The following is a 57223-nucleotide window of genomic DNA, read 5'->3' on the forward strand; positions in this document are numbered from 1 at the left end:
CTGTGGCTGGCGTAGAGGTCGTAGTTGAGCGCCATGCCGGGCGATGCCTGGGCGACGGCGTCGGCTTCCGCGGTCCTGCCCAGCTGCGTGACCGGCAGCTGCAGCTGCTGCAGCGGCACCTGCAGATCCAGTACCTGCAGGCTGGCGTCGTAGTGCACCACCAGCTGCGCGATCTGGTCCAGGTAGACCGGCGCGTCTCCCTTCACCGGGAAGCCGAGCTGGCGCAGGGTCGCCGCCGGCGCCTGCAGACGCCCGGCCAGTTCATGGAACAGCAGCAGGCCACGCCGCGCCTGGTTCAGCGTGGTGTCCAGGTACAGCGCCTGCGGCGCGGTCAGCGGGGTCGGCGCCGGCAGCGATGCCTCGGCGGCGATATCGGCGCCCGGCGCGCTCAGGGCACGGCTGGCCGCGTGCGCGGAGACGGAAGCCAGGCCGGTGCAGCAGGCCAGCACGCAGGCCTCAGCGAGCCGGCGGCGTTGCAGGCAGGGGCGTAAGCTGCGACCCACCATTGATCCTCGCGCTGAAGGTGCCGCTGGCCAGGCCTGCCGGCGCCTGCGGCAGGGCCCAGCGCATGGTCTGCCCGGGCAGCACATAGCCGACCAGACCCGGCAGCAGGGGGGTGCTGCGCCCGCCGATGGCTACGGCGAGGTCGGCAATCTGGGCCTGGCCGTTGCCACGGTTGTGCACTTCCAGCGTGGCCGGGCCGGCATCTGCCGCGAGCAGCCGCGCCTGCAGCTGCGGCGCCGGTGCATCGCCTTCGGGCTGCACGAACAGGGGAATCGAGTAGCGCAGCACGAACTGCATGCCCTGCCGTGCCGGGTCGTAGGCCGGTATCTCATCGACGATCACCCGGAACGCCTGCTGCCCGGCCGCTGGGCCCGGGTCGGTACGGACCAGTCGTATCAGCTGGCGCTGGCCGGCGGCCAGCGACTGCATCGGGGGGCTGGGCAGCAGCGCATCGCTGGGTTCCAGCTGGTCGCGGCCGTCGACCTGTTGCCAGCGGTAGATGCGGACCTGCACCTGCACCGGCTCGGTACCGCTGTTGCTGATCCACAGCGCCTCGGCGTTCTGGCCGGGGCGCAGCTCGAACTGGGTCGGCGAAACCTGCAGGCTGGCCGCCAGGCAGACGGCCGGCAGCAGCGCGAACGCGCTCAACGCCAGCCGCAGCAACCGGCGCACAGGGGGCAGTGGCATCGGCACGCCCTCAGTAGGTGATGGTGGCGGTGATGGTGTCCTGGTAGGAACCGGGTGCGGCGTTGTTGACGCTGGGGTTGGCCACCTGCCCGTAGACCTGGTAGACCTGGTTGGCGCCGGTGCCGGTGCCGGCCACCGTGTTGGTGCCGGTGGTCGCGCCCCAGACCGTGTTGTGTCCGGAGTCCTGGTAGAGCTGGTAGCCGACGAAGTTGTTGGCGGTCACCGCCGAATCGGTATTGCGCATGCGCCGGGTGGTGACGTCGCCGGCCGTGGCCGGGTTGAGGCCGGCATTGAGCGCGATGGTGTAGGGCGTGGTGACGCTGCACTGCGCGGTGACCGTGCCCTGCGCGTTCAGCGGCGTGGTCGAGCTGGAATCGGCATTGCCGAAGTTGACGTTGGTGGCCGATGCCGCGGTGATCGTGCAGGCCTTGTTGATGGTCAGCAGCACGTTGAAGGTGACGGTATCGGCGGCGGAGGCGGGGCCTGCCACCAGCAGGGCCAGGGCCCAGGCCAGCGGGGAACGAACGGCGGATCGCATGGACAACCTCCCTGACCCGAAGGTCCGTTGAACAGAGCGAAGACAGCGCATTCAGCGCCGCATTTACGTCGGTGACCCCAGCTTAGGCAGCGCAAGTGTCTGTATTTCGTGAGAAAGAGGGAATCTAAAGGGTGGAGGTCATCACGCTTTCACTTTCCTTGCCGGAAGCGCGCATGGCCCGCAACGCCAGTTGGGTGGCGTTCGTTCAGATTGCGGCCGGATCGGCGATAATGGGTGCCATGAGCGTGAATCTGAAAACCCCGCAGGAAATCGAGATGATGCGTATCGCCGGCCGCCTGGCCAGCGAAGTGCTCGACATCGTCACCCCCCACGTCAAGCCCGGTGCCACCACCGAGGAACTGGACCGCATCTGCCACGACCACATCGTGAACGTGCAGGGCGCCATTCCGGCCAACGTCGGCTACCGCGGCTTCCCCAAGACCGTGTGCACCTCGGTCAACAATGTCATCTGCCACGGCATCCCCAGCGAAGGGAAGGTGCTCAAGGATGGCGACATCATCAACATCGACGTCACCGTCATCAAGGACGGCTGGCATGGCGACACCAGCCGGATGTACTTCGTCGGCACCCCGTCGGTGATGGCACGCCGCCTGGTGGAAACCACCTACGAGGCCATGTGGCGCGGCATCCGCGCGGTGCGCCCGGGCGCCACCCTGGGCGACATCGGCCATGCCATCCAGAGCTATGCCGAAGGCGAGCGTTTCAGCGTCGTGCGCGAGTACTGCGGCCACGGCATCGGCAAGGTCTACCACGACGAGCCGCAGGTAGTGCACTACGGCCGCCCGGGCCAGGGCCTGGTGCTGCAGCCGGGCATGACCTTCACCATCGAGCCGATGATCAACGAGGGCACCCGCTACAACAAGGTGCTGCCGGATGGCTGGACCGTGGTGACCAAGGACCGCAAGCTGTCGGCGCAGTGGGAGCACATGATCGCGGTCACCGAGACCGGCGTGGACGTGCTGACCCTGTCGCCAGGCGAGTCGCAGGTCTCCTGAAGATGCTGCCGGCGAGTTCGCTGCTGGACACGCCGGCCGCGTCGCTGAACGACCCGGACTGGGCTGCTGCCGCGCGCCAGGCGCTGCAGCAGGCCGACGCGCGCCTGTATCGCCGCTTCGACCAGGGCGACAACATCGAGCGCCTGCTGGCGCTGCGCGCGCGCGCCGCCGACCACCTGATCCGCTTGGCGTGGCAGCGCTGCCTGCCGGCCGACAGCGGCCTGTCGCTGTTCGCGGTCGGTGGCTATGGCCGCGGCGAACTGTTCCCGTGTTCTGACATCGACCTGCTGGTGTTCGGCGATCCGCCGGCGCAGCTGGCTCATGAGGCGGCACTGGCACGCCTGTTCGCACTGCTGTGGGACTGTGGGCTGGCGGTCAGCCATGCGGTGCGTTCGGCGCCGCAGTGCCGCGAGGCGGCGGCTGACCAGACCGTGCTGACCGCACTGATCGAGGCGCGCCCGATCCTGGCCGATGATGCCGCGCGCCGCGCGCTGCGCGAGGCCATCGACGACCGTGAGCTGTGGCCGGCGCGCACCTTTTTCCTGGCCAAACTGGAAGAGATGCGCAACCGCCACCAGCGCTTTGGCGATACCGCCGACAACCTGGAGCCGGACCTGAAGGATGGCCCGGGCGGCCTGCGCGATCTCAATACGCTGGGCTGGATGGCGCTGCGTGCATTTGGCGTGCGTGACCTGGATGCACTGGTCGGGCTGGGCCATCTGGGCGCTGACGAAGCTGCGGCGTTGAAGCGCGAACGTGCAGTGCTGGCGCGGTTGCGCTTCGGCCTGCATCTGGTCGCGCGTCGTCCGGAAGAGCGCCTGCGTTTCGATTACCAGAAGACCCTGGCCGCGCGCCTGGGCTTCGAAGACGATGCCGAGAACCTCGGCGTCGAGAAAATGATGCAGGGCTTCTACCGCGCCGCGCTGGTGGTGCGCCGGATCAGCGACCGCCTGCTGCAGCGCTTCGAGGAACAGTTTGATGGCGAGGCCCAGCCGGAACCGTTGACCGTGGGTTTTTCCCTGCGCCGTGGCTACCTGGCTGCCAACGAGGCCGACTGGCCGCGTGGCGACATCGGCCAGGTGTTTGCACTGTTTTCCAGTTGGGCCAACAACCCGCAGGTGCGCGGCCTGCACTCGCTGACCGCGCGTGCGCTGGCCGAGTCGCTGCCGCTGCTGCCGGCCCATGACCAGGCCGACACCGATGCGCGCGAGCAGTTCCTGGGCCTGCTGCGCGGCCAGCGTCCGGTTGATACGCTTTCGCGCATGGCGCGGCTGGGCGTGCTTGGCCAGTGGATTCCCGCCTTCGCCCAGGTCAGCGGGCGCATGCAGTTCGACCTGTTCCATGTCTACACGGTCGACCAGCACACGCTGATGGTCCTGCGCAACATCGGCCAGTTTGCCAGCAGCCGCGCCGACGAACGCTTTTCGATCGCGCACGAAGTGTGGCCGCGCCTGCGCAAGCCGGAGCTGCTGCTGCTGGCCGGCCTGTTCCATGACATCGCCAAGGGCCGTGGTGGCGATCACTCGGAGCTGGGGGCGGTGGACGCGCGTGCGTTCTGCCAGGCGCATGCGCTCAGTGGCACCGATACCGAGCTGGTGGCATGGCTGGTCGAACAGCACCTGCGCATGTCGGTGACCGCGCAGAAGCAGGACATCGCCGATCCGGTGGTGATCCATCGCTTCGCCACCCTGGTCGGCAGCCGCGACCGCCTGGACTACCTGTACCTGCTGACCTGTGCCGATATCGCTGGCACCAGCCCGAAACTGTGGAATGCCTGGAAGGATCGACTGCTGGCCGATCTGTACTTCGCCACCCGGCGCGCGCTGCGCGAGGGCCTGGAGCACCCGGTACCGGCTGCCGAGCGCGTGGCCGAGGCGCGTGACAGCGTACGCGCGCTGGTGCGCGAGCAGGGCTACGACGATGCCACCATCGACCGTCAGTTCGCGGTGATGCCTGATGAGGGCTTCATCCGCCTGCGCCCGGAGCAGCTGGCCTGGCAGGCCGCCGCACTGGTACCGGTGAAGCAGGGCCAGGCGCTGGTGAAGGTACGCCGGATCAGCGTCGACGACCCGGCGCTGGAAGTGTTCGTGCATTCGCCCGACCGCGACGGCCTGTTCGCCGCGATCGTGATGACCTTGGACCGCAAGGGCTACGGCATCCATCGCGCACGCGTGCTGGACGGTCCGGCCGACACCATCTTCGATACCTTCGAGGTGAACCCGGCCGACACCTTCGCCGACGGCAGCAGCGCCAACCTGGAAACGGCCCTGCGCGAGGCACTCAGCGGTGACCTGTCGCGCCTGCGGCCGTCACGCCGGGTGGTGCCGCGGCAGCTGCGGCACTTCCGCTTCGCCCCGCGCATCGAGTTCCGCGATGAGCCGGGCGCAACCCGATTCGCCCTGGTCGCACCCGACCGCCCCGGCCTGCTGGCCGACGTGGCGTTCGTGCTGCGCAACCAGGGCCTGCGCGTGCATGATGCGCGCATTGCCACGTTCGGCGAACGCGCCGAAGACACCTTCGTGATCAGTGACGAACACGACCTCCCCCTGACTGAACCTGCCCGGCAGCAGCTGCATGACGCGATGCTGGCCTGCCTGGACCCTGATCGAAACGCCGGAGACCCCGCCTGATGGCCACCAAGCCCGCCAAGAAGACCGCCGCGACCCCGAAGAGCGCAGCGGCCCGGAAACCTGCTGCCGCCGCACCGGCCGCGAAGAAGACCCCTGCGCCGAAGAAGGCCGCTGCAGTGAAGGCCCCGGCGAAGAAAACGGCTGCAGTGAAGCGTGCTGTGAAGAAGCCGGCGCCGGCCAGGAGCGCCGAAGCGGTCCGCGCCGAAACCATCGCGCGCAAATCGCTGCGCAAGCCGTCGGCACCGGGCGTGGAAGAGCTGAAGTTCGGCATCGAGAGCGCCTTCGAGCGCCGTGCCACCTTGACCCTGCACGAGCTGGAAGGCTCGACCAAGCCGCTGGTCAATCGCGTGATCGATGGCCTGGAGAGTGGTGAGTTCCGCGTCGCCGAGCCGGATGGCCAAGGCGGCTGGAAGGTCAACGAGTGGCTGAAGAAGGCGGTGCTGCTGTACTTCCGCGTCAATGACATGGCGGTGGTCGACGCCCGTCCGGCGCCGTTCTGGGACAAGGTCGAGTCGCGCTTCGCAGGCTATGACGAAGCGAAGTTCCGTCGTGGCGGCGTGCGCGTGGTGCCGGGCGCGATCGCCCGCCGCGGTACCTACTTCGGCAAGGACGTGGTGCTGATGCCGAGCTTCACCAACATCGGCGCCTACGTCGGCGAAGGCACCATGGTCGACACCTGGGCCACCGTCGGTTCCTGCGCGCAGATCGGCCAGCACTGCCACCTGTCCGGCGGCGCCGGCATCGGCGGCGTGCTGGAACCGCTGCAGGCCAGCCCGACCATCATCGAGGACCACTGCTTCATCGGCGCGCGCTCCGAAGTGGTGGAGGGCGTGGTGGTCGGCCATCACAGCGTGATCGGCATGGGCGTGTTCCTCAGCCAGAGCACCCGCATCTACAACCGTGCCACCGGCGAGATCACCTACGGCTACATCCCGCCGTACAGCGTGGTGGTGTCCGGCTCGCTGCCGAGCAAGGACGGCACCCACTCGTTGTATTGCGCGGTGATCGTCAAGCAGGTCGATGCCAAGACCCGCAGCAAGACCAGCGTCAACGACCTGCTGCGCGGCCTGGCCGACTGAAGATGGCGGCACCGGCGGATCTGGCGCAGTCCGCGATCTACCAGCATCCGTCCGGCACCGTGCTCGGTCGGATGCTGCCGCGCCTGCTGCACGCTCCGCGCTGGACCCGGTTGCGCCGCGGGTTGTTGCGGCGCTGGCCGATGCCGGGGCTGGTCAGCGATGTGGTGGACGTGGTCTACGTGAGCTGGTGGGTCGACGTGCGCCACGCGCCGACGCCACCACCGGGCCATCATTACGTGGTCCATGCCGGACGCACGCCTTACACCATCCTCAGCTACCAGCACGGGCACTTCGGGCCCGCGCTGGCGGGGCTGCTGCGCTCCCTGATGCCGTCTCCCAGGCAGAGCAACTGGCGCTGGTACCTGCGTCGTGACGACGATCCGGACGGGACGCCGGTGGTGCTGTTCGATCGCAACGTGATGGACCAGCTGGCCTTCGTCGCCGGCGCGCGCGCCTTCAGCGATGCCATGCAGCCACATCTGCCTGTGCGCTTCGCGCATGTGCTGGATGCCGAAGGCAGTGGCTATACGCGGATCGAGGGCGGGCAGGGCAGTGCGCCAGCACTTCACCTGCAGTGGCAGGCTGCTGCAGGCTGGGACGCGGGGGCGTGGACGGCTTCCTTCGGCGGCCATCAAACCCTGCTGCGCTTCCTGACCTGCCAGGACGAGGCCATCGCCCGTACCTGCGACCAGCGCTGGGCCAGCACCCGCATCGCGCTGCCGGTGGACATCGCGCAGCTGCAACCGCTGCAGCTGGAAGGCGAGCTGCATTGCCCGCGGTTGCAGGCGATGGGCGTGAACCTGGCCGATGGACTGGCGTTCCGCCTGCCAGCGGTTCCGTTCCGGGTCGTGTCAGAGCGCCTGTTGTGAGATTCTGGCTGTCTGTTTTCCAGCATCACAGATGGCCATGAGCACCACTGTCTACGGTTTGAAGAACTGCGATACCTGCAAGAAGGCGACCAAGTGGCTGGACCGCTTCGGCGTGCCGTACACCTTCGTCGACTACCGCGACAACACGCCCAGCCCGGAAACGCTGCTGGCGTGGGCGGCGCAGCTGGGTGGCCTGGCCGCGATGGTCAACAAGTCCTCCACCACCTGGCGGCAGCTGCCGGACAACCGCAAGGCCGCCGACTCCGAGGCCGAATGGAAGCTGCTGCTGCGCGAGTACCCGCAACTGATCAAGCGCCCGCTGGTGGTCACCGCCGACGGCACGGTCAGCCAGGGTTTCAGTGACAACGGCTTCAAGGCCCGCTTCGGCGTGGGTGACGCATGAGCGCGGTCCTCGACCTGACCTGCGAGCTGATCGCACGGCCCTCGGTGACGCCGGAGGATGCCGGTTGCCAGGCGCTGCTGGCAGCCCGCCTGCAGCAGGCCGGGTTCCAGTGCGACCACCTGCGGCTGGGTGAGGTCGACAACCTGTGGGCGACCCACGGCCAGGGCGCGCCGGTACTGGTGTTGCTGGGCCATACCGACGTGGTGCCGGCGGGCCCGCGCGAGGCCTGGACCAGCGACCCGTTCGCGCCGCAGATCCGTGATGGCGTGCTGTACGGCCGTGGTACCGCCGACATGAAGGGCAGCGTGGCGGCGTTCGTGGTGGCCGCCGAGCAGTTCGTCGCCGCACATCCCGATCACCCCGGCACGCTGGCGGTGCTGCTGACCAGCGACGAGGAGGGCGATGCCATCGATGGCGTGCGCCACGTCGCACGGCTGTTCGCCGAGCGCGGCCAGCGCATCGACTGGTGCATCACCGGCGAGCCGTCGTCGACCGCGACGCTGGGTGACCTGCTGCGCGTAGGTCGCCGTGGCAGCCTGTCGGCCAAGCTGCGCGTGCAGGGCGTGCAGGGCCACGTGGCGTATCCGGAGAAGGCACGCAACCCGATCCACCAGGCGGCGCCAGCCTTGGCCGAGCTGAGTGCACGGCGCTGGGATGACGGCTACGAGAGTTTCCCGCCGACCAGCCTGCAGATCTCCAACATCCATGCCGGGACCGGTGCCAACAATGTGATTCCCGGCGAGCTGGAGGTGGATTTCAACATCCGCTACAACCCGCACTGGGATGCACCGAAGCTGGAAGCGGAGATCACCGCGCTGCTGGATCGGCATGGCCTGCAGTACACGCTGAAGTGGCATCGCAGCGGCGAGCCGTTCTACACCCCGGAAGGCACGTTGCGCGCCACCGCGCGTGCGGTGCTGGCCGAGCACATCGGCCGTGCGCCGGAAGAAAGCACCGGCGGCGGCACGTCCGATGCACGCTTCATCGCGCCGTTGGGCGCGCATTGCATCGAAGTGGGGCCGGTCAACGCCAGCATCCACCAGGTGGACGAGAACGTGCGCGTGGACGATCTGGAGGCGTTGCCAGGGCTGTACCAGCGGCTGGTGGAACGGCTGCTGGCGTGAGGTTGGTGGGTGCCGACCGTTGGTCGGCACACCGCCCGCCGGCACTGCTCCCTGAAAGAATGAAGAACGGCGGCCTGATCGCTTTTTCCCAGTAGCTGGGCGCCGCCATGCAGAAGTGCTGAGCTTCGGCCCGGGCGAACCCGTGCTCACCGGCGTGCTGATACAGCTGAAACGCATGCGCCGGATCACGCGGTAGCCCCACGACCTTCTCGAGCAGCGCGCCCAGGTCCACCTGCGCTTCGGGAAGTGGTTGCCAACGCAACGGTTGCGCCGTGCTGGAAACCGGGGTAGGGTCGTTTCCATGTCGATCCGCCTGGCCACCGCCGTCAACAACAACCGCAATAATCTGCGCGCGAATAATCGTGCGCGGCCGATGCGGGACTGCGCCCTGGGCAGATAGACAGCAACATACGCCCGGACACCAGAAAACCCGCATCGGTCGATGCGGGTTTTTTTGTGCCCGGGCGCAGCCCCACCCGGGCCTGGATGGCCGGTCGAACACCTCCCACCCGTGAAATCCCCCAACAGGAGCCCCCCCATGTGTTCGATCTTCGGAATCTTCGGCCTGCAGGCCGGTGACGATCTTCCCGCCCTGCGCCGCCATGCGCTGGAACTGTCGCAGCGCCAGCGCCACCGCGGCCCGGACTGGAGCGGCGTGTACCTCGACGAAGGTGCGCTGCTGGTCCACGAGCGGCTGGCCATCGTCGACCCGGCCGGTGGTTCGCAGCCGCTGCTGTCGGCCGATGGCCAGCTGGCACTGGCGGTCAACGGCGAGATCTACAACCACCAGGCATTGAAGGCGGCGCTGACCACCGCCTACGACTTCCAGACCGGCTCGGACTGTGAGGTGATCAACGCGCTGTACCGCCAGGGTGGTTCGCCGGCGCAGTGGCTGGAACAGCTCAATGGCATCTTCGCCTTCGCGCTGTGGGACCGTGACAGCGGGCGCGTGCTGGTGGCGCGCGACCCGGTGGGCGTGGTGCCCTTGTACTGGGGCCACGATGCCCAGGGGCGCCTGCGCGTCGCGTCGGAAATGAAGGCGCTGGTCGATACCTGTGCCGACGTCGCGCAATTCCCGCCGGGCCATTATTTCGACAGTGCCAGTGGTGAGCTGGTGCGCTATTACCAGCAGCCGTGGCGCGACTATGCCGACGTGCAGGGCCGCCAGGCCGACCTGGCCGAGCTGCGCCAGGCGTTCGAGCATGCGGTGGAGCGCCAGCTGATGAGCGACGTGCCGTACGGCGTGCTGCTGTCCGGTGGCCTCGATTCGTCGCTGGTGGCGGCCGTTGCCGCGCGCTATGCGCGTCGCCGCATCGAGGATGGCGGGCAGACCGAAGCCTGGTGGCCGCGCCTGCACTCGTTCGCGATCGGCTTGAAGGGCTCGCCCGACCTGGCCGCCGCTGCGATCGCCGCCGAAGCGCTGGGCACCGTGCATCACGGTTTCGAGTACACCTTCGAGGAAGGCCTCGATGCGCTGCCGGAAGTGATCCGCCACATCGAGACCTACGACGTCACCACCATCCGCGCATCGACGCCGATGTTCCTGCTGGCGCGGCGGATCAAGGCGATGGGCGTGAAGATGGTGCTCTCGGGCGAAGGCAGCGACGAGATCTTCGGTGGCTACCTGTACTTCCACAAGGCACCGGATGCGCGTGAATTCCACGATGAGCTGGTGCGCAAGCTCGACGCTCTGCACAACTACGACTGCCTGCGCGCCAACAAGTCGATGATGGCCTGGGGCGTGGAGCCACGCGTGCCGTTCCTCGACCGGGAGTTCCTTGATGTGGCGATGCGCTTCGATGCCGCGCGCAAGATGGTCGGTGCCGGCTTTGGTGGCCGCCGCATCGAGAAGGCGGTGCTGCGCGAGGCCTTCGACGGCTACCTGCCTGACAGCATCCTGTGGCGGCAGAAGGAGCAGTTCAGCGATGGCGTTGGCTACGGCTGGATCGATGGGCTGAAGGCGCATGCCGAAGCGCAGGTGAGCGATCGCGTACTGGCGGCGGCCGACAAGCGCTTCCCGCACAACCCGCCGCAGACCAAGGAGGCGTATTACTACCGCCACCTGTTCGAGCAGTTCTTCCCGAGCCGTGCGGCTGCCGAAACCGTGCCGGGCGGCAAGTCGATCGCCTGCTCGTCGCCGGCGGCGATTGCCTGGGATGCCAGTTTCGCCGCCGCTGCAGATCCGTCGGGTCGCGCGATCGCCGGCGTGCACGCGCAGGCACTGGCTTAAGCGCCGAAAAGGGGACGGAGGGATCAAGTCGTTTGTGCCTCAAATGACTTGATCCCCTCCGTCCCCATTTTCGTATCATCGCTCCCTGCACATTGGGGAATGTTCATGGACGTACGGACCGGGGGCCAGGCGCCGCCGATCAAGTGGGGATGGCGCTACCTGGCCTGGGCCGGGGTGCCCTTGCTGGCCGGCGTGCTGCTGGCGCGGTATGCCGGGCCGGCGGCGCCTGAGGCGGTTGCCCGCGCCACGGCTGCGGCTGAAGGCCGCTGGGTGCAGCATCTGGCGTCACCGCTGGCCCTGTTCCTGCTGCAACTGCTGGTGCTGCTGCTGGTGGCAAAGGGCGCGGGCGCACTGCTCAAGCGCCTCGGCCAGCCTGCCGTGATCGGCGAGATGGCCGCTGGCCTGATGATGGGGCCGCTGGTGCTCGGCAGCCTGGTGCCGCAGCTGCATGGCGCCTTGTTCCCGGCCAGTTCTCTGGGGCCGCTGAGCATGCTCAGCCAGTTGGGCGTGCTGATGTTCCTGCTGGTGGCCGGTGCCGAGCTGGACCTGGCGGCGCTGCGTGGCCGCCGGCGCTTCGCCTTCACGGTCAGCCATGCCGGCATTGCAGTGCCGTTCGCGCTTGGCGTGGCGCTGGCCATCTGGCTGTATCCGCAACACGGTCCGCAGGGTGTGGGCTTTACCGCATTCGCGTTGTTCGTCGGCATCTCGATGAGCATTACCGCGTTTCCCGTGCTGCTGCGCATCCTTGCCGACCGCGGTATCACGCAGACGCCGCTGGGTCAGACCGCCATCGCTTGCGCGGCATTGGGCGATGCCACGGCATGGTGCCTGCTGGCATTGATCGTGGCGGCTGCGCAGGCCAGCGGCTGGTTGCCGGCCAGCCTGAACCTGCTGTGCGTGGTGGCGTTCGTGGCGTTGATGCTGGGGCTGGTGAAGCCATGGTTCGCGCGCCAGCAGATTGCGCCGGGCCGTGAGGGGCGCTGGCTGCTTGGCATCCTGCTGCTGTCGCTGGGCAGTGCGCTGGTCACCGAAATGCTGGGCATCCACGCGCTGTTCGGCGCGTTCGCCGCGGGCGTCGCGGTATCGTCCAACGCGAATCTGCGCGACCTGCTGATGGCCCGGGTCGAACCGTTCGCGGTGACCCTGCTGCTGCCGTTGTTCTTCGCCATGACCGGGCTGCGCATGCGCGCCGATGCGCTGCAGGCCAGCGACATCGTGTTGTGCGTGGTGGTGATCGTGGTGGCCGCGGCCGGCAAGCTGCTGGGTACCTTCAGTGCGGCGCGCAGTGCGGGCATGCCATCGCGCGAAGCGTGGCGGCTGGGTGTGCTGATGAACACCCGTGGCCTGATGGAGCTGATCGTGCTCAACCTGGGCTACGAACTGGGCCTGCTCGGCGACCGCCTGTTCGCGGTGCTGGTGATCATGGCGCTGGTGACCACGGCGATGACCGGGCCGCTGCTGGGCCTGATCGAGCGGCGTAGAGGCTGACCGTGCTGGCGCTACCTCGCCGGGACCAGCGTCATGGTGTGCTGCGCCTTGCCGGGCAGGAACGGCGTCGGGCGCCCATGCACCCAGTCTTCGTGGCCGGCGCCCCAGTACGGTGACAGCGGATGGCCGCTCTGGCCGCCGGGCATATGCACGATGCCGTCGGCCTCGTGGCCGGGCGAGACCACCATGCGTTCAGAGGCGCCGAAATTCGGCGTCTGCACGCGCGGCATGTCGCGGTCGCCGGGCAGGTGGTCGGCGGGCATGCACAGCCAGCGCTGGGTGATCCTGGGCAACGCCCGTGCAAGCGGGTGACAGAGCGCCGCAGTGTTGCGCTCCCCCCAGCTGCGCTGGGCCAGCGGGCCGTGCTTGGCCAGCTCGCTCTCGGTGCGGCGCGCTGCATCAAGCAGCAGCGCGTCCCAGCTGTCGAAAGCGGGTGGCAGCAGGTTGGCCGGGCGCTGTTCCAGCATCGGCCAGGCCACGCCTTCCAGCTGGGCCAGGCGCGGCTCCAGATAGGCATCGCCCAGCTGCGCATGGGCCGGCGCCAGCAGTGCATCGGATAGCGTCTCCATCACCTGCGCGCGGAACTCGCGCACCACCCGGTAGCTGACCGAGCTGGCCGAAGCCCGGCCGTCCCATTGGTGGCTGACGGACTTCAAGCGCTTCAGCGCAGGGTCGTCACTGGGTTCGATCGCGTCGTGCAGCAGGGCCCACCAGCGCTGCAGGAACACGGCGCGGTCATCGAGCTGGATCGCCAGCAGGTCGTGCTCATCGAAGCGGTCCTGGATCGCCAGCAGGTCGCGGATCTGTCGCGCCCGGGCACCGAGGTCATAGCCGCCGTTGCCGACGGTAGCCAGTGCCTCGCCGTCGAGGACGCGACCGTTGGCGGTCCACAGGCGATGGTTGGGGGGATCGATCAGTGCCGGCAAGGCATCGCTGCGGATTGGCCAGGGCGCGCAGTCCTGGTTGCTGGCCGCATTGAAGCCGGCCGGTGCACAGCCGGGGCCGCGGTCCGGACGGGCGCCGATCAGGCGCCAGGCGATGCGTCCGCTGCGATCGCCGACCACCAGGTTCTGCGCAGGGATGCCTGCCTCGTCGGCGAAGCGCAGCGCGCTGTCGAGGTCTCCTGCACGGGCCAGGTCACCAAAGTCCAGGCGCACCGCGCCGGGCAGGTGCGCGACCCAACGCAGGGCATCGCCGCTGCCATCGGCATGGGTGTGCAGGATCGGCCCCCAGGCGGTTTCGCGCACCGGGAACACCACGTCGGCCTGGCCGGCCACGGTGATGCGTTCTTCATGCACGGTCACGGCGGCATTGGCTGCTTCCGTACGGTAGTCCGCCGTGTCGATGTAGCTGTTGGTGAAGCCCCAGGCAACGTGCCCGTTGCTGCCGACGATCACTGCCGGCAGGCCGGGCAGCGAGAAGCCGGTGACATCGACCTGGCCGCCAGCGGCCTGCGGGTCGGGGTAGCGCAGCCGCACGCGGAACCACAGGCCGGGGGCGCGCAGGCCCAGGTGCATGTCGTCGGCGATGATCGCGCGGCCGTCGGCGGTGAGCGCCCCGGCTACCGCGAAGTTGTTGCTGCCGACGGCATCGGCCTCTTCCTGCTCGGCGCCTGGTTTTTCCTTCAATGTGCGCAGGTCCAGCTGGCTGGCATCGGGCAGGGGGGCGTTGCCGGTGGGTTCACCAAACAGCGGTGCATCCCATTCGGTGCCGTCGTGGGCGATCAGCGCGTACAGCGCAGGCGGCACCACCGCGCGGATGCGGCTGAGCGCAAGCTCGGTCTGGTTGCCCGGGTCCTGCAGGTCGGCGTACATGGCCAGCCCGGTCAGCACACTGTCGCTGGCCTGCCACGGGTGTGGTGACTGCCGCAGCAGCAGGTAAGCCCATGGACGCACCGAGAGATCTGCAAGGCCTTCGTTGACGCCGTCCACATAGGCGCGCACAACCGCACCGCTGCCGCCCAGCGCGGCGTCCAGATGCGCCTCGGTGCGCGCGCGCAGGCGGTGCACGCGCATGCGCTTGTCGGCGTCGATGGCCTTCGGCCCGAACAGCGCCGACAGCTCGCCGGCCGCGCTGCGGCGCATCAGGTCCATTTCGAAATAGCGTTCCTGCGCATGCACGCGGCCCAGCGCGCGCATCGCGTCGGCCTGGCTGCCGGCGGTGATGGTGACCACGCCCAGCGCATCGCGCTCGACGGTGACCGGCCTGGCCAGCCCAGGCAGTGCATGCTCGCCGTCGAGGTCGGCCAGGCTGCCGCGCAGCAGCAGCCACAGGACCAGTGCGGTGACCAGCATGATGGCGATCAACACGCCCACCACCCAACGCCATGTACGTCGCATCGCACGTCCTTTCCGAACTCGTGGGCGGATTGTAGCCGCAGGCGCAACTGCGACTGATTCCGATTAGATCACCGGATTCTGAAATGCGGCACCCTATGCCACATCGATTCACAGGAGCCCCCCCATGAAAGGCAACCCGGACGTCATCGCCTGCCTGAAGGAACTGCTGCGCGGCGAGCTTGCTGCCCGCGACCAGTACTTCATCCACTCCCGCCGCTACGAGGACCAGGGCCTGTTCGCGCTTTACGAACGCCTGAACCACGAGATGGAAGAAGAGACCCAGCACGCCGATGCACTGCTGCGCCGCATCCTGTTCCTCGGCGGCGACCCGGACATGCGCCCGCATGCCACCGAGCCGGGCAAGACCGTGGAGGAGATGCTGCAGAAGGATCTCGACACTGAATACGCGGTTCGGAACAATCTCGCCGCCGGCATGAAGCTGTGCGAGGAGAAGGGGGACTACGTGAGCCGCGACATGCTGCTGGCGCAGCTGAAGGACACCGAGGAAGACCACGCCTGGTGGCTGGAGCAGCAGCTGGGCCTGATCAAGCGCATCGGCCTGGAGCTGTACCAGCTGAGCAAGATCGACGGCAACGGTGCCCCGGCGCACTGAGCCGACGTCCCCTTCTGTAGAGCCGGAGTCATGCTCGGCTGATCTTTAAAAGGCAGCCGACTGACAGTCGGCTCTACCAGAAGCAAAAAGCAGCCGACCAGCGGTCGGCTGTACCGGAAGCACAGCGTTCTGTCGCCCGCCAGCACCGGAGCACCGCCAGCCAGCCTTCGCCCGCCAGCCGCTCCACCGCCAGCCAGCCGACAACGAAAAAGCCGGGGAATGCCCCGGCTTTTTCGTGTCCTGCGTCAGGCGAGGCGTGTCAACCAGGGTTGACACCTGCCCTCATTCCACCGACAGCCCTTCCACCTTCTGCCAGCCGCGCGGCAGCAGGTGGCCGCGGGTCGCGCGCGCGCCGAGGTAGGCATCGAGCTCGTTGAACTTCAGGCCCATGGTGCGCTGGCCGGCGCGGACCTGCAGGGTCTGGCCCGGGCTGATCGCCACGATGGCGACCACGCGTTCGGTGGCGAGCTTGGCCTTCGGGATCTCGATGATCTTGTTGCCCTTGCCCTTGTCCAGTTCCGGCAGGTCGTTGGCGGCGATCGCCAGCAGGTTGCCCGAACTGGTCACCGCCACGATGCGGTCGGTGGCGACGTTGGCGACCACCGACGGGGCCAGCACCGACGAACCCGCCGATAGGTTCAGCATCGCCTTGCCGGCCTTGTTGCGGCCGATCAGGTTCTCGAAGCGGGTGACGAAGCCATAGCCGTGGGTGGAGGCCAGCACGAAGCGGGTATCCGGCTCGGCGCTGGCCAGGGTCACGAAGCTGGTGCCCGGCGCCGGCGAGAAGCGGCCGGTCAGCGGTTCACCGTTGCCACGCGCGGAGGGCAGGGTGTGCACCGGCGTCGAGTAGGCGCGGCCCTCGCTGTCGAGGAACGCAACCTGCTGGGTGCTGCGCGCGCGCACCGCGCCCTGCAGGGCGTCGCCGTCGCGGTAGGACAGGGCGGACGCATCGACGTCGTGGCCCTTGGCGGCACGGATCCAACCCTTCTCCGACAGCACCACCGTCATCGGCTCGCTCGGCACCAGCTCGGTCTCGTCGATGGCCTGCGCGGCCTGGCGCTGCACCAGCGGCGAACGCCGTGCGTCGCCGAACTTCTTGGCATCGGCGGTCAGTTCGTCGCGGATCAGCTTCTTCAGCTTGGCCTTGCTGTCGAGGATGCCGAGGATCTTCTCGCGTTCCTTGGCCAGCTCGTCCTGCTCGCCGCGGATCTTCATCTCTTCCAGGCGGGCCAGCTGCTTCAGCTTGGTTTCCAGGATGTACTCGGCCTGTTCCTCGGACAGGCCGAAGCGCGCGATCAGCGCCGCCTTCGGTTCGTCCTCGGTACGGATGATGTGGATCACCTCGTCCAGGTTGAGGAAGGCGACCAGCAGGCCTTCCAGCAGGTGCAGGCGGCGCTCGACCTTCTGCAGGCGGTGCTGCAGGCGGCGGGTGACGGTGTTGCTGCGGAAGGTCAGCCATTCGCTGAGCAGCATCTTCAGGTTCTTCACCTGCGGACGGCCGTCCAGCCCGATCACGTTGAGGTTGACGCGGTAGCTGCGTTCCATGTCCGTGGTCGCGAACAGGTGGCCCATCAGCTGCTCGGCGTCGACGCGGTTGGAGCGCGGCACCAGCACCACGCGCACCGGGTTGGCGTGGTCGGATTCATCGCGGATGTCCTCCAGCCACGGCAGCTTCTTGGCGCGCATCTGCGCGGCGATCTGCTCGATCACCTTCGACGGCGACACCTGGAACGGCAGCGCGGTGACCACGATGTTGTGCGCTTCCTTGGTGAAGGTGGCACGCGCACGCACGCTGCCGTTGCCGGTCTCGTAGATGTTCCGCAGGTCGTTGGCCGGGGTGATGATCTCGGCGCTGGACGGGTAGTCCGGGCCCTGCACGTGCTCGCACAGGTCGCGCACGCTGGCATCGGGGTTGTCCAGCAGGTGCAGCAGCGCGCTGACGATCTCGTTGAGATTGTGCGGCGGCACGTCGGTGGCCATGCCCACGGCGATGCCGGTGGTGCCGTTCAACAGCAGGTGCGGCAGCCGCGCCGGCATCCAGGTCGGCTCCTGCAGGGTGCCGTCGAAGTTCGGTGCCCAGTCGGTGGTGCCCTGGCCCAGTTCGCCCAGCAGCACTTCGGCGATCGGGGTCAGCTTGGATTCGGTGTAACGCATCGCCGCGAACGACTTCGGGTCGTCGCTGGAGCCGAAGTTGCCCTGGCCCTCGATCAGCGGGTAGCGGTACGAGAACGGCTGGGCCATCAGCACCAGCGCCTCGTAGCACGCGCTGTCGCCGTGCGGGTGGTACTTGCCGATGACGTCACCGACGGTGCGCGCGGACTTCTTCGGCTTGGACGCGGCATTCAGGCCCAGCTCGCTCATCGAATAGATGATGCGGCGCTGCACCGGCTTCAGGCCGTCGCCGATGAACGGCAGGGCACGGTCCAGGACGACGTACATCGAGTAGTCGAGGTAGGCGCGTTCGGCGTACTCGCGCAGCGGCAGTTGTTCGAATCCGTGGAACACGGGGCGGGCAAGTTCGGTCATGCGGCGTTGTTACCTATGTCGGGAGGCGGCGACGGCGGTCGCCGCTCGCAATCCTGTGATTATCCGGATGCGGCGGGGGATGCCAAGCCGCGCGCAGGATCCAGCCCGGTTTCCAGGCCGTGCCCGGCCCGTGCCAGGTAGCGCCCGGGTGGCAGCCCGAAGTGGCGGCGGAACACGGTGACGAAGGCGCTGGCGCTGCTGAAGCCCAGCGCGTGGGCGATGTCGGCCACGCTGCGGCCGTCGGTGAGCTGTCGCAGGGCCTCGGACAGGCGGGCCTGTTGCCGCCATTGGGCGAAGCTGAGCGTGGTCTCGTCGCGGAAGTGGCGGGTCAGGCTGCGCGGCGACAGGCCCGCCCAATGCGCCCATTCGGCCAGGCTGCGTTCGTCGGAGGGGTCGGCCAGCAGCTGAGAGGCGATCTTCAGCAGGCGCCGGTCGTGTGGCATCGGCAGGTGCATGCGCTGGCGTGGTGCGGCGCGGATCTCGTCCAGCAGCACGTCGATGATGTGCTGGCGCTCGGGCGTGGTGTCATAGCCCAGCGGCCATTCGCAGATGCGGTCGGCCAGTGCCTGCGCCAGCTTGGAGAGGCCCAGTACGCAGGGATCGGCGGGCAGGGTGGTGCAGGCCGGCGCGGCCAGCGCCATGCCCCAGCCGCGCAGCGGGCCGTCGAGGGTGACCGTATGCGGCTCCAGCGGCGGCATCCAGCCGGCCGAGCCCGGTGCCAGCGACCACGTCCCATGCGAGGTGCGGGTGGTCAGCAGGCCACGTTCGACGCAGATCAGCTGGGCACGCTCGTGGTGGTGCCAGTCCACTTCACGGACCAGACCCAGCGGGCTGTCAAAGCGGAATGCGACGACCGGTGGCCCGTCATTGCGCTCGAACCAATCCAGGGCGTCATCACGCAACAGCCGCTTGGGAGGGGGGATTTCTGCCTTGTTCATCATGTCCGCTGGCTGAAATGTGTCATCCATTGGCTTAATTGTACTACCGGGCCACCTGAGCGGATCATTAAGGTAGGCGCCTTCACTGATCCAGCCCGCTGCTGCAACACAGCATTCGATGCCAGATCGAATATTTCCATTGAGAAATATTTTTTTTGGAAGAGAATGCTCCCCCATGATCTGTCCTGCAACCACTCCCCCGAGCTTCGGCCTGCTGCTGCGCCAGGTGCGCGACGGCCTGGTCCGGCAACTCGACGCGTCCATGGCTGAAGAAGACCTGGGTATCGGCTTCACCCACTACATCGGGCTGAAGGTGCTTTCCAACATGGCCCCGTGCACGGCCAACGAGCTGGCCCAGGCCATCGACCAGGTGCCCAGCGCGGTCACCCGCCTGCTGGACAAGCTGGAAGCGCTGGGTTGCGTCCGCCGCGAGCCGCATGCGCAGGACCGGCGTGCACTGCAGATCGTGCTGACCGACGAAGGCCGCGCGCTGTGGGCACGGCTGAAGCTGCGCGGCGACGCGGTGATGGATTACGCCCTGCGTGATCTTTCCGCCGACGAGCGCACGCTGCTGCTGTCTCTCCTTACCCGAATCCGCGATTCACTGACGACCCCATGAACCCGATCCCGCATTTCACTTTCCGCCGGTCCGGGCGCGCGCTGCTGGTGTCAGCGCTGGCCCTGGCCCTGGCCGCCTGCGCCAGCAGTCGTGGCCTCAACCCGCAGGGCCACGTGCTCGACGTGGACAGCCTGCACAGCGAACGCACCCTGGCCGACACCGACCTGAGCGCCACCGGCTTCCCGGCGCAGGACTGGTGGAAGGCGCTGGGCGATGCGCAGCTGGACGCGCTGGTTGCCGAAGGCCTGGCCGGCCACCCGAGCCTGGACGCCGCCGATGCGCGCCTGCGCCAGGCCCAGGCCCAGGTCGGTACCGCGCGTGCCGATCGCCTGCCCAGCCTGTCGGTGTCCGGTGGCTACACCGGCCTGCGCCTGCCCGAGTCGATGGCCGGCAGTGAGATGGGCGGCCATTATGCGGGCAGCAGCCAGGTTGCCTTCGATTTCAGCTATGGAGTGGACCTGTGGGGCGGCAAGCGCGCTGCCTGGGAAGCTGCGGTGGATGGCGCGCATGCCGCAACCGTCGAAGCCCAGGCCGCACGGCTGAGCCTGTCCACCGGCATTGCCCAGGCCTATGCCGATCTGGCCTACGCGTGGCAGCTCAACGACGTGGCCGAGGAAGAACTGAGCCGCTCGCAGAAGTCGCTGCAGTTGACCCGCCAGCGCCGCAGTGCCGGCATCGACAGTGACCTGCAGGTGCGCCAGGCCGAGGCCCGCGTGCCGGCCGCACAGCAGCAGGTGCTGGCCGCGCAGCAGCGCATCGACGCGGCCCGCACCGCGCTGGCCGCCCTGGTCGGCAAGGGGCCGGACCGGGGCCTGTCGATCCAGCGTCCGCAGCCGCTGAACCCGATGGCACTGCAGCTGCCCGGCGTGCTGCCCAGCGAACTGCTGGGCCGTCGCCCCGACATCGTGGCCGCGCGCTGGCGCGTGGAAGCGGCCGACAAGCAGATCAAGGTCGCCAGGACCAAGTTCTACCCGAGCTTCAACCTGACCGCGCTGGCCGGCGTGGTCGCCCCGAACGTGGGTGACCTGCTGAAGAGCAGTTCGACCTTCGCCTACATCGGACCGGCGCTGAGCCTGCCGATCTTCGAAGGCGGCAAGCTGCGCGCCAACCTGGCCAACACGGATGCGCAGTACGACCTGGCGGTGGCCAACTACAACCAGACGGTGCTCGATGCACTGCGCGACGTGGCCGACCAGGTCAACGCGGTGCGCTCGCTGGCGCAGCAGGCGCACGCGCAGCAGCAGGCGGTGGACACCGCGCGTTCCGCCTTCGACCTGGCCCAGCAGCGCTACCGCGCCGGCATCGGCAGCTACCTGGACGTGCTGACCGCGCAGTCCACCCTGCTGCAGTCGCAGCAGCAGCTGGCCGGCCTGCAGTCGCAGCAGGTGCAGACCTCGGTGCGCCTGAGCAAGGCGCTGGGCGGTGGTTTCCAGCCCACTGACGCCGACCGCGCACCGATCGCCTCCCATTCCGATTCCTCGCATTCCTGAAGACTTCCGCCATGAGCCAGACCCAAGACACTGCGGCCCCGGCCGCCCCCAACCGCCGCGGCAACCTGCTGCGCGGCCTGTTCGTGATCGTCGTGCTGCTGCTTGCCGCACTGGCGCTGTGGTACTTCATGTTCGGCCGTTGGTTCGAAGAGACCGACGACGCCTACGTGCAGGGCAACCAGGTGCAGATCACCCCGCTGGTGGCCGGTACCGTGGTCGCCATCAACGCCGATGACGGCATGCGCGTGGAGCGCGGCCAGCTGCTGGTGCAGCTGGACCCGTCCGACACGTCGGTGGCGCTGCAGCAGGCCGAAGCCAACCTCGCCAAGACCGTGCGCCAGACCCGTGGCCTGTACCGCAGCGTGGAGGGCGCGCAGGCGGACTTGAACGCCCGCCAGGTGACCCTGAAGCGCGTGCGCGAAGATTTCGCCCGTCGCAAGGACCTGGCCGCCACCGGCGCCATCTCCAACGAAGAACTGGCCCACGCCCGTGACGAGCTGGCTGCCGCCGAAGCGGCCGTGGCCGGTTCGCGCGAGACCGTCGAGCGCAACCGCGCGCTGGTCGACGACACCGTGATCGCCACCCAGCCGGACGTGCAGGCCGCTGCCGCGCAGCTGCGCCAGGCATTCCTCAACAACGCCCGCGCCGGCATCGTCGCGCCGGTCACCGGCTACGTCGCCCGTCGTTCGGTGCAGGTCGGCCAGCGCGTGCAGCCGGGCAATGCGCTGATGGCCGTGGTGCCGACCGAGCAGATGTGGGTCGAGGCCAACTTCAAGGAAACCCAGCTGCGCCACATGCGCCTGGGCCAGGAAGTGGAGCTGAAGTCGGACCTGTACGCCGGTGACGTGAAGTACAAGGGCCGCATCCAGAGCCTGGGCCTGGGCACCGGCTCGGCGTTCTCGCTGCTGCCGGCGCAGAACGCCAGCGGCAACTGGATCAAGATCGTGCAGCGCGTGCCGGTCCGCATCGCCATCGATGCCAAGCAGCTGGCCGAGCACCCGCTGCGCATCGGCCTGTCGATGAAGGCCGAAGTGAGCCTGCGCGACCAGAAGGGCGAAGTGCTGCCGAGCACCCCGGCCAAGGGCACGGTGTTCGACACCGACGTGTATGCCAAGCAGCTGCATGATGCCGACGAGGTGATCCACACGATCATCCAGGGCAACCTGCCGCAGCAGGCGAAGGTGGGCTGAGGTCGCCATGTCCGCACAAGCTCCAGCCGCGCCCGGCGCTCCGGGCGCACCGGCGGCGCCGGCTGCGGCCTCCGGGTTCCTGCCGCCCAGCGTCGCCCTGTGCACCGTTGGCCTGGCGATGGCGTCTTTCATGCAGGTGCTCGACACCACCATCGCCAACGTCTCGCTGCCGACCATCGCCGGTAATCTCGGTGCCAGTTCGCAGCAGGCAACCTGGGTCATCACTTCCTTCGCGGTCAGCACGGCCATCGCGCTGCCGCTGACCGGCTGGCTCAGCCGCCGCTTCGGCGAACGCAAGCTGTTTGTGTGGGCCACGCTGGCCTTCGTCATCACCTCGCTGCTGTGCGGCCTGGCGCAGAGCATGGGCATGCTGGTGGTGTCGCGTGCGCTGCAGGGTTTCGTGGCCGGCCCGATGTACCCGATCACGCAGTCGCTGCTGGTCTCGATCTATCCGCGCGAGAAACGCGGGCAGGCATTGGCGCTGCTGGCGATGATCACGGTGGTTGCGCCGATCTGCGGCCCGATCCTCGGTGGCTGGATCACCGACAACTACAGCTGGGAATGGATCTTCCTGATCAACGTGCCGCTGGGCATCTTCGCCGCGCTGGTGGTGGGCAACCAGCTGAAGGGTCGCCCGGAGCAGATCGAGAAGCCGAAGATGGACTACGTCGGCCTGGTCACCCTGGTGATCGGTGTCGGCGCGCTGCAGCTGGTGCTCGATCTGGGAAATGACGAGGACTGGTTCTCGTCGATGAAGATCGTCGTGCTGGCCTGCGTGGCAGTGGTGACGCTGACGGTGTTCCTGATCTGGGAACTGACCGACAAGGATCCGATCGTCGACCTGAAGCTGTTCCGCCATCGCAACTTCCGCGCCGGTACGCTGGCGATGGTGGTGGCCTACGCGGCATTCTTCAGCGTGGCCCTGCTGATCCCGCAGTGGTTGCAACGGGACATGGGCTATACCGCGATCTGGGCAGGCCTGGCGACCGCGCCGATCGGCATCCTGCCGGTGATCATGACGCCGTTCGTGGGCAAGTACGCATCGCGCTTCGACATGCGCATGCTGGCCACGGTCGCGTTCATTGTGCTCTCCATGACCAGCTTCCTGCGGTCGAACTTCAACCTGCAGGTGGACTACATGCACGTGGCCGGCGTGCAGCTGATCATGGGCATCGGCGTCGCGCTGTTCTTCATGCCGGTGCTGCAGATCCTGCTGTCGGACCTGGACGGTCGCGAGATCGCGGCAGGCTCCGGCCTGGCCACGTTCCTGCGAACGCTGGGCGGCAGTTTCGCGGCGTCGCTGACAACCTGGCTGTGGGCGCGGCGCACCCAGGTGCACCATGCCGACCTGACCGAGCACATTTCGGCCTATCAGCCGGGCATGCAGGAGCAGGTCACGGCGATGGGGCAGGGCGACCTGCAACACGGTGCAGCGGTACTGAACAACATGATCAACCACCAGGCATCGCAGATGGGCTTCAACGACATCTTCTTCCTGCTGGGCTGGATCTTCCTGGCGATCATTGCGTTCCTGTGGCTGGCCAAGCCGCCGTTCGGCGCGGGGGCAGGTGCCGCCGCTGGTGGCGGGCACTGATCGATCTGCCACTGGGTAGCGCCGGGCCATGCCCGGCGGCGTTCCCGCCAGATGCATCCACGCATGGCGTGGATCTACTGGAATGCAGAAACCCCGCCGGAAGGCGGGGTTTCTGTTTGGAGCGTTGTGCAATTCGGTAGATCCACGCCATGCGTGGATGAGCGTCGCCATCGCGTTGAATGGCGGGCCCCGGAAACGAAAAAACCCGCTTTCGCGGGTTTGATCATCTTGAGTCGTGGTGCCCAGGAGAGGACTCGAACCTCCACGGTTTTACCCGCTAGTACCTGAAACTAGTGCGTCTACCAATTCCGCCACCTGGGCGACTCAGGAGGTGAATTATGGGGAGCGACAGAAGATGTGTCAACAACATTTCACACTTTTTTCTGCGGCTGCACGCCGAGGTGATGCAGCAGGCTGCGCATCGCCGGTGACAGCTGCGTCCACTCGGCAAAACACGCACACAGGCGACGTTGTGCCCACGCATCGGAGAGCGCCATGCCAACTGTATGCGTGCTGCGCCGATGCTGCCGGGCGATGGTCCGCGGCACGATGCCGACGCCGATGCCGTGGCCGACCATGATGCACACGCCTTCGAAGGTCTTCATGCGGATGCGCACATCCAGGCGTCGCCCGATGTCGCGCGCCTGGTCCTCGATGTAGGTCTGCAGAGCATTGCCATCGGCCAGGGCAACGAAGGTCTCGCCGGCAACCTCGGCAAAGGTCACGCTGCGCCGCGATGCGAGGCGGTGATCGGCCGGCAGCAGCAACACCAGCGGGTCTTCGGCGACCACGTGCTGCTGCAGGCCGGCGGCGTCGACCGCATCGCTGATGATGCCGGCCTCTGCCTGGCTGGCACTGATCGCGCGTACGACTTCGGGGCTGGTGCGCTCGATCAGTTCGACATGCAGGCGCGGGCGTTCGGCCAGCCACGGTGCGAGCCGCGCGGGCAGGTAGTTGGTCAGCGCGGCCGTGTTGGCATACAGGTGCAGGGTGCCGCGCGCGCCCTGCGCGAACGCCTGCAGTTCGCCGCGCAGCTGTGCCTGCTGCTGCAGGATCAGCCGTGCATGATGGGCGAGGGCGGCGCCGGCCTCGGTCAGGCTGACGCCGCGTGGGTGCCGGTTCAACAGCGGGGTGCCAGCATCGGCTTCGATCGTGCGCAGGCGTTCGCTGGCTGAACCCAATGCCAGGTTTGCCTGTGCCGCGCCGGCGGTGATGCTGCCGGCTTCGGCGATTGCCAGGAACAGGCGCAGGTCGGCGATGTCCATCCGCATGTCGTGCCTCATTGCTGATCCGGCGCCTTCGGGTCAGCCGAAGGCTCGGCCGGGAAGACCGCATTGTGCGCCGGGTGACGGCCCGATCCAATGAAGGCATGAATGAATCGATGTACTTCCATGTGCTGTTGGTGGTGGTGTTCGTGCTGGCCGGCGTGGTCAAGGGTGTGACAGGGATGGGGCTGCCGACCGTGGCGATGGGCCTGCTGGGTGGCGCGCTGTCGCCGGTGGCGGCGGCATCGATGCTGTTCATCCCGACCTTCGTCACCAATGCGTGGCAGCTGCTGTCCGGGCCCTCACTGGGCCACATCGTGCGGCGCCTGTGGCCGATGATGCTGGCCGTGGTGGTGGTGACGCTCGGGTCGGCAGCGCTGCTGGTGCGGGTCGATCGCACCTGGTCGCGCGTGGCGTTGGGCGTGGCGCTGGTGGTCTACGCGGCGTATGCGCTGCTCGCGCCGGTGTTCCGCGTACCGCAGCGGCGCGAGCGTTGGCTGGGTCCGCTGGTGGGTGCGCTGTCCGGTGTGGTGACGGGTGCGACGGGGGTGTTCGTGATGCCGGCGGTGCCGTACCTGCAGTCGCTGGGGTTGCAGCGCGAGGAGCTGGTACAGGCGCTCGGGCTGGCGTTCACCGTGTCGACGATTTCGCTGACCATCGGCCTGGTGCTGCACGGCGCGTTCGGCATCCAGCAGCTTGGGCTGAGTGCATTGGCGGTGCTGCCGGCGCTGCTGGGCATGTGGCTGGGCCAGGTGATCCGGCAGCGCATCAGTGCGCGCGTGTTCCGCGCCTGCTTCCTGGGGTTCCTGCTGCTGCTTGGCCTGGAGCTGGTGCTGCGGCCGCTGTTCTGATGCCGCATTCCAGGCATGAAAAAACCCGCTTTCGCGGGTTTTTCTCATTCTCGACGTGGTGCCCAGGAGAGGACTCGAACCTCCACGGTTTTACCCGCTAGTACCTGAAACTAGTGCGTCTACCAATTCCGCCACCTGGGCGTCGAGGAGCGAGATTATGGGGTGCCGTGACGGGGGTGTCAACACCTTTTCTGGATCCGGGGTCGGATCCCGTTTCGCGTGCGGAACGGGCTCTGACCCCAACCCACTCGCTTGGCGTCAGAGCCCTTTCCTGTGGAAAGGGATCCGACCCCGCTGTGGGATCTCAGGCAAAAAAAATCCCCGCCGAAGCGAGGAGTTTTTTCGATGGTGCCCAGGAGAGGACTCGAACCTCCACGGTTTTACCCGCTAGTACCTGAAACTAGTGCGTCTACCAATTCCGCCACCTGGGCGTTCCAGAGGCGCAATTGTGAAGATGAACCCGCAGGCTGTCAACGATTTCCTGAATATTTTTCACGCAGGACCTTCAAGACGGCCGCTGACCCGTTCTGCACGCCGTCAGCGGCTACCATGTAGGGCGATGACTACCAAAAAACCAAGCAAGGGCGGGAGCACGTCCCGCAGCCAGGGCCCGAAGAAAGGCGCCAAGACGGGCGCGGCCCGCACCCCCAAGCCAGGCAAGCCTTTGCCGGGCTGGTTCCCCGAATTGAATGAAGGCGGCGCCGCGCCGCGTGGCCGCAAGGCCCGCAATATGGATGCGCCGGGGCCTGCTCCGGGCCGCAAGCTGCCGCCGACCGGCAAGGTGATCGACGATCCCTATGCCGCACGCGAAGCCGAGAAATACGAACAACCCATCGCCAGCCGTGAGGCCATCCTGGCCCTGCTGGAGCGCTGCGAAGGGCCGCAGACCGCCGAGGAACTGGGCGCGCGCCTGGGCCTGACCGCACCAGACCGGGCTGAAGCGCTGTCGCGCCGGCTCGGCGCCATGGTCCGCGATGGCCAGCTGGTGCAGAACCGCCGGGGTGGTTTCGCTCCGATCCAGACGTTGAACCTGGTCACCGGCGTGGTGATCGCCAACCCCGAAGGGTTCGGCTTCCTGCGCCCGGTCGAAGGCGGCGACGACCTGTTCCTGCCCCCGTATGAGATGCGCAAGGTGATGCACGGCGACAAGGTGCTGGCCCGCGTGACCGGCATCGATCACCGTGGCCGTCGCGAAGGCAGCATCGCCCGCGTGCTCGAACGCGGCATGACCCGCCTGATCGGCCGCTTCAGCATCGAGATGGGCATCAACTATGTGGTGCCCGACGACAAGCGGGTGCAGCGCAACGTGCAGGTGCCGCCGGACCAGACCGGTGGTGCACGCGACGGCCAGCTGGTGGTCTGCGAACTGACCCAGGCGCCGGACAGCCGCCGTCCGCCGATCGGCCGCATCATCGCCGTGCTCGGCGACAAGCTGACCGCGTCGCTGGTGGTGGAGACCGCCATCCACGGCCACGAGCTGCCGTTCGAGTTCCCGCAGGAGGTGCTGGACGAAGCGGCTTCGGTGCCGCTGGTGGTCGAGCCGGCCATGATCGGCGACCGCGTCGACCTGCGCAGCACGCCGCTGGTCACCATCGACGGTGAAGATGCCAAGGACTTCGACGACGCGGTGTATTGCGAACCGAATGCCGAAGGTTTCCGCCTGGTGGTGGCCATCGCCGACGTGTCCAACTACGTCCGCCCCGGTACGCCGCTGGATGAAGAGGCGCAGAAGCGCGCCACCTCGGTGTACTTCCCGGGCTTCGTGGTGCCGATGTTGCCGGAGACCCTGTCCAATGGCATCTGCTCGCTGATGCCGAAGGTCGACCGCATGTGCTTCGTGTGCGACATGCAGATCGATCGCGATGGCCTGGTCACGCATTCGCGCTTCTACGAGGCGGTGATGAATTCGCATGCGCGCCTGACCTACACCCAGGTGTGGAAGGCGGTGGGCGAGGACGATGCCGATACCAAGGCCTGGATGGGCGACCTGCTGCCGCAGGTGCAGCGCCTGCACCAGTTGTACAAGGTGCTGTCCAAGGCACGTGCCAAGCGTGGCGCCATCGAGTTCGAAAGCAGTGAAGTGCGCTTCGTGCTGGACAACCGTGGTGAAGTCACCCAGGCCGGCATGCTGGTGCGCAACGACGCGCACAAGCTGATCGAGGAGTGCATGATCGCGGCCAATGTGGAGGCGGCCAGGTACCTGCTGTCGCGCCACGTGCCGGCCCCGTACCGCATCCACGAGAAGCCGCCGGAAACCAAGTACGCCGACCTGCTGGAATTCCTCAAGGAGTTCAAGCTGAGCCTGCCGCCGTGGTCGAAGGTGCGCCCGGGCGATTACACCAAGCTGCTGAAGAAGATCCGCGATCGTCCCGATGCAACGCTGCTGGAATCGGTGCTGCTGCGCAGCCAGAGCCTGGCCATCTACAGCCCGGAGAACCACGGCCACTTCGGCCTGGCGCTGGAGGCGTACGCGCACTTCACCTCGCCGATCCGCCGCTATCCCGACCTGCTGGTGCACCGCGCGATCAAGCACGCGTTGTCCGGCAAGCCGCTGGACAAGTTCACCTACAACGCGCGCGAAATGGCGGCCCTGGCGCTGCAGTGTTCCGAGCGCGAACGTCGTGCTGATGAGGCCGAGCGCGAAGTCGACGAGCGTTACCGCGCGGCATGGATGGAAAAGCACGTGGGCGGCCAGTTCGACGGTGTGATCAGCGGCGTCACCAGCTTTGGACTGTTCGTGGAGCTGGATGAGTCGAAGGTGCAGGGGTTGGTCCATGTGACCCAGCTGCCGCAGGACTATTACAAGTTCGACGCCACCCGCAAGACGCTGACCGGTGAACGCCGCGGCAGCAGTTATCGGTTGGGCGACCGCGTGCGCATCCTGGTGCTGAAGGCCAGCATGGAAGAACGCAAGATCGACTTCCGCCTGGTCGAACACAAGGGCGAAGACGAGGGCGACGGCCTGCCCGCGCTGCCTGAGCGTGGCAAGCCGGCCAAGCGGACCAAGAAGCAGTATTGAAAGGCGTGCCGACCCACGGTCGGCACCCACTTCACCCGGTAGGTGCCAACCGTGGGTTGGCACGACGTTTCGGAGGAGCGCACCATGCAGGGCCAACCCGAATTCAGCGGCGGCTGCCAGTGCGGCGCGATCCGCTTCCAGGTGCGCGGCGAGCTGACCCACAGTTCCATCTGCCATTGCCGGATGTGCCAGAAGGCGTTTGGTGCCTATTACGCACCGCTGGTGTCGGTGCGCGGCGTGCAGTTCAGCTGGACCCGCGGCCAGCCGCGTTATTTCCAGTCGTCCAACGTGGTGCGGCGTGGCTTCTGCGCCGACTGCGGCACCCCCCTGACCTACGAGGCGCCGGATGGCGTGGCGGTGGCCGCTGGCGCCTTCGACGAACCCGAACGCCTGCCGCCGACGATCCAGTACGGTGTGGAGCGCAAGGTGCCGTTTGTGGACAGCCTGTCGAGCCTGCCGGAACGGCGCACCGAGGAAGACGTCGCGGCGCTGGAATTCCTGGCCACGATCGTGTCCCACCAGCACCCCGACCACGACACTCCGCACTGGCCGCCGCGCAGCCGCTCCGCCGAAGGCTGAGCGGCGGGTGCGCCGGGCACGGCCCGGCGAGCGCGCAGCGCGGTCGGCGCCGATGCTCTACCATAGCCACCCCCTTTCCGGTCCCCGCCCGCATGAGCAAGAACAGCCAGTGGATTGTCGGCGTCAACGCCGTCGCCTCCTCCATCGAGAACGACGCCGAGAACGTCCGCGAAGTGCTGGTCGAGGCCGGTGCGAAGAACCCGCGCCTGACCGAGATCGAAGAAAACGCCCGCCGCAAGGGCATCGACGTGCGCAAGGTGAACAGCCAGGCGCTGGACGGTGTTGGCGGTTCGGTGCGCCACCAGGGCGTGGCCGCGCGCTATGCCGCCGCCCGCACCTACAGCGAGAACGAACTGGAAGGCCTGGTCGCAGCGGCGGAGGGCAAGGCCCTGCTGCTGGTGCTGGATGAAGTGCAGGATCCGCACAACCTCGGCGCCTGCCTGCGTTCGGCCGCTGCCGCCGGTGCGACCGCGGTGATCATCCCGAAGGACAAGTCGGCTACGGTGAATGCCACCGTGCGCAAGACCTCGGCCGGTGCTGCCGATCTCATCCCGGTGGTGGCGGTGACCAACCTGTCGCGCTGCCTGAAGGACCTGCAGAAGCAGGGTGTGTGGATCTACGGCCTGGCCGGCGAAGCCACCGCGTCGCTGTACCAGCTGGACCTGAAGGGCAACATCGCCCTGGTGCTGGGCGGCGAAGCCGATGGCCTGCGCCGCCTGACCCGCGAGAACTGCGATGGCCTGGTCAAGATCCCGATGCCGGGCGAGATCGAGAGCCTGAACGTCTCCGTCGCCGCCGGCGTCAGCCTGTTCGAGGCCGTGCGCCAGCGCGGTTGATCGGCAGCGCCATGTAATCGGGGCCGCAAACCTTGGTTGGCGCTCCCAAAGCCTTACCCCGCGCTGCCGCCCAGCGCTTTGAACAGGGTCACGTCGTTGTTCAGCTGGCCCTGGCGCACGCGCGCCAGCGACAGTTCGGCATCGCGCCGGGTCTGCTGTGCCTCCAGCCACGTGCGCAGGTCGGTAGCGCCCACGCGGTAGCGCACTTCCTGCGCGCGCTCCACTTCCACCGCTTCGTCGTACGAGGCCTGCGAGGCCGCCACCTGGCGCGCCAGCTGCTCGCGTGCCGACAGCGCGTTGTCCACTTCCGAGAGCGCGGTGTACAGCGTCTTGCGGAAGTTGCTGGCGGCGATCTGGTAGGCGGTGCCGGCGATGTCGGTGTCCAGCTGCGCGCGCTGCAGGTTGAGGAAGGGCAGTGACAGGCCGGCGCCCAGCGTGGCCACCGGGTTGCGCAGCACATCGCCCAGCGAGGTCGCGCTGGAACCGAGGCTGCCGGTCAGGCTCAGTGCCGGGTAGTACTGGGTTGCAGTGACCTTGATGGTCTTCAGGCTGTTGCGCAGGCGCAGTTCGGCCGCGCGCAGGTCGGGGCGGCGGCCGAGCAGGTCGGCCGGCAGGCCTTCGGCAATGAAGGGGCTGCGTGCGCCCAGCAGGTCCTGCGGTTCGTCCTGCTGGGGCCAGGGCGTGCCGTCCAGCAGCACGGTCAGCGCATTGCGCACTTCCACCCGTTGCTGTTCCAGCGCGCTCTGCGAGGACCGCTGCGACTGCAGGTTCTGCAGTGCCTGGCGGACTTCCAGGCGCGATACCGCACCGGCGTCGAAGCGGGCCTGCACCAGTTCCCGGGTGCGCTCCAGCCGCTCCAGGTTGGCCTGGCCGGTGGCGATGGACTGGTTGAGGTAGGCCAGGTTCCAGTATTGGGTGATGGTGTCGCTGATCACCAGCAGGGCCGTGTTCTGCCGGTCTTCCTCGCTGGCCTGGGCTTCCCAGCGGGCGATGTCACGCTGCGCGCGCAGGCGCCCCCACAGGTCCACTTCCCAGCCCAGCGAGACGCCGGTGGAATAGCTGCGGCGCCAGTCGTCGGCCTGGTCGGTCGCGCGGCTGGCGCTGCCGCTGACACCGGACGACGACGGCTGCGGCCACAGCGCGTTGCCGGCCAGGCCGGCCTGCAGGCGTGAACGCTGCACGGCCAGGCCGGCGGCAGCCAGGTCGCTGTTGGCAGCCAGCGCCTGTGCCACCAGCCGGTCCAGGCGTTCATCGCCGAAGCCGGTCCACCAGGTGTCCTGGCGGATGTCGCGACCCGGGGTGTCCAGGCTGCTGCGCGGGTCGTCGGCCGGTGCGTTGAGGGTGGCATCGCCACGCCCGTAGCGGGCCGCCACGTCGGGGGCGTGCACGGGATAGCGGTCGACCGATGCACAGCCGGACAGGGCGAGCAGAACGGCGCCCGCCAGCAGCTGGCGCGGGGATGCAGGGAAGGGCAGTCGGATCATCATCATCTTCATTCGCGGGCCAGGGCCTCCACCGGATCGAGCTGCGCGGCGTTGCGCGCGGGCAGGAAGCCGAACGCCACCCCGATCAGGGTCGAGCAGGCGAACGCGGCGACGATCGAGGCGGTGGAGAACAGCACCTGGAAGTCGCTGGCGAAGCGGCCGATCATCGAGCCCAGCAGCAGGGCCAGGCCGATGCCGAGCACGCCGCCGAGCAGGCACACCAGCACCGCTTCGATCAGGAACTGCTGGCGGATATCACTCTGCCGTGCACCCACGGCCATGCGCACGCCGATCTCGCGGGTGCGCTCGGTCACCGACACCAGCATGATGTTCATCACGCCGATGCCGCCCACCAGCAGCGCGATGGCGGCGATGGCGCCGATCAGCAGCGTCATCGTGCGCGTGGTCTGCTCGATGGTCTGCCGGATCTCGGCGCTGTTGCTGAGGAAGAAGTCCTCGGTGCCATGGCGCAGGGTCAGCAGGCGGGTGATCGCTTCCTGCGCGGCATCCATCGGCGTGGCGTCGTCCACGCGCACGGTGATGCTGGACACGTGGCTCTGGCCGAGCATGCGCGACATCACCGTGGTGTAGGGCACCCACACGCTGAGGCTGGTGCTGCCGCCGAAGCCGAAACTCTGGCGCTTGGCCACGCCGACCACGCGTGCCGGCACGTTGCCGAGCAGGATCACCTGGCCGACCGGATCGACATCGGGGAAGAACTGGGTCTGGGTGTTCTCATCGATCACCGCCACCTGGCCCAGGCCCTTCACTGCATCGCTGTCGAATAAGCTGCCACTGAGCAGGGTCACGCCCTTGACCCGGAAGAACTGCTCGCCGACGCCGCTGACCTGGGCGGTGGAGGACTGGTTGCGGTAACGCGCGGTGACCGAGGTCGACACGCTGGGGGTGGCGCTGTCCACGTAGCTCTGCCTTGCCAGTGCATCGGCATCGCTGGCCTTCAGCGTCTGCACCCGCGCCGAGCGCATATCGCCGAAGCCGCGGCCGGGGTAGACATCGATGGTGTTGGTGCCGAGCGCGCTGATGTTCTGCAGGATCTGTTGCTGCGAGCCGTTGCCCAACGCCACCACCGAGACCACCGAGGCGATGCCGATGATGATGCCGAGCATGGTCAGGAAGGTACGCAGCCGATGTGCGTTCATCGCCAGCAGCGCCATGCGGAACACTTCGGTGAAGCGGTCGCGCGCCGCCCGCCAGCTGTTGCCGCGGGCAACGCCGGTGCTGGCCTCGCGCTGCGCACGGTAGGTCGGTGCGTTCGGGTTGGCGCGGTCGGCGATGATCTCGCCGTCGCGGATCTCGATGATGCGCTGTGCGTGTTCGGCCACGCTCATGTCGTGGGTGACGATGATGATGGTGTGGCCTTCGGCGTGCAGTTCACCGAGGATCGCCATCACCTCCTCGCCGGACTTCGTGTCGAGCGCGCCGGTTGGTTCGTCGGCCAGGATCACCTCGCCGCCGTTCATCAGCGCACGCGCGATCGACACGCGCTGCTGCTGGCCGCCGGACAGCTGGCCGGGCTTGTGGTGCATGCGGTCGCCCAGGCCGAGCCGCTGCAGCAGCTGCTCGGCGCGGGCGTTGCGCACTGCGCCCGGGCTGCCGGCATACACTGCCGGCACCTCCACGTTGCCGCGTGCATCGAGGTCGCCCAGCAGGTGGTACCGCTGGAAGATGAAGCCGAAATGCTCGCGTCGCAGTTCGGCCAGCTCGTCCGGTTCCATCTTCCCGGTTTCGCGGCCGGCCACCTGGTAGCTGCCACGGGTGGGACGATCGAGGCAGCCGAGGATGTTCATCAGCGTCGACTTGCCTGAGCCGGACTGGCCGACGATGGCCACCATCTCACCGGCGTGGATGTCGAGGTTGACGTCACGCAGCACGGCGATCACATCGTCGCCGGCCGGGAACTCGCGTCGAAGGTCGCGCAGGCGCAGCAGAGGCGCCGCCGTGCTCATCGGCGTCCCATGCCCGGGCCGCCGACCCGCATCTGCATGCCGCCGCGGTTGCCGCCGCCGGCATTGGCACCGGCCGCACCGGCTTCGCCCACCACCACGCGCTCGCCTTCCTGCAAACCGGACAGGATCTCGGCCGAAGCGCCGTTGTTGATGCCCACGGTGACCTTGCGCGGCTGCGGCTGGCCGTTGTCATCCAGCACCCGCACCATGCGCTCGTCGCCACGGCGCTTCGGCCCCAGTGCCACCGCCGGCACCATCAGCACGCCCTTGGCCTGCTTGAGCAGCACCGATACCTGCGCGGTCATGTCGATGCGCAGCGTGCCATCCGGGTTCTCCACGTCGAACAGCGCGTTGTAGTAGACCGCGCTGCTGGAACTGGAGCTGGACGAGCTGCTCGAGCTGGACGAACTCTCGTTGGCGATCGAGGCCGGCGCCGGATTGATCTGGCGAAGCGTGGCGTGGTACTTGCGGTCCGGATCACCCAGCGTGGTGAAGTACACCGGCATGCCGGCCTTGATCTTGACCACGTCGGCCTCGGAAATCTCGGCATTGACCGTGACCACGTCCAGCCGCGCCAGCATGACGATGGTCGGTGCGGTCTGGTTGGCATTCACCGTGCGGCCTTCCTCGGCCACCACCGCCACCACGGTGCCATCCATCGGCGCGGTGATGCGGGTGTAGGCCAGGTTGGCGCGGGCGGTGCCCAGTTCGGTTTCGCGGCCCTTGATCTGTGCCTCGTAGGACTGCAGCTGGGCACGGGCGGTCTTCAGCTGCGCTTCGGCGGCATCGTATTCCTGGCGCGAGGTGGCCTCGGCGGCCAGCATCTGCTGCTGGCGTGCGAATTCCAGTTCGGCCTGGCGCAGGGTAGCCTGCTGCACGGCGCGCTGGGCAGTGACCTGGTCCAGCGAGGCCTGCGCGTTGAGCACCTGGTTCTGCTGGGTGGTGGCGTCGATCTCGGCGATCAGATCGCCTTCCTTCACGGTGTCGCCCAGCTGCACCTTCAGCGATTTGATCTGGCCCGAGGCCTGCGCACCGACGCTGACCAGCTTGTAGGCGTCGATCACGCCGGTGGCCTCCACCGTCTGCTCGATGTCGCCGCGGCTGACCGGGGTGGTCGCCACCGCAGGGGCGGCGGGCTTGCGCAGCAGCCACCAGGCGGCAACGGCGACGGCAAGGGCAAGCAGGCCGATCAGTATCAGGCGACCCCGGCGGGTCGCGGGCAGCAGGCGGAACGTCACGTCGTGGCTTCACTCTGGGGGCCGCACGGGCGGCGTTGGTGGGCATTGTGAAGACCGGGCGATGGACGGCTCAATCCTCGGGACATGTCTGTATGTAACACTGTCGGTGAATACGCGTAACCACAGGTATCCCGCCCGTGGGTGGATACACTGGTACGCATGGCCCCGGATGCGGTTCAGCTGCCGACACGGGATGATCGCGACATGGAGACTGAAAACCCGATGCATCGACTGCTGATCGTCGACGACGACAACGACATCCGCACCCTGCTGGCCGAACAGCTCGGCCGTGCCGGCTACCAGGTGAGCACGGCCGCCGATGGCACCGCCATGCGCCAGCTGCTGGACCGTGAGCACGTGGACCTGATCGTGCTCGACCTCAACCTGCCGCGCGAGGATGGCCTGACCCTGTGCCGCGACCTGCGCGCGCGCTCGAACACGCCGGTGATCATGCTGACCGCACGTGCCGAGCCGATCGACCGCGTGCTGGGCTTGGAAATGGGTGCCGACGACTACCTGGCCAAGCCGTTCGAACCGCGCGAGCTGCTGGCGCGCATCCGCAACGTGCTGCGCCGGACCGAGGCGCTGCCGGCCAACCTGGAGCCGCTGGCGGTGCGCCGTGCGCGCTTCTCGCGCTGGGTGTTCGACCTGGAGCATCGCCACCTGGTCGATCCGGACGACCGCGTGGTGGTGCTGTCCGGCGCCGAATTCCGCCTGCTGCGGGTGTTCATTGCCCACGCCAACAAGGTGCTGTCGCGCGAGCAGCTGGTCGCGCTCAGCAGCGGCCGCAACTACGAGGCGCAGGACCGCGCCATCGATCTGCAGGTCAGCCGCCTGCGCAACAAGCTGGGCGACGACGGTGGTCCGGACGGACTGATCAAGACCGTGCGCAACGAAGGCTACGTGCTGGCCTCCTCGGTAAACCTGGAATAAGCCGCGATGAAGCGCCTGCGCCATTTCCTGTCCTCGATGGTCGGGCGGTTGTTCGTGATCCTGCTGCTGGGCATGGCGGTGGCTGCGATCGGCGCGACCATGCTGGCCACCTCCAAGCGCCAGCAGGAGTTCGAGCGGCAGAACCTGAACCGCATTGCCGACCGCCTGCAGGGCTACGTCAACCTGCTGGACGGCAATCCGGAGCTGCGCGAGCGCCTGCTGGCGATCGGTGGGCCGAGCGTCCGCGCACTGCAACCCGGCGCCCGCCTCGGGCGGGCCGATACGGCGTTGATGGAAGTGCTGGAAGACCGCCCCGGGCCGGTGTCGCGCGCGCATGTGCATTTCGCTTCGTTCCGTTCCTGCATTCCCAAGCTGCAGGACCTGTTGCCGCCGCCGCCACCGGGCCACCGGCGGCCGCCGCGCGAACGCGACCCGGCGTTCATCCCGCCCAAATGCCGCGCGGTGGACGTGACCCTCAACGACGGCACGCTGCTGAAGCTGGCGCTGGACTCGCCAGCGGTGGCGCACAACGGCATCCTCGCCGTGGACCCGTGGTTCCTGACCCTGCTGGTGCTGGCCATCGCGGTGCTGGCCTACATCGTTGCACGCATGGCCAGCGCGCCGCTGCAGGAGCTGGCCGCCGCCGCCGAAGATCTCGGCGATGATCTGCAGCGCGACCCGTTGCCGTTGCGCGGCCCGCGCGAAGTGCAGCGCGCCGCCGAAGCGTTCAATGCCATGCAGCACCGCCTGCAGCGGCACCTGGCCGAACGCACGCAGATGCTGGCGGCGATCACCCATGACCTGCAGACGCCACTGACCCGGCTGCGCCTGCGCCTGGAGAATGTCAGCGACGAGGCCCTGCGCGAGCGCCTGATCGGCGACCTGGCGGCGATGCAGGCGCTGGTGCGCGAGGGCCTGGAACTGGCCCGCAGCGCCGAAAGTGCCGAGCAGCGCGCCGCACTCGACCTCGATTCGCTGCTGGAGAGCATTGTCGAGGACACCGCCGAAGGCGGCGCCGATGTGGTCTTCGAAGGCGGCAGTGGTTCGGTGCTGATGCTGCGGCCGCTGGCCATGCATCGGCTGTTCTCGAACCTGGTGGACAACGCGGTGATGTATGCGCAGCGGGCGCGGGTACGGGTCGAGCGCAGCGGCGGTGCGATCACCGTGGTGGTGGCCGATGACGGCCCGGGCCTGGCCGAGGAGCAGCTGGAGGCGGTGTTCGATCCCTTCGTGCGGGTGGAAACCTCGCGTTCGCGCGAGACCGGCGGGGCGGGCCTTGGCCTGACCATTGCCCGCGCTCTGGCCGAGAAGGACGGAGCCCGGCTGTGGCTGCGCAACCGGGCCGAAGGTGGGCTGGAGGCGGTGGTGCAGTGGCCGGCCAGTGCCCAGGTGGTGGCGCCCGGCCGCGCCGGCTGAGCCGGAGGGCTGCGCACGGTGACGCCGGGGCCGGGGTTTGGCCTATCATCTGCGCATCTCCCCAGTCTCCCCCCGATGAGCCAGCCCGTTCCCGCCGGCATGCCGTTCCGCGCTGCCTGGCAGTTCCCGCATGCTGCCGTGCCTTGCAGCCGCACCTGGCCGCCGCCGTTGCGGTGATGGGCGGGCAGGGGGACGAGGGGCGCTGGGTGGAGCGCCGCACATCAGGATTCAGGCGGGCGCTGCGGCAGGGCCTGCTGTGGCTGCTGCTGGCCCTTGCGCTGCCGCTGGCGGCACAGGATGGTGCGCCGCCGCTGCGCGATTACGCCATCGATGTATGGACCTCGCGCAACGGGCTGCCGCACAACTCGCTGCGCGACATCGCGCAGACGCCGGAGGGCCATCTGTGGTTCGCCACATGGGAAGGGCTGGTGCGCTACAACGGCCTGGATTTCACCGTGTTCGACCGCAGCACGCGCCCGGGCCTGCGCGACAACGGCATCGGCGCACTGTTCGTCGACCGCCAAGGCGGGCTGTGGATCAGCGATTCGCGCGGCAATGTCAGCCATCGCGGCAGCGACGGCCAGTGGCGGGTATGGGAGCACCAGGCCGGTACACCGCAGGTGCTGATCCAGTCCATGCAGATGGACAGCCAGGGCCGGCTGTGGCTGCTGTTCGAAGGCAAGGGCGTTGGCTATCTGACGCCGGACACCGGCATCGTCTACCAGGCACCGGCGGCGGACCTGCCGATGGCGATGAGCTTCACCAAGCTGGTGGTCGATGCACAGGACCGGGTCTGGGTCGGCACGCTCGATGGGCTGGTGCTGCGCGACAACGATGGGGTACTCAAGCGCGCGCCCGCCGCATGGGGGCTGGGCGCCGGCAGTGGCCTGTCGTGGCCGTACCGGGCGCCGGATGGCGCACTGTGGATCGTCGCCGGCGAGCGCCTGTACCGGGTGGAGGACGACCAGCTGGTGCTGGTGCACCGCCTGCCGGGCCAGCTGCACATGACCTCGATGCTGCAGGACCGGCATGGTGACCTGTGGCTGGGCACCGAGAACCAGGGCCTGCTGCGCATCTCCGCGCATGGCCTGGAGCGGTTGCCGGCCGGCCTGAACCTGCCGGGTGGACGGGTGGTCAGCCTGCGCGAGGATGCCGAAGGCAGCATCTGGGTAGGGGCCAACGGTGGCTTGTATCGCCTGCGCGAAACGTTGTTCAGCAGCTACACCGAGCGCGATGGGCTCAGTGGTGACTATGTGCGCACGGTGTTCGAGGATCGCAACCGGCAGTTGTGGGTCGGCAGCGCCAGTGGCCTTGACCTGCAGGCTGCCGACGGCCGTTTCCGCGCGATACCGCTGCACAACCGCGGCGGCAAGGCACCCTCGGTACTGAGCCTTGCGCAGGGACCGGACGGTGACCTGTGGGTGGGAACCTTCGGCGATGGCGTTTACCGGCTGGGCCGCGATGGGCGCCTGCGCCACAACTATGCGGCCGCCGATGGCATGCCGGGTGGCAACATCCGTGCGATCAGCGTTGGCCCGCAGGGCGTGGTCTGGGCCGGCACGCAGAAGGGCGTGGTACGCATCGACGGCGACCGTGTACAGGTCTCGAACGTGCCGGGCATGCCTGGCGGCCTGATCACCGCGCTCGAGCATGACCATCAGGGCAACCTGTGGATCGGCACCATCGAAGGCATCCGCGTGCTGCGCGGCGACCATGTGCAGTCGATCGACCTAGCCCCGCTGGGGGGAGGCCGCAGCGTGTTCGGTTTCCACCAGCTGGGCGATGCGATGTGGATCAGCAGCGATCGCGGCCTGTACCGCTGGCGCAACGGTGCGCTGGCGCGGGTCGGCCTGGAGCAGGGCATGCCGGTGGATGCGGTGTTCCAGCTGGTGCCGGACCGCCTCGGCAACGTGTGGATCAGCAGCAACCGTGGTGTGTTGCGCACCGACATGGCGACCCTCAATGCAGTGGCCGATGGCCGCACGCCACGGGTAGAGGTGGAGCGCTACAACGAGATCGACGGCATGGCCAATGCACAGGCCAACGGCAGCTCAAGCCCATCGGCGATCCTGCGCCAGGACGGCACGTTCTGGGTGGTCACCGCCGGTGGCCTGAGCACGGTCGACCCGCAGCGGCTGCAGCGCTTCCGCGAGCGGCCATCGCCGCCGGCCGCGATCGAGAGCGTGCAGGTGGATGGTGCGCCGGTGCATTGGGAGGGGCCGGATCGCAACTCCATTCCCGGTGGCCGCCGGCTGGCGGTGAGCTATGTCGGCCTGAGCTACCTGATGTCCGACCGGATCCGCTACCGCACGCGGCTGGATGGCCTCGATGCTGGCTGGGTGGAGCGTGGGCCGCAGCGCAGCGTCGAGTTCGTCGGCCTGCCTCCGGGCGACTACACCCTGCACGTGGCCGCTGCCCATCCGGGTGGCAGCTGGGGCCAGCAGGAAGCCGTATGGAGCTTCACCGTGGAGCCGTTCTGGTGGCAGCGACGCAGCGTGCAGGTGCTGGGTGGACTGTTGCTGCTGGCCGGGCTGGTGTTGCTGTACCGCCTGCTGCTGCAGCAGCTGAAGGCCAGCAACCTGCGCCTGGCGCGGCGGGTGGACGAAGCGACCTTCGACCTGCAGGCCAAGACCGTGCACCTGCAGGCGCTGAACCAGGAAAAGACCGAACTGGCCGAGCGCCTGGCTCGCCAGGCCGAGGCGTTCGAGCGCCAGGCCCGCGAAGACGCCCTGACCGGCCTGGCCAACCGCCGCGCCTTTGATGAAACCCTGGCCCGCGACTTCGCGCGTTCGCAGCGCAGTGGTCACCCATTGTGCCTGGTGGTGCTGGATATCGACCACTTCAAGGACGTCAACGACCGCCACAGCCACAGCACCGGTGATGCGGTGCTGGTGCAGGTGGCGACGTTGATCGCGGCGGCCTGCCGCGACTCCGACCTGCCGGCGCGCACCGGCGGCGAAGAGTTCGCGCTGCTGCTCAATGACACCCGACTGGAGGAAGCCGCGCAGCTGTGCGCACGCCTGCGCGGGCTGTTCCACGACCATCCCGACTGGGCCGGTGTGGAAGGCCTGCGCGTGACCTTCAGCGCGGGCCTGGTGGAGCTCGATGCCGACGACCGCACCCCGGCGCTGCTGTACCAGCGTGCCGACCGTGCTCTGTACCGCGCCAAGAGCGATGGCCGGGATCGCACGAGCATCGGTTGATCGCATCCACGCATGGCGTGGATCTACGGGTGTTGCCGTACCAACGGTCGGCACCCACCAGAGAAGTGACCCACCAAAGCGGTGATCGGCAGCCCGCAACGAGCGCAGCGACCCGCTGTTGCTTCCGCTTTTCTGATCTTTCCGTGGCGGCCAGCAACCTGTCGAAGGCCGGGCAGGGTGGGGTCGCGGGGGTATCCGCGCCATGGATGGCGCGGCTAAGCCCCCAGGGACGGGTTCACGGCGTCCCCCGCGACCCCACCTTGCCCGGCCCAACCGATGATTCGCTTCCCGCCACGAGGGGCTCCGCCGTTGGCTGCCTTATCGCGGCCAGGCGTTGGCGATCGTGCAGAACAGGCGCGCGGTCTGCTCGGTGTCATACACCGCGCTGTGCGCTTCATTCGCATCCCAACCCAACCCGGCGGCGGTGGCCGCACGCGCCAGCACGGTCTGCCCGTACGCGATACCGGCCAGGGTGACCGTGTCGAACACGCTGAACGGATGGAACGGGTTGCGCTTGTGGCCGGTCCGCGCCACTGCGGCGTTGACGAAGCCCAGGTCGAAATGGGCGTTGTGGCCGACCAGGATCGCGCGCTGGCAGCCGTATTTCTTCATCGCCGCACGCACCGGAGTGAAGATGTGGTCCAGCGCCGCCTTTTCTTCCTTGGCCAACCGGAATGGGTGGTCGAGGATGATGCCGGTCACTTCCAGCGACTTCGGGTCGATTTCCAGGCCTTCGGCCGGGACCACGTGGGCACTGGCGGTCTGGCCGGGGTAAAGCAGGCCGTTCTCGTCCATCTCGATCGGCACCGCAGCGATTTCCAGAAGCGCATTGCGCTGGCTGTCGAAGCCGCCGGTTTCCACATCCACCACCACCGGCAGGAAGCCGCGGAAGCGTTGTGACATCGCGCGCTGCGCCTGGGGGACTGCGGAATCGGGAGCGGCGGCAGGTGCGGGGGTGGGGTCAGTCATGCGTGAATTCTAGCAGAGCGCCCCCGAGCGCCTGGCTGGCCTGTGATGCACCGGTTCGCTGCGTAGGAGCGTGTCGACCAAGGTCGACACCCACCGGTGCACCGTGCGCTCAGGATGCCGGTAGGTGGCAACCATGGTTGCCACGGCGCGCGCCGGCCAAGGTCGGCATCTACCGGACTGCGCGCGGTGCCGTGGTGGTGGATGGCTGCCATCGGGCCAACCATGCGTCCACGCTCAGCTTGCCGGCACCGGTGAAGATCAGCGGCAGCAGCATGGCCATGAACAGCACCGGCAGCTTGAAGTTGCCGAAGCCCTGGTCGCTGATCGCATAGCCCATCGCCAGCTCGGCCAGCGAGTTCCACTCCATCGGCCAATGCACCGCATAGGTGGCCACCACGGTCAGTACCAGCAGACTGGCGGCGGCGAAACGGGTACCGAAGCCAAACAGCAGGCAGGCCGCCCCGACCAGTTCGAACCAGGTCGCCAGTTGCCAGTTCAGGGCGGCCGGCAACTGGTCGAACGGGAATGGAAAGGCGTCCTGCAGGTCAGCGAACCAGTTCTGACCGCGCAGCTTCTCGCGGCCGGATTCGAAGAATTCCCAGGCCAGCAGCAGGCGCAGGCCGAGCGGGGCCAGCCAGGGGGCGAGACGGTCCAGCTGGCCGCGCGCGGTGGCCAGGGTCGGAAGGTTCATCAGGGGATCTCCGCGAAAGAGGTGTCAGGGAGGGGCTGTGAGCGGCCCGATCACGCCGGCCTGCAGGAATTGCCGCAGCAGCGCGGCACCGGGTCCGGCCAGCGCATCGACGGCCAGGCCATGCGTGGTGGCGAGTCGTTGCAGGTAGGCATGACCTTCCAGCCCAGGCTGTTCGCCGATGCTGGACAGCAGGTACACCGCCAACGGGCTGAGCGTAGCGAAGCGCACTTCGCCATCGGCTTCGCGGCGGACCAGCAGGCCGGTCGGTTCGGTGGGCGGCTGCGTCGGCGCATCCTCGGCACCCAGCCGATGCACCGGCCACTGATACAGCAGCGGCCACGCCAACGGCGAGCGCTGCAGTCGTACGCGCAGCGGATCGACATCACCCGGCGCAGGCAGCCGCTCGGCCTGCAACTGATACAGCGCGGTTTCCACCCACTCGTAGTGGGCCAGTTCGGCCAGCGCCGGGTGCGGCAGCTGCGGCTGTACCTGCAGCCATTGCACGAACTCGGCGGCCAGCTCGGTGAACAGGGGAGTCTGGCAGCGATGGGTGGCGAAGTAGTGGCGCACGAGCGCGCTCCATGCCGGTTCGCCGAGCAGGCGAACGCAGACCGGAAAACCGTTGCTCAGGAGCCCCAGCAGGTTGTTGAACAGCAGGTGCTGGTACACCGCCAGCCGGCGTGGATCCAGGCCGGCTGGTGCCGGCACCGCTTGCGGATCGCGCAGGTGCGCGGTGAATGCATGCTGCTGCGCGCGCAGGGTATCGGCGGCATCAGCCATGTGCAGCTCCGGCATGCGTGGCCTGCAGGCGGCGGATGGTCTGCAGCTCGCCCTGCAGTTCTGCATAGGGCGGAAAATTGAAGTCGCGTTCGAGCAGGGTCGGGCGTGGGCCGATGCGTGCATAGGTTCGCGCCAGCAGCTCCCAGACCGGATCGATCACCGCGCTGCCATGGGTATCGATCTTCAGGTCCGGAGCTTCGTCCAGGTGCCCAGCCACGTGCAGGCAGACGATGCGCTGTGCAGGCAGGCCGGCGATGAAGCTGTCGGCATCGTAGCCGTGGTTGCAGGCGTTGACGTAGACGTTGTTGACGTCCAGCAGCAGGTCGCAGTCGGCCTCGGCGAGCACCGCATTGGTGAACGCCAGCTCGTCCATCGCCGGATCCGGCGCCAGGTAATAGGACACGTTCTCCACCGCGATACGGCGGCCGAGCAGGTCCTGCACGCGGGCGATGCGTGCCGCGGTGTGGCGCACCGCTTCGTCGGTGAACGGAATCGGCAGCAGGTCGTACAGGTGGCCGTCGTCGCTGCAGTAGCTCAGGTGTTCACTGTACAGCGGCACGCGGTGCTTTTCGAGGAACTGGCCGACCTGCTCAAGCAGCTGGGTATCCAGTGGTGCGCTGCCGCCCAGCGACAGCGACAGGCCGTGGCAGCTCAACGGGTGACGCTGCGCCAGTTCGGCCAGCGCGTCACCGGCGGGACCACCGACGTGGATCCAGTTCTCCGGTGCACATTCGAGGAAATCGAAATCGCCTGCCGGAGCGTCACGCAGATCCTGCAGCAGCGCCCTGCGCAGGCCCAACCCGGCGGCCGCCGCGCGAAGCGGCGACCGCGGGTGGACGGCGCTGGCGCGGACGTCAGTGCTTGCCACCGCACTTGCCTTCGCCGCACTTGCCTTCGGCCGACTTCTTGTCGCCGGCCTTGGCACCGGCGGCAGCGCCTGTCGCAGCCTTGCCCTTGTCGGCGCCACACTTGCCTTCGCCACACTTGCCCTCGGCAGCCTTGCCCTTGTCACCACCGCACTTGCCCTCGGCGCTCTTGTCGTCGGCACCACACTTGCCTTCGGCGTGCTTGGCATCGGCAGCTTTTGCCGCCTGGCCGGCGACCAGATAGCCCTGGGCGAGGTCGCTCATGCTGAAGGCCGAGGCACTGGCGGTCATGCCCAGGCCGGCGGCCAGGGCGGTAGCGGTCAGCAGGGACAGCGTCTTGTTGGAACTGCTCATCGGTATTGCTCCTGGGTGGTGGGCAGGTGCCCGGGGTGAATCGATGGTGCAGCGATCCTACTCAACGAATCCTCGCCAAGTACTCAAATTTTCGTGAGATTTGTTACAGAAGCATCCGGCAGCTTCGCACCGGGCAGGCCCGGCGCCCACAATCCGGGTGGCATACCCCAAAAAAAGAAGGCCGCTGTCACCAGGACAGCGGCCACCTTGGAGTCGTCTCCGGTGTTGCAGTGCAGCGTCAGATCTGGCCGGTGCTGGAGGTCTCGTCGCGCTTTTCACGCGGCGGCAGCGGCTGCTCACCGTGCACCAGGAACCACACGTTCTCGGCGATGTTGGTGGCATGGTCGCCCACGCGCTCCAGGTTCTTGGCCATGAACAGCAGGTGCGTGCACGGGGTGATGTTGCGCGGGTCTTCCATCATGTAGGTCAGCAGCTCGCGGAACAGCGCGGTGTACTGCGCGTCCAGGCGGGCGTCGTCTTCACGCAGTTCCAGCGCGGCGTCGGCGTCGTTGTCGCGGTAGGCGGCAATGGCACGGCGGACCTGCTGCGCGGCCAGGCGGCCCAGCGCACGCAGGCCCTGGATCTGCGGCAGTGGCGGCACCTTGCCCAGCGCGATCGAGCGCTTGGCGACGTTGGCGGCATAGTCACCGATACGCTCGATGTCGGCCGGAATGCGCAGGCCGGCCAGGATTTCGCGCAGGTCGCGCGCCATCGGGCCACGCAGCGCCAGCCGCATCACGTCGTGGCTGATCTGCTGTTCCAGCGCATCGATCGCTTCGTCGTTGGCGATGATGCGATGGGCAGCGTTCTCGTCGCGCTTCTCGATCACGTCCATCGCCGCTTCGAGCTGGGCGACGGCCATTTCGCCCATGCGCACGATTTCGGCCACCAGGCGCTGCTGCTCTTCGTCGTAGCTCTTGACGATGTGGTCGTTGGGAAGATTCATGGTCTGCAATCCGGGTAGAGCCAGGCCATGCCTGGCTGGGACATGTGGCGAAGGGACGGCGTCGATCAGCCGAAGCGGCCGGTGATGTAGTCCTCGGTCTGCCGCTGCGACGGCTGCGAGAAGATCACTTCGGTGCGGTCGTGCTCGATCAGGTCGCCCAGGTACATGAAGGCGGTGTAGTCGGACACGCGGGCGGCCTGCTGCATGTTGTGGGTGACGATCACGATGGTGTACTCGTGCTTGAGCTCTTCCACCAGCTGCTCGATGCGGCTGGTCGAGATCGGGTCCAGCGCCGAGGTCGGTTCGTCCAGCAGCAGCACCGACGGGCGCAGGGCCACGGCACGGGCGATGCACAGGCGCTGTTGCTGGCCGCCGGACAGGCCCAGTGCGCTCTGCCCCAGCTTGTCCTTCACTTCGTCCCACAGCGCGCCCTGGCGCAGCGCCTGCTCGACGCGGTCGGCCATGTCGGCCTTGCTCAGCTTCTCGTGGTGGCGGATGCCGTAGGCCACGTTCTCGAAGATGGTCATCGGGAACGGCACCGGCTTCTGGAACACCATGCCGACCTTGCTGCGCAGGCGGTTCATCGGGTACTTCGGCGACAGGATGTTCTCGCCGTCCAGCAGCACCTCACCGCGCGCTTCCAGCTTCGGGTACAGCGCGTAGATGCGGTTGAAGATGCGCAGCAGGGTCGACTTGCCGCAGCCGGAGGGACCGATCAGCGCGGTCACGCGCTTTTCCGGAATCTCCAGGTTGATGCCCTTCAGGGCATGGAACTTGTCGTAGTAGAAGTCCAGTCCACGCGCAGCCAGCTTCACCGGCGACGGCGTGTGCAGGCTCTCGTGCGAGGACGGCACGGCGATGCGCTGCATCGGCACGGCGTTGGAAAGGTCGTTCATGGCGTTATCCACGGAAAGGTCAGTCATGGGAGATACGGTTGCGCAGCAGGATGCCGCGGGCGGCAAGGCTGACCAGCAACACGAAGACAGTCAGCACCAGGGCACCGGCCCAGGCCAGCACCTGCCAGGATTCGTACGGGCTTCCGGCGAACTGGTTCATCACCACCGGCACCGAAGCCATCGGCTGGAAGATGTTGTTGTTCCAGTACTGGTTGCCGAAGGCAGTGAACAGCAACGGTGCGGTCTCGCCGGAAATGCGCGCCAGGGCCAGCAGGATGCCGGTGATGATGCCGGCCGACGCACTTCGGTACAGCACCTGCACGATCACCTTCCACTGCGGGATGCCCAGCGACAGCGCCGCTTCGCGCATCTGCGAAGGCACCAGGCGCAGCATCTCGTCGGTGGTGCGCACCACCACCGGCAGCACGATGAAGGCCAGCGACAGGGCACCGGCGAACGCCGAGAAGTTGCCGCCGGTCTGCATCACGTACAGGGTGTAGACGAACAGGCCGAGCACGATCGACGGGGCCGACAGCAGGATGTCGTTGACGAAGCGGACCACGGTGCCGGCTTTGCGGGCGTTGCCATACTCGGCCAGCCAGGTGCCGGCCAGCACGCCCAGCGGCGTGCCGATGCCGATCGCCAGCGCACACATCACCGCGCTACCGAAGAAGGCATTGGCCAGGCCGCCTTCCTGCATCGGCGGCGGTGTCATCTTGGTGAACAGGTCCAGGTTGATGCCGGCCAGGCCCTTGGAGGCCAGGGTGAACAGGATCCAGCCGAGGAAGAACAGGCCGAACAAGGCGGTGGCACAGGAGGCGGTGATCGCAACGACGTTGCCGATGCGACGGCGCAGGTACAGCGAATCAGCGGTGGTGGACATCAGTTGCCCTCCTTGCGGGACAGGCGCATCAGCATCAGGCGGGCAATGGCCAGCACCACGAAGGTGACGATGAAGAGGACGAAGCCGAGCAGCAGCAGGGCCGAACGGTAGGTTTCAGTGGCTTCGCCGAAATCGTTGGCGATCAGCGCGGCGATGGTGGTGCCCGGTTCCAGCAGCGACGGCGACAGGCGCACGCTGTTGCCGATCACGAAGGCCACCGCCATCGTCTCGCCCAGGGCGCGGCCAAGGCCGAGGAAGATGCCGCCGATCACCGCAGAACGGGTGTAGGGCAGGACGATGTCCCAGCTCACTTCCCACTTGGTGGAGCCGAGCGCGTAGGCCGATTCCTTCAGGCGGGTCGGTACGGTCAGGAACACTTCGCGCATCACCGAAGAGATGAACGGAATGACCATGATGGCCAGCACGAAACCGGCGGTAAGCATGCCGATGCCCAGCGGCGGGCCCTGAAACAGCGGGCCGATGACCGGCCATTCGCCCAGCGTCTCGTTGAGGAACGGGGTGACGTACTCGGTCATCACCGGCACCAGCACGAACAGGCCCCACATGCCGTAGATGATCGAGGGGATGCCGGCCAGCAGTTCGATGGCGGTACCGATCGGGCCACGCAGCCAGCGCGGCGCGACTTCGGTGAGGAAGAAGGCGATGCCGAAGCTGACCGGCACGGCGATGACCATCGCGATGATCGCAGTGACCAGGGTGCCGTAGATCGGGGCGAGGGCACCGAACTTGTTTTCGACCGGATTCCAGTCGGCGGAGAAGAAGAAGCTCAGGCCCTGCATCTGTAGGGCATGGCGGCCGCCCCACAGCATCGACAGCGCGGCGCAGGCCAGGGCGATCAGGACGAAGATGACGGTGCCGACCAGCACCCATCGGAACAGTTTGTCGTTGCGGGCATCACGCGCATCACGCGTGGACGAGGCGGCTACAGGCTGGGCGATGGCATTCATGGGGACGGCGGGGCCAGGAAGGGGCGGGGCGGTACGGCGTGGAAGAGGCGGTGCCCGCGCGGGGCGGGCACCGTCATATCCATCACTTCAGGTCGGTCGCCCAGTAGGCCTCGATCTGCTTGACCAGTTCGGCCGGCAGCGGCACGTAGTGCAGCTCGTTGGCCTGGGCCTGGCCGTTCTCGAAGGCCCACTTGAAGAAGGCCAGGGTGTCCTGGTTGCGCTTGGCGTCCTTCGGCTGCTTCTGCATCAGCATGAAGTTGGTGGCGGTGATCGGCCACGCCTGCTCGCCCGGGGCGTTGGTGATGACCAGGTTGAAGTCCTTGGCGCTGGCCCAGTCGGCGCTGGCAGCTGCAGCGGCGAAGGTTTCCGCGCTCGGCTCGACCCAGTTGCCGGCCGCGTTCTGCATGGCGGTGTACGGCATGCCGTTCTGCAGTGCGTAGGCCAGTTCGACGTAGCCGATCGAGCCCTTGATCTGCTTCACGTACGAAGCAACGCCTTCATTGCCCTTGCCACCGACGCCGTCCGGCCACTGCACCGAGGTGCCTTCGCCGACCTTGCTCTTCCATTCCGGGCTGACCTTGGACAGGTAGTTGGAGAAGTTGAAGGTGGTGCCCGAACCGTCCGAACGGTGGACCAGGGTGATCTTGCCGTCCGGCAGCTTCACGCCCGGGTTGGCAGCGACGATGGCCGGATCGTTCCAGGTCTTGACCTTGCCCAGGAAGATGTCGGCCAGCAGGGCGCCGCTCAGGCGCAGCTTGCCGGCTTCCAGGCCTTCAATGTTGACCACCGGCACCACGCCGCCGATGGCGGACGGGAACTGGGCCAGGCCGGCCTGGGCCAGCTCTTCGCTGCTCAGCGGCTTGTCGGAGGAACCGAAGTCGACGGTGCCGGCCTTGATCTGGGCGATGCCGCCGCCGGAGCCGATCGACTGGTAGTTGATCTTGGCGCCGGTGCTGGCGTTGTAGTCAGCCGACCACTTGGACACCAGCGGGAAGATGAAGGAAGCGCCGGCGCCGGACACTTCGGCGGTCACCTTGGCACCGGCAGCGGCCGGGGCGGCGGCACCGTCGGCAGCCGGCTGCTGCGCGGCCTGCTTGTCGCCACCGCAGGCCGACAGGCCCAGGGCGATGGCCAGGGAAAGGGCGGCAAGGCCGGCCGAGTGCAGTTTCATGGTCACTCCATAGCGGGGTAGAGCCGACGTCGTCGGCGGATGCGGCTATGAAATGATGTTTTTGTTACAGCCGTATTACGCCCATGACAGAGGTGTACTGGATCACGTTCTGACAAGGGTTTCACGGGGTTGGCCGCGGTCCGGGAGACCCCCGGAGACCCCGGATCTGCGCACCGATATGACGGCCGGGGCTCTACAAACGCTCTTGCCTTTGCGCATGCCTTTCATGACCCCACCGCGCCCCCGATGAACTGTCGAGAGGCGGTGGGCCAGGGCGTGCAGGACCGTCCACGGCATGGATGCCGTGGCCGAGCCCCCAGGGACGGGTTTACGGCGTGTCCTGCACGCCCTGGCCCACCGACTCCCCCACGGATCAGCGAAGGCGCAGCGCTCTTCACGACCAACCCCCCAAAAACAAGAAGAGCGCGAGATCTCGAGGATCTCGCGCCCGGGTGGGATCGGCGGGGGAGAGAGGACCCGCCGATCCCGTTCCTGCGGGGGAACGCGCTTACTTCAGGTTCTGGGTCCAGTACGTTTCGATCTGGCGCACCAGGCTGTCCGGCAGCGGCACGTAGTCCAGCTGGCGGGCCTGCGCGTCACCGTTCTTGTAGACCCAGCGGAAGAACTCCTGGGTCGCCTTGCCGTTGGCGGCGTTCTTCGGGGCCTTCTGCACCAGGATGAAGTTGGTGGCGGTGATCGGCCAGGATTCAGCGCCCGGGGCGTTGGTCATCACCAGGTAGAAATCCTTGGCGTTGGCCCAGTCGGCGCTGGCGGCCGCGGCGGCGAACGAAGTATCGCTCGGCTGCACGAACTTGCCGGCGGCATTCTTCATCGCGGTGTACGAGAGCTTGTTCTGCAGCGCGTAGGACAGTTCAACGTAGCCGATGCCGCCCTTGATCTGCTTCACGTACGCGGCAACGCCTTCATTGCCCTTGCCGCCGATGCCGGCCGGCCACTGCACCGAGGTGCCTTCACCGACCGAGCTCTTCCACTCCGGGCTGACCTTGGACAGGTAGTTGACGAAGTTGAAGGTGGTGCCCGAACCGTCCGAACGGTGCACGACGGTGACCTTGGCGTTCGGCAGGGTCAGGCCGGGGTTCAGCGCGGCGATGGCCGGGTCGTTCCAGGTCTTGATCTTGCCCAGGAAGATATTGGCCAGCACGGCGCCATCGAGCTTCAGCGCGCCCGGGGCGATGCCGGCCACGTTGACCACCGGCACCACGCCACCGATCACCGACGGGAACTGTGCCAGGCCCGAGGCGGCCAGGTCTTCCGGCTTCAACGGCGCGTCGGAGGAGCCGAAATCAACCGTCTTGGCCTTGATCTGCGCAATGCCACCGCCGGAACCGATCGATTGGTAGTTGACCTTCTTGCCGGTCGCGGTGCTGTAGTCGGCCGACCACTTGGACATGACCGGATAGATGAACGAGGCGCCCGCGCCGGTGATATCGGCGGCATTGGCGGCGAACACGGACGATGCGGCCAGGATGGCGACAGCGGCGCGCGACTTGAAGGCGTGGATCACGGGAGAGACTCCTGGGGTGGTGGTCGAGGGGCGGTTGCCCGACGTTTCGGTGCACATTCCATAACGGTTGCGTGACACGCCCGCGTCTGTCATATGACGCGGATGTGACACGCGTCATGAAGGGCGCTGCGGGCTTTATGCCGTGCTGCAGCCCGCGGCGGCGCGGGCAACGTTGCGACGAAGAAGGCACGGCCGGAGCCGTGCCTTCGCGGTCGAACGCAGGCGGCTGGTCTTACCAGAAGAACTGCGCGCGGGCTTCCAGGATGTTCGGGTCGTCGTTGACGAAGCCGCGGGCCGAGGAGCTGTACTTCTTGCTGTCGACCATCACGTAGTTGAGCATCAGCTTGAAGTTCGAGCGCCAGTACCAGTTGGCACCGACGGTCCAGATGTCCATCTTGCCGCCCAGCACGCCATCGACGATCGGCGGACGACCGGCCACCGGGTTGGCGGCGAGGTTGCCGTCGTTCAGATCCATGTGGTCGTAGCGCACGCCCAGCTGCCACTGGCCGCCGGCCGGGTTGTTCGGCAGGCCGGTGCCCGGGGTGCCGCCCTTGTAGCTCCAGGTTTCGCCGGTGACATTCCACACGCCGCTGACGTAATAACCGTCGCTGGTGTAGTTGTCATGGGCGTAACGCTTGGCCTTGCTGGTGTAGTACTCGGCCTGGGCCTTGAACGGGCCCTGGAAGTACATCGCTTCGGCGCCGATGGTGCTCACGCGGTCGGTGTCGGTCATGTTGCCGCCATCGACCAGGCGCGCGGTGGCCAGGTCGGCGTTCGGGCGGGCGCGCACGCGCAGGGTGTCCGCGTCGGTGTCGTAGTCGACGTAGCTCAGGCCGAAGTGCAGGACCTGGCCCTTCTCGTTGATCGGGGCGAAGGTGCCACGCGCGCCGTAGCCGCTGCCATGGGCCAGGTTGCGGGTCAGTTCGCGGCCGAAGGCGCTGGCCGTGATCGACCAGTTGTCCTGGCCATAACTGTAGGCGCCGCCGAGGCGGCGGGCCACGGCGTAGGTGTTGGTGACAGCGGCCTTGGAAATGAAGTCGTTGTTCTTGGTGCTGGACAGCTCTTCCAGGCTGTTGGGCTGCTTGAACTGGCCGACCTGGATGAAGTGGTTGGCGTTGCCCAGCAGCTTGTACTTCACGTTGGTGTCGAGGAACTTGTCGGCCTTGGCGTCATAGCCGACCACCCATTCCACGTTGCCCGGGCCCTTGCCCTTCAGCACCAGCTCGGCGCGACGCAGTTCGAATTCGCTGTTCTTGCCGTTGCCGGCGTCGCCACCGTTGAGGTCGGTCAGGTCGTTGTCGAACCAGTTACCGTCGGCCTGGACCAGGCCTTCGAAGGTGATTTCCGAACCGCCGATCACGTCGATGGCGACTTCGGCGTGTGCAGCCGGCACATACAGCGCAGCAGCCACGGCGACCGTCAGGAGTTGGTGATGCAGTTTCATGGAGAGGAGCCTTGCAGGCAGGTGGGAAGATGCGCGCAGGCTAGATCGTGAAGATTGCGTAAATGTGACAGTTCGCGCACGAGCGCACTCCGCCGCAGGCCCCGTCACGGCAGGGCCCGCTGATGTAAACGCTTGCATGTGACGCTGCCGTTGCGCACGGATTGCAGTACATCCGCGCCATCCGTGGATGCTTTCTCCGATCCTCGACCGGCGGGCTACGCCACGGTTTTTTCCTTGAACCGGCACAGATCGGCAATCACGCATCCCGGGCAATCGGGCTTGCGGGCCTTGCACACGTAGCGCCCGTGCAGGATCAGCCAGTGGTGCGCATCGAGAAGGAATTCGGCCGGAATTGCCTTGACCAGCCGATCCTCGACCTCGCGCACGTTCTTTCCAGGGGCCAGCCCGGTGCGGTTGGCGACGCGGAAGATGTGCGTGTCCACCGCCATCACCGGCTCGCCGAACGCGGTGTTGAGCACCACGTTGGCGGTCTTGCGGCCCACGCCCGGCAGCGCTTCCAGCTCATCGCGATCCCGCGGTACTTCGCCGCCATGCTTTTCCAGCAGGATCGCGCAGGTGGCGATCACGTTCTTTGCCTTGGCGTTGAACAGGCCGATGGTGGAGATGTACTGCTTCAGCCCTTCTTCGCCGAGTGCAAGGATCGTTGCCGGCGTGTTGGCCACCGGGAAGAGGCGGCGGGTGGCCTTGTTGACGCCGACGTCGGTGGCCTGCGCCGACAGTGCCACCGCCACCAGCAGTTCGAACGGCGAACTGTATTCCAGTTCGGTCTTCGGGTGCGGGTTGAGTTCGCGCAGGCGGGTGAACATCTCCACCACGTCGGCACGCGGCATCGCGCCGGCACGCCGCGCCGGGGCGCGTGCGGTCTTCTTCGTGGTGGCCACTACGACTCCTTGCCGCTGGCGCGGGCCTTGGCGCGGGCGAGGATCGCGGCCGCTGCGGCGGGCAGGGCGGGTTTCACGTCGGGCGCCGGGGCCGGGGTGCGCCGCGCATCGCGCTCGGCCTCGCGGCGGGCCAGGCGCACCGCACGGGCGCGGTAGCGTTCGCGTGCAGCCCAGGCGGCATGCAGCTGCTGCTGCGCCTGCTGCAGGCGTTGCGGAAGGTCCGGGTGGCCAGGCAGCAGCTGTTCGTCGCCGGCACGGACGACGTAGTCCATCAGCCCGGCCTGCAGGGCGCCATCGAGATCGTCTGCCTGGACCCGGGCGAACAGCTGCGCGGGGTTGGGTCGGGATGCCATGGCGTCAGCGGTTCTGGAACGCCGGCGGGCGGCGCTGCAGGAAGGCGCTGGTGCCTTCGCGCATGTCCTCGGTGGCGAACAGCAGGCCGAACTGCGCACTTTCGTATTCCAGCCCGGCCTCGAGGCTGCATTCGCCGCCCACGTGCACCGCATCGAGCAGGCCCCGCAGGGCCAAGGGGGCCGAGCGCGCCAGCTGGCGGGCGAGGTCCTGGACGCGCGCGTCCAGTGCGTCGGCCGGCACCACTTCGTTGACGATGCCCAGTTCCAGTGCGCGCGCGGCGTCGATCGGCGCACCCAGCAGGCACAGCTCAAGGGTCGCGGCGCGACCGCACAGGCGCAGCAGCCGCTGGCTGCCGCCGAAGCCGGGAATCAGCCCCAGGTTGATCTCCGGCTGACCGACCCTGGCGGTATCGGCGGCAATGCGCAGGTGGCAGGCCATCGCCAGTTCCAGGCCGCCGCCCAGCGCGAATCCGTTCACGCGGGCGATGACCGGCTTGGGCATGCGTTCGATCTGGCGCATCAGGGCCTGCCCCAGTAGCGAGAAATCACGTCCCTGAACCGCGCTGAGTGTGTTCATTTCGGCGATGTCGGCACCGGCCACGAAGGCCTTGGGGCCGGCGCCGGTCAACACCACCACGCGCACCTCCGGGTCGGTGGCAGCCGCGCTGAACGCCTCGGCCAGGGCCTGCAGGGTCGCGGCGTTGAGGGCATTGAGCTTGTCCGGGCGCTGGACGGTCACGGTGCGGATGGCGCCGTCGTCGGCGACAGCGATCAGGGTATCGGCCACGGGAAAACTCCTGGAACGTTAAAAAAAAGTGATATTGAACTCTGCAAACGCAGACGGGTCATAGCCTGCATCGTGAGTAGCGGTTATACGTTGCGCCCGTTATCCTAACCCGTCGCCTCAGGGCGGCGCAGAACGTCCCTGAGTTACCACCCCTGGAGAACTGTTTGATGAAGTTGCGTTCTATCGCGGTCGCCGTCGCGGCCCTGGCCCTGACGGGCAATGCCTTCGCCCAGGACGTTTCGTCCGAAAAGGGCAAGCTGAGCTACTACTTCGGTTACGACTACGGTAACAACCTGGCGGAGCTGACCGGTCGTGGTGAGCAGCTGGACATCAACTCGGTGGTGAAGGGCCTGCAGGATGCCTACGCCAAGAAGCAGCCGGCGATCACCGCCGAGCAGCTGAAGCCGGCTGTTGAAGCCTTCCAGAAGCGCGAGCAGGGCCGTGCCCAGGCTGCCAAGGCCGAGTACGAAAAGGCTGCTGCCGAAAACAAGACCAAGAGCGATCAGTTCATCGCGGCGAACAAGGCCAAGGCCGGCGTGCAGTCCCTGCCGAGCGGCGTCCAGTACCGCGTGATCGAAGCCGGCAAGGGTGCCAAGCCGACCCAGGCCAGCACCGTGCAGCTGGAAGTGGCCGGTCCGTTCCCGTACGGCCAGCGCCCGACCGAAGCCCGCCCGGCCCAGCAGATCCCGTCGATCAAGGTCAGCGAAGTCGAAATGAAGGCCATGCGCGAGACCCTGCTGCAGATGCCGGCAGGCTCGAAGTGGGAAGTCACCCTGCCGCCGGACCAGGCCTACGGTGCCGACCCGCGCACCCCGTTCCCGCCGAACGTGGCTGTGCAGTTCGAGATCAAGCTGGTCAGCGTCAAGTAAATCGAAGCAGCAGACGAAACGCGCCGGTGACCCCACCGGCGCGTTTTTGTTTGCGCGGTGCGCTGCGCGCCACCTCATCGCGCGCAAATTCAGTCCGATCGCGCTACTGTTGCCGGGTGCAAACAATGGAAGAAACGGCGCGTGTTGTCGCAAGTCCCTGCATCGGAGTGTGCACGCTGGATCCGCACCGGCAATGCACAGGCTGCGGGCGGCATATCGATGAGATCGCGCGGTGGTCGTCGATGAGCAACGAGGAACGCAGCCGCATCCTGCATCGCGCGCAGCCCCTGCGCGAACAACTGCAGCAATCACTGCGTGGCTCACTGGCCGACCACCAGCGACTGATGCGTGCACTGCACCCACTGGCCCAACCGCCGGCCGGCGACGGCTGGAACCGCAGTGAGCTGATCGACCTGCTGCCGCCCGGTCCCCCCGTGGAAGCTGCGGTGCTGGCCGGCATCGTGCCGCGCGCCAACGGCGCACAGGTGATCCTCACCCGTCGCACGGAAACCCTGCGCACCCATGGTGGCCAGGTGGGATTCCCCGGCGGCCGTACCGAACCCGATGACCGCGATGCACTGGCGGCCGCACTGCGCGAGAGCCAGGAAGAAATCGCGTTGGCGCCCGGCCAGGTGCAGCCGCTGGGGTATCTCGATCCCTTCGTGACGATCACCGGCTACCGGGTCACGCCGGTGGTGGCGGTGGTCGATCCGGATTTCATACCGGTGCCGCAGCCCAGCGAAGTGGCCGAAGTGTTCGAGGTGCCGTTGGCGTACCTGATGGCGGCCGACAACCTGCACCAGGTCGAAATCAATCATCGCGGCCGCGTCCGCCACGTCCTCGAATATGGCTGGCCAGGCCAGCGTATCTGGGGCGCAACTGCCGCCATCCTCTACAACCTGCGTCGCCGCCTGGAGCAAGTGCAATGAAGCCGATCGATCCGCCGTGGACCACTCTGGTCGATGTCGCCAGCCTGGCTGCTGCATTGGGTGAAGGCGTACGTGTCGTCGACGCACGTGCTACCGCCAGCACCGCCCTGCGCGTGGTCGATGCCCGTGCTTCGCTGGCCGATCCGCAGGCTGCCGGTAGCCAGTATCTGGCAGGGCATGTTCCGGGCGCGGTGCATGCCGATCTCAACCGCGACCTGTCCGATCTGGGCCGCGTCGGACATGGCCGGCACCCGCTGCCGGACAGCGATGCGTTCGCCGCCAAGCTCGGCACGTGGGGCATCGGTCCCGACACCCAGGTTGTGGTCTACGACGGCAGTGACGGCAGCATGGCCGCCTCGCGCCTGTGGTGGCTGCTGCGCCTGATCGGGCATGCCAAGGTGGCTGTGCTCGATGGTGGCATCGCCGCCTGGCAGGCCGCCGGTCACACCCTGGCCACCGGCCAGGGCGAAGTGACCGCACTGCCGGCTTACCCGGGCCGTTTCGATACTACCCAGATCGCCAATGCCGATGAAATTACCGCCCGGCTGAAGCACGCGCCGGGTTGGCTGGTCGATGCACGTGCGGGCGAACGCTTCCGCGGCGACGTCGAGCCGCTGGATCCGGTCGCCGGCCACGTACCGGGCGCGGTCAACCGCCCGTTCGCATTGAACGTGCTCGACGGCCACCTGCGCGACCCACAGGAGCTGCGCGCCGAACTGCAGGGCGTGATCGGCAATCGTGATCCGCAGCAGGTGGTGCTGATGTGTGGTTCGGGCGTGACCGCCTGCCATCTGCTGCTGGCGATGGAAACGGCGGGCCTGTCCGGCGCGCGCATCTACGCCGACTCGTGGAGCGGCTGGGTGAGCGACAGCAGCCGCCCGGTCGCCACTGGCACCTGAGCCGCGTGGGGTCGGACCCGTTTCCCAGTGGGAAACGGCTCTGACCCCCTTGTGCCCGATTCGCACGCAAAGAGCAGTCGAGCGCGGCTCGACTCTACAAAAGCCCATTCTGATCGATTCGATCCCGTGCCGACCAACGGTCGGCACCCACCAACAGCAGCGGGAATCTGTCGAAGGCGGGGTGGGTCCGGTTGCGGGGGCGTGAGCCGCATGGATGCGGCGACCGAGCTTACATGGACGTACTTGCAGCGTCCCCCGCAACCGGATCCACCCCGCCTCCCCTCAGGAGGTCAGCTTCTGCTGTTGCTCTGGCTTCGGCTTCT

The 57223-nt window shown here is 67.5% G+C and carries 48 protein-coding genes and 3 tRNA genes (1 of these 51 cut by a window edge); 23 read left to right on the forward strand and 28 right to left on the reverse strand.

What is annotated here, in order from left to right:
• The 3 genes in view from ACYKG1_RS06930 to ACYKG1_RS06940 are tightly spaced (at most 4 nt apart) and all read right to left on the reverse strand, a layout consistent with a single transcriptional unit that may run on beyond the window.
• Positions 1-506: the beginning of a fimbria/pilus outer membrane usher protein gene (locus ACYKG1_RS06930; protein WP_478472219.1), read on the reverse strand. Its footprint begins 1927 nt before the window's first position; the window shows 506 of its 2433 coding nt (coding positions 1-506); the start codon lies at positions 504-506; the stop codon falls past the left edge of the window.
• Positions 457-1197 carry a fimbrial biogenesis chaperone gene (locus ACYKG1_RS06935; RefSeq protein ID WP_430541809.1) on the reverse strand — a complete coding sequence of 247 codons (741 nt, stop codon included), beginning with the start codon at positions 1195-1197 and terminating at the stop codon, positions 457-459. Before ACYKG1_RS06935 ends, ACYKG1_RS06930 begins: the two co-directional genes overlap by 50 nt.
• A gap of 4 nt (positions 1198-1201) precedes the next feature.
• Entirely contained in the window at positions 1202-1729 is a 528-nt protein-coding gene (locus tag ACYKG1_RS06940; RefSeq protein ID WP_100471765.1) for a Csu type fimbrial protein, read from the reverse strand.
• A 173-nt stretch (positions 1730-1902) separates the two neighbouring features.
• Between ACYKG1_RS06940 and map the strand changes: the two genes are divergently transcribed.
• From map to ACYKG1_RS06980, 8 genes are all read left to right on the forward strand, one after another.
• The gene (gene map, locus ACYKG1_RS06945) at positions 1903-2745 is read left to right on the forward strand and encodes a type I methionyl aminopeptidase (protein ID WP_430541810.1); all 843 of its coding nucleotides are present in this window, start codon (positions 1903-1905) and stop codon (positions 2743-2745) included.
• 20 nt (positions 2746-2765) lie between these two features.
• Positions 2766-5375, forward strand: a complete 2610-nt coding sequence (locus tag ACYKG1_RS06950; RefSeq protein WP_478472715.1) for a [protein-PII] uridylyltransferase — start codon at positions 2766-2768, stop codon at positions 5373-5375.
• The gene (dapD, locus tag ACYKG1_RS06955) at positions 5375-6454 is read left to right on the forward strand and encodes a 2,3,4,5-tetrahydropyridine-2,6-dicarboxylate N-succinyltransferase (protein WP_100471767.1); all 1080 of its coding nucleotides are present in this window, start codon (positions 5375-5377) and stop codon (positions 6452-6454) included. The genes ACYKG1_RS06950 and dapD overlap by 1 nt, the downstream gene beginning before the upstream one ends.
• Positions 6455-6456: 2 nt before the next feature.
• Complete coding sequence (locus tag ACYKG1_RS06960) at positions 6457-7323, forward strand: hypothetical protein (RefSeq protein WP_262084499.1); 867 nt, start codon at positions 6457-6459, stop codon at positions 7321-7323.
• 31 nt (positions 7324-7354) lie between these two features.
• Complete coding sequence (locus tag ACYKG1_RS06965) at positions 7355-7726, forward strand: arsenate reductase (RefSeq protein WP_262226474.1); 372 nt, start codon at positions 7355-7357, stop codon at positions 7724-7726.
• Positions 7723-8850: a succinyl-diaminopimelate desuccinylase gene (dapE, locus tag ACYKG1_RS06970; RefSeq protein ID WP_478472221.1), complete on the forward strand. Its 1128-nt coding sequence runs from the start codon at positions 7723-7725 to the stop codon at positions 8848-8850. Before ACYKG1_RS06965 ends, dapE begins: the two co-directional genes overlap by 4 nt.
• Before the next feature lie 538 nt (positions 8851-9388).
• Positions 9389-11080 (forward strand): asparagine synthase B, encoded by a 1692-nt coding sequence (asnB, locus tag ACYKG1_RS06975; RefSeq protein ID WP_478472223.1) that lies wholly within the window; start codon positions 9389-9391, stop codon positions 11078-11080.
• Between the two features lie 99 nt (positions 11081-11179).
• On the forward strand, positions 11180-12568 hold the full coding sequence (locus ACYKG1_RS06980; protein WP_478472225.1) for a cation:proton antiporter domain-containing protein: 1389 nt from the start codon (positions 11180-11182) through the stop codon (positions 12566-12568).
• A gap of 11 nt (positions 12569-12579) precedes the next feature.
• Here the strand turns inward: ACYKG1_RS06980 and ACYKG1_RS06985 are convergent, their stop codons facing one another.
• Entirely contained in the window at positions 12580-14907 is a 2328-nt protein-coding gene (locus tag ACYKG1_RS06985; RefSeq protein ID WP_478472227.1) for a penicillin acylase family protein, read from the reverse strand.
• Positions 14908-15031: 124 nt separating this feature from the next.
• Between ACYKG1_RS06985 and bfr the strand changes: the two genes are divergently transcribed.
• Positions 15032-15520, forward strand: a complete 489-nt coding sequence (bfr, locus tag ACYKG1_RS06990) for a bacterioferritin (RefSeq protein WP_004151115.1) — start codon at positions 15032-15034, stop codon at positions 15518-15520.
• 282 nt (positions 15521-15802) lie between these two features.
• Here the strand turns inward: bfr and parC are convergent, their stop codons facing one another.
• Both parC and ACYKG1_RS07000 read right to left on the reverse strand, forming a co-directional pair.
• The gene (gene parC / locus ACYKG1_RS06995) at positions 15803-18046 is read right to left on the reverse strand and encodes a DNA topoisomerase IV subunit A (RefSeq protein ID WP_100471773.1); all 2244 of its coding nucleotides are present in this window, start codon (positions 18044-18046) and stop codon (positions 15803-15805) included.
• Between the two features lie 59 nt (positions 18047-18105).
• Positions 18106-18987 (reverse strand): helix-turn-helix domain-containing protein, encoded by an 882-nt coding sequence (locus ACYKG1_RS07000; protein WP_478472228.1) that lies wholly within the window; start codon positions 18985-18987, stop codon positions 18106-18108.
• A gap of 172 nt (positions 18988-19159) precedes the next feature.
• On the opposite strand from ACYKG1_RS07000, the gene emrR reads away from it, so the two are divergent.
• From emrR to emrB, 4 genes are read left to right on the forward strand one after another with little or no spacing between them, the layout of a single operon-like run.
• Positions 19160-19603 (forward strand): multidrug efflux system transcriptional regulator EmrR, encoded by a 444-nt coding sequence (emrR, locus tag ACYKG1_RS07005; protein WP_005415875.1) that lies wholly within the window; start codon positions 19160-19162, stop codon positions 19601-19603.
• Positions 19600-21093, forward strand: coding sequence for a multidrug efflux transporter outer membrane subunit EmrC (gene emrC, locus ACYKG1_RS07010; protein WP_478472229.1), 1494 nt, complete (start codon positions 19600-19602; stop codon positions 21091-21093). Before emrR ends, emrC begins: the two co-directional genes overlap by 4 nt.
• Before the next feature lie 11 nt (positions 21094-21104).
• The gene (gene emrA / locus ACYKG1_RS07015) at positions 21105-22283 is read left to right on the forward strand and encodes a multidrug efflux MFS transporter periplasmic adaptor subunit EmrA (protein WP_099551083.1); all 1179 of its coding nucleotides are present in this window, start codon (positions 21105-21107) and stop codon (positions 22281-22283) included.
• Between the two features lie 7 nt (positions 22284-22290).
• A complete protein-coding gene (gene emrB / locus ACYKG1_RS07020) occupies positions 22291-23877 on the forward strand; it encodes a multidrug efflux MFS transporter permease subunit EmrB (protein WP_100471776.1) in 1587 nt (528 codons plus the stop codon).
• Positions 23878-24113: 236 nt separating this feature from the next.
• Here the strand turns inward: emrB and ACYKG1_RS07025 are convergent.
• Positions 24114-24198: transfer RNA gene (locus ACYKG1_RS07025), tRNA-Leu, on the reverse strand.
• Between the two features lie 50 nt (positions 24199-24248).
• On the reverse strand, positions 24249-25148 hold the full coding sequence (locus tag ACYKG1_RS07030; RefSeq protein ID WP_262226484.1) for a LysR family transcriptional regulator: 900 nt from the start codon (positions 25146-25148) through the stop codon (positions 24249-24251).
• A gap of 98 nt (positions 25149-25246) precedes the next feature.
• Between ACYKG1_RS07030 and ACYKG1_RS07035 the strand changes: the two genes are divergently transcribed.
• A complete protein-coding gene (locus ACYKG1_RS07035; RefSeq protein ID WP_478472230.1) occupies positions 25247-25993 on the forward strand; it encodes a sulfite exporter TauE/SafE family protein in 747 nt (248 codons plus the stop codon).
• A gap of 56 nt (positions 25994-26049) precedes the next feature.
• Here the strand turns inward: ACYKG1_RS07035 and ACYKG1_RS07040 are convergent.
• Both ACYKG1_RS07040 and ACYKG1_RS07045 read right to left on the reverse strand, forming a co-directional pair.
• Positions 26050-26134: transfer RNA gene (locus ACYKG1_RS07040), tRNA-Leu, on the reverse strand.
• A gap of 205 nt (positions 26135-26339) precedes the next feature.
• Positions 26340-26424 (reverse strand) — tRNA-Leu (locus tag ACYKG1_RS07045).
• A gap of 128 nt (positions 26425-26552) precedes the next feature.
• On the opposite strand from ACYKG1_RS07045, the gene rnr reads away from it, so the two are divergent.
• The 3 genes from rnr (at position 26553) to rlmB (ending at position 30427) form a co-directional block, all read left to right on the forward strand.
• Complete coding sequence (gene rnr, locus ACYKG1_RS07050; RefSeq protein ID WP_430541849.1) at positions 26553-29012, forward strand: ribonuclease R; 2460 nt, start codon at positions 26553-26555, stop codon at positions 29010-29012.
• An 84-nt stretch (positions 29013-29096) separates the two neighbouring features.
• Positions 29097-29591: a GFA family protein gene (locus tag ACYKG1_RS07055; RefSeq protein ID WP_262084491.1), complete on the forward strand. Its 495-nt coding sequence runs from the start codon at positions 29097-29099 to the stop codon at positions 29589-29591.
• Positions 29592-29683: 92 nt separating this feature from the next.
• Positions 29684-30427 carry a 23S rRNA (guanosine(2251)-2'-O)-methyltransferase RlmB gene (rlmB, locus tag ACYKG1_RS07060; protein WP_100471781.1) on the forward strand — a complete coding sequence of 248 codons (744 nt, stop codon included), beginning with the start codon at positions 29684-29686 and terminating at the stop codon, positions 30425-30427.
• 53 nt (positions 30428-30480) lie between these two features.
• Here rlmB and ACYKG1_RS07065 read toward each other — a convergent pair whose 3' ends face one another.
• From ACYKG1_RS07065 to ACYKG1_RS07075, 3 genes are read right to left on the reverse strand one after another with little or no spacing between them, the layout of a single operon-like run.
• Positions 30481-31923, reverse strand: coding sequence for an efflux transporter outer membrane subunit (locus tag ACYKG1_RS07065; protein ID WP_478472231.1), 1443 nt, complete (start codon positions 31921-31923; stop codon positions 30481-30483).
• Complete coding sequence (locus ACYKG1_RS07070) at positions 31920-33878, reverse strand: MacB family efflux pump subunit (protein WP_478472232.1); 1959 nt, start codon at positions 33876-33878, stop codon at positions 31920-31922. Before ACYKG1_RS07070 ends, ACYKG1_RS07065 begins: the two co-directional genes overlap by 4 nt.
• Positions 33875-35116: an efflux RND transporter periplasmic adaptor subunit gene (locus tag ACYKG1_RS07075; protein ID WP_262084488.1), complete on the reverse strand. Its 1242-nt coding sequence runs from the start codon at positions 35114-35116 to the stop codon at positions 33875-33877. Before ACYKG1_RS07075 ends, ACYKG1_RS07070 begins: the two co-directional genes overlap by 4 nt.
• A 204-nt stretch (positions 35117-35320) precedes the next feature.
• On the opposite strand from ACYKG1_RS07075, the gene ACYKG1_RS07080 reads away from it, so the two are divergent.
• The 3 genes from ACYKG1_RS07080 (at position 35321) to ACYKG1_RS07090 (ending at position 40668) form a co-directional block, all read left to right on the forward strand.
• The gene (locus ACYKG1_RS07080) at positions 35321-36049 is read left to right on the forward strand and encodes a response regulator (protein ID WP_057498358.1); all 729 of its coding nucleotides are present in this window, start codon (positions 35321-35323) and stop codon (positions 36047-36049) included.
• 6 nt (positions 36050-36055) lie between these two features.
• The gene (locus ACYKG1_RS07085) at positions 36056-37465 is read left to right on the forward strand and encodes an ATP-binding protein (protein WP_049446197.1); all 1410 of its coding nucleotides are present in this window, start codon (positions 36056-36058) and stop codon (positions 37463-37465) included.
• Between the two features lie 176 nt (positions 37466-37641).
• Positions 37642-40668: a two-component regulator propeller domain-containing protein gene (locus tag ACYKG1_RS07090; protein ID WP_478472717.1), complete on the forward strand. Its 3027-nt coding sequence runs from the start codon at positions 37642-37644 to the stop codon at positions 40666-40668.
• 318 nt (positions 40669-40986) lie between these two features.
• Here the strand turns inward: ACYKG1_RS07090 and rnt are convergent, their stop codons facing one another.
• The 15 genes from rnt to ACYKG1_RS07165 all read right to left on the reverse strand — a co-directional run bounded on the left by rnt (position 40987) and on the right by ACYKG1_RS07165 (position 54203).
• Positions 40987-41637, reverse strand: coding sequence for a ribonuclease T (rnt, locus tag ACYKG1_RS07095; RefSeq protein ID WP_014036542.1), 651 nt, complete (start codon positions 41635-41637; stop codon positions 40987-40989).
• 169 nt (positions 41638-41806) lie between these two features.
• On the reverse strand, positions 41807-42328 hold the full coding sequence (locus ACYKG1_RS07100) for an HvfX family Cu-binding RiPP maturation protein (protein ID WP_478472233.1): 522 nt from the start codon (positions 42326-42328) through the stop codon (positions 41807-41809).
• 24 nt (positions 42329-42352) lie between these two features.
• Positions 42353-43108: an HvfC family RiPP maturation protein gene (locus ACYKG1_RS07105; protein ID WP_262227140.1), complete on the reverse strand. Its 756-nt coding sequence runs from the start codon at positions 43106-43108 to the stop codon at positions 42353-42355.
• Positions 43101-43976: an HvfB family MNIO-type RiPP peptide maturase gene (locus tag ACYKG1_RS07110; RefSeq protein WP_478472234.1), complete on the reverse strand. Its 876-nt coding sequence runs from the start codon at positions 43974-43976 to the stop codon at positions 43101-43103. The genes ACYKG1_RS07105 and ACYKG1_RS07110 overlap by 8 nt, the downstream gene beginning before the upstream one ends.
• Positions 43963-44328 carry an HvfA family oxazolone/thioamide-modified RiPP metallophore gene (locus ACYKG1_RS07115; protein ID WP_478472235.1) on the reverse strand — a complete coding sequence of 122 codons (366 nt, stop codon included), beginning with the start codon at positions 44326-44328 and terminating at the stop codon, positions 43963-43965. The genes ACYKG1_RS07110 and ACYKG1_RS07115 overlap by 14 nt, the downstream gene beginning before the upstream one ends.
• 238 nt (positions 44329-44566) lie before the next feature.
• Positions 44567-45274, reverse strand: a complete 708-nt coding sequence (phoU, locus tag ACYKG1_RS07120) for a phosphate signaling complex protein PhoU (protein WP_049444209.1) — start codon at positions 45272-45274, stop codon at positions 44567-44569.
• Between the two features lie 65 nt (positions 45275-45339).
• The gene (pstB, locus tag ACYKG1_RS07125) at positions 45340-46170 is read right to left on the reverse strand and encodes a phosphate ABC transporter ATP-binding protein PstB (RefSeq protein ID WP_005408788.1); all 831 of its coding nucleotides are present in this window, start codon (positions 46168-46170) and stop codon (positions 45340-45342) included.
• Positions 46171-46189: 19 nt separating this feature from the next.
• Positions 46190-47053, reverse strand: a complete 864-nt coding sequence (pstA, locus tag ACYKG1_RS07130) for a phosphate ABC transporter permease PstA (RefSeq protein WP_006428262.1) — start codon at positions 47051-47053, stop codon at positions 46190-46192.
• Positions 47053-48021: a phosphate ABC transporter permease subunit PstC gene (pstC, locus tag ACYKG1_RS07135; RefSeq protein ID WP_100471788.1), complete on the reverse strand. Its 969-nt coding sequence runs from the start codon at positions 48019-48021 to the stop codon at positions 47053-47055. Before pstC ends, pstA begins: the two co-directional genes overlap by 1 nt.
• A gap of 82 nt (positions 48022-48103) precedes the next feature.
• The gene (pstS, locus tag ACYKG1_RS07140) at positions 48104-49192 is read right to left on the reverse strand and encodes a phosphate ABC transporter substrate-binding protein PstS (RefSeq protein ID WP_100471789.1); all 1089 of its coding nucleotides are present in this window, start codon (positions 49190-49192) and stop codon (positions 48104-48106) included.
• Positions 49193-49700: 508 nt separating this feature from the next.
• A complete protein-coding gene (gene pstS, locus ACYKG1_RS07145) occupies positions 49701-50717 on the reverse strand; it encodes a phosphate ABC transporter substrate-binding protein PstS (RefSeq protein WP_100471790.1) in 1017 nt (338 codons plus the stop codon).
• A 232-nt stretch (positions 50718-50949) separates the two neighbouring features.
• Positions 50950-52161, reverse strand: a complete 1212-nt coding sequence (locus ACYKG1_RS07150) for an OprO/OprP family phosphate-selective porin (protein WP_100471791.1) — start codon at positions 52159-52161, stop codon at positions 50950-50952.
• A gap of 215 nt (positions 52162-52376) precedes the next feature.
• Positions 52377-53063 carry an endonuclease III gene (gene nth, locus ACYKG1_RS07155; protein WP_100471792.1) on the reverse strand — a complete coding sequence of 229 codons (687 nt, stop codon included), beginning with the start codon at positions 53061-53063 and terminating at the stop codon, positions 52377-52379.
• Positions 53063-53416 (reverse strand): hypothetical protein, encoded by a 354-nt coding sequence (locus ACYKG1_RS07160; protein ID WP_100471793.1) that lies wholly within the window; start codon positions 53414-53416, stop codon positions 53063-53065. Before ACYKG1_RS07160 ends, nth begins: the two co-directional genes overlap by 1 nt.
• Positions 53417-53420: 4 nt before the next feature.
• Positions 53421-54203: an enoyl-CoA hydratase/isomerase family protein gene (locus tag ACYKG1_RS07165; protein ID WP_478472237.1), complete on the reverse strand. Its 783-nt coding sequence runs from the start codon at positions 54201-54203 to the stop codon at positions 53421-53423.
• A 167-nt stretch (positions 54204-54370) separates the two neighbouring features.
• Between ACYKG1_RS07165 and ACYKG1_RS07170 the strand changes: the two genes are divergently transcribed.
• The 3 genes from ACYKG1_RS07170 to ACYKG1_RS07180 all read left to right on the forward strand — a co-directional run bounded on the left by ACYKG1_RS07170 (position 54371) and on the right by ACYKG1_RS07180 (position 56900).
• A complete protein-coding gene (locus ACYKG1_RS07170) occupies positions 54371-55072 on the forward strand; it encodes an FKBP-type peptidyl-prolyl cis-trans isomerase N-terminal domain-containing protein (RefSeq protein WP_005408797.1) in 702 nt (233 codons plus the stop codon).
• 125 nt (positions 55073-55197) lie between these two features.
• Positions 55198-56001, forward strand: coding sequence for a CoA pyrophosphatase (locus ACYKG1_RS07175; protein ID WP_100471795.1), 804 nt, complete (start codon positions 55198-55200; stop codon positions 55999-56001).
• Positions 55998-56900 carry a sulfurtransferase gene (locus ACYKG1_RS07180; RefSeq protein ID WP_478472238.1) on the forward strand — a complete coding sequence of 301 codons (903 nt, stop codon included), beginning with the start codon at positions 55998-56000 and terminating at the stop codon, positions 56898-56900. The genes ACYKG1_RS07175 and ACYKG1_RS07180 overlap by 4 nt, the downstream gene beginning before the upstream one ends.
• Positions 56901-57223 lie beyond the last annotated feature (323 nt).

The sequence above is a fragment of the Stenotrophomonas sp. 85239_Sma genome (assembly GCF_056481725.1).

Coding starts and splice junctions, on each gene's coding strand:
- ACYKG1_RS06940 (WP_100471765.1), bottom strand. CDS start 1,729: ATGCGATCCGCCGTTCGTTCCCCGCTGGCCTGGGCCCTGGCCCTGCTG.
- map (WP_430541810.1), top strand. CDS start 1,903: ATGGCCCGCAACGCCAGTTGGGTGGCGTTCGTTCAGATTGCGGCCGGA.
- dapD (WP_100471767.1), top strand. CDS start 5,375: ATGGCCACCAAGCCCGCCAAGAAGACCGCCGCGACCCCGAAGAGCGCA.
- ACYKG1_RS06960 (WP_262084499.1), top strand. CDS start 6,457: ATGGCGGCACCGGCGGATCTGGCGCAGTCCGCGATCTACCAGCATCCG.
- ACYKG1_RS06965 (WP_262226474.1), top strand. CDS start 7,355: ATGGCCATGAGCACCACTGTCTACGGTTTGAAGAACTGCGATACCTGC.
- dapE (WP_478472221.1), top strand. CDS start 7,723: ATGAGCGCGGTCCTCGACCTGACCTGCGAGCTGATCGCACGGCCCTCG.
- asnB (WP_478472223.1), top strand. CDS start 9,389: ATGTGTTCGATCTTCGGAATCTTCGGCCTGCAGGCCGGTGACGATCTT.
- ACYKG1_RS06980 (WP_478472225.1), top strand. CDS start 11,180: ATGTTCATGGACGTACGGACCGGGGGCCAGGCGCCGCCGATCAAGTGG.
- ACYKG1_RS06985 (WP_478472227.1), bottom strand. CDS start 14,907: ATGCGACGTACATGGCGTTGGGTGGTGGGCGTGTTGATCGCCATCATG.
- bfr (WP_004151115.1), top strand. CDS start 15,032: ATGAAAGGCAACCCGGACGTCATCGCCTGCCTGAAGGAACTGCTGCGC.
- parC (WP_100471773.1), bottom strand. CDS start 18,046: ATGACCGAACTTGCCCGCCCCGTGTTCCACGGATTCGAACAACTGCCG.
- ACYKG1_RS07000 (WP_478472228.1), bottom strand. CDS start 18,987: ATGATGAACAAGGCAGAAATCCCCCCTCCCAAGCGGCTGTTGCGTGAT.
- emrR (WP_005415875.1), top strand. CDS start 19,160: ATGATCTGTCCTGCAACCACTCCCCCGAGCTTCGGCCTGCTGCTGCGC.
- emrC (WP_478472229.1), top strand. CDS start 19,600: ATGAACCCGATCCCGCATTTCACTTTCCGCCGGTCCGGGCGCGCGCTG.
- emrA (WP_099551083.1), top strand. CDS start 21,105: ATGAGCCAGACCCAAGACACTGCGGCCCCGGCCGCCCCCAACCGCCGC.
- emrB (WP_100471776.1), top strand. CDS start 22,291: ATGTCCGCACAAGCTCCAGCCGCGCCCGGCGCTCCGGGCGCACCGGCG.
- ACYKG1_RS07030 (WP_262226484.1), bottom strand. CDS start 25,148: ATGCGGATGGACATCGCCGACCTGCGCCTGTTCCTGGCAATCGCCGAA.
- ACYKG1_RS07035 (WP_478472230.1), top strand. CDS start 25,247: ATGAATGAATCGATGTACTTCCATGTGCTGTTGGTGGTGGTGTTCGTG.
- rnr (WP_430541849.1), top strand. CDS start 26,553: ATGACTACCAAAAAACCAAGCAAGGGCGGGAGCACGTCCCGCAGCCAG.
- ACYKG1_RS07055 (WP_262084491.1), top strand. CDS start 29,097: ATGCAGGGCCAACCCGAATTCAGCGGCGGCTGCCAGTGCGGCGCGATC.
- rlmB (WP_100471781.1), top strand. CDS start 29,684: ATGAGCAAGAACAGCCAGTGGATTGTCGGCGTCAACGCCGTCGCCTCC.
- ACYKG1_RS07065 (WP_478472231.1), bottom strand. CDS start 31,923: ATGAAGATGATGATGATCCGACTGCCCTTCCCTGCATCCCCGCGCCAG.
- ACYKG1_RS07070 (WP_478472232.1), bottom strand. CDS start 33,878: ATGAGCACGGCGGCGCCTCTGCTGCGCCTGCGCGACCTTCGACGCGAG.
- ACYKG1_RS07080 (WP_057498358.1), top strand. CDS start 35,321: ATGGAGACTGAAAACCCGATGCATCGACTGCTGATCGTCGACGACGAC.
- ACYKG1_RS07085 (WP_049446197.1), top strand. CDS start 36,056: ATGAAGCGCCTGCGCCATTTCCTGTCCTCGATGGTCGGGCGGTTGTTC.
- ACYKG1_RS07090 (WP_478472717.1), top strand. CDS start 37,642: ATGGGCGGGCAGGGGGACGAGGGGCGCTGGGTGGAGCGCCGCACATCA.
- rnt (WP_014036542.1), bottom strand. CDS start 41,637: ATGACTGACCCCACCCCCGCACCTGCCGCCGCTCCCGATTCCGCAGTC.
- ACYKG1_RS07100 (WP_478472233.1), bottom strand. CDS start 42,328: ATGAACCTTCCGACCCTGGCCACCGCGCGCGGCCAGCTGGACCGTCTC.
- ACYKG1_RS07105 (WP_262227140.1), bottom strand. CDS start 43,108: ATGGCTGATGCCGCCGATACCCTGCGCGCGCAGCAGCATGCATTCACC.
- ACYKG1_RS07115 (WP_478472235.1), bottom strand. CDS start 44,328: ATGAGCAGTTCCAACAAGACGCTGTCCCTGCTGACCGCTACCGCCCTG.
- phoU (WP_049444209.1), bottom strand. CDS start 45,274: ATGAATCTTCCCAACGACCACATCGTCAAGAGCTACGACGAAGAGCAG.
- pstB (WP_005408788.1), bottom strand. CDS start 46,170: ATGAACGACCTTTCCAACGCCGTGCCGATGCAGCGCATCGCCGTGCCG.
- pstA (WP_006428262.1), bottom strand. CDS start 47,053: ATGTCCACCACCGCTGATTCGCTGTACCTGCGCCGTCGCATCGGCAAC.
- pstC (WP_100471788.1), bottom strand. CDS start 48,021: ATGAATGCCATCGCCCAGCCTGTAGCCGCCTCGTCCACGCGTGATGCG.
- pstS (WP_100471789.1), bottom strand. CDS start 49,192: ATGAAACTGCACTCGGCCGGCCTTGCCGCCCTTTCCCTGGCCATCGCC.
- ACYKG1_RS07150 (WP_100471791.1), bottom strand. CDS start 52,161: ATGAAACTGCATCACCAACTCCTGACGGTCGCCGTGGCTGCTGCGCTG.
- ACYKG1_RS07160 (WP_100471793.1), bottom strand. CDS start 53,416: ATGGCATCCCGACCCAACCCCGCGCAGCTGTTCGCCCGGGTCCAGGCA.
- ACYKG1_RS07170 (WP_005408797.1), top strand. CDS start 54,371: ATGAAGTTGCGTTCTATCGCGGTCGCCGTCGCGGCCCTGGCCCTGACG.
- ACYKG1_RS07175 (WP_100471795.1), top strand. CDS start 55,198: ATGGAAGAAACGGCGCGTGTTGTCGCAAGTCCCTGCATCGGAGTGTGC.
- ACYKG1_RS07180 (WP_478472238.1), top strand. CDS start 55,998: ATGAAGCCGATCGATCCGCCGTGGACCACTCTGGTCGATGTCGCCAGC.